The organism is Aliivibrio sp. A6 (genome assembly GCF_028765505.1).
GTDB classification, from domain to species: domain Bacteria; phylum Pseudomonadota; class Gammaproteobacteria; order Enterobacterales; family Vibrionaceae; genus Aliivibrio; species Aliivibrio finisterrensis_A.
In genome coordinates, this window is sequence record NZ_JARACR010000002.1 from 1 (window position 1) to 57,671 (window position 57,671).

47 protein-coding genes and 7 tRNA genes (1 of these 54 running past the window's edge) are annotated in these 57,671 nt (G+C 39.5%); 16 read left to right on the plus strand and 38 right to left on the minus strand.

All coding sequences use genetic code 11. The features are described 5' to 3' along the window. Positions 1–254 precede the first annotated feature (254 nt). The 3 genes from clpB to rluD all read right to left on the minus strand — a co-directional run bounded on the left by clpB (position 255) and on the right by rluD (position 4,642). Entirely contained in the window at positions 255–2,840 is a 2,586-nt protein-coding gene (gene clpB, locus PVK70_RS01095; protein ID WP_130046819.1) for an ATP-dependent chaperone ClpB, read from the minus strand. A 95-nt stretch (positions 2,841–2,935) separates the two neighbouring features. Continuing rightward, entirely contained in the window at positions 2,936–3,667 is a 732-nt protein-coding gene (pgeF, locus tag PVK70_RS01100; RefSeq protein WP_130044237.1) for a peptidoglycan editing factor PgeF, read from the minus strand. After that, positions 3,668–4,642, minus strand: a complete 975-nt coding sequence (gene rluD, locus PVK70_RS01105) for a 23S rRNA pseudouridine(1911/1915/1917) synthase RluD (RefSeq protein WP_130046820.1) — start codon at positions 4,640–4,642, stop codon at positions 3,668–3,670. 162 nt (positions 4,643–4,804) lie between these two features. Here rluD and bamD point away from each other — a divergent pair, with 162 nt between their 5' ends. The 4 genes from bamD to yjjX all read left to right on the plus strand — a co-directional run bounded on the left by bamD (position 4,805) and on the right by yjjX (position 8,095). After that, positions 4,805–5,530, plus strand: a complete 726-nt coding sequence (gene bamD / locus PVK70_RS01110) for an outer membrane protein assembly factor BamD (RefSeq protein ID WP_130044239.1) — start codon at positions 4,805–4,807, stop codon at positions 5,528–5,530. Between the two features lie 364 nt (positions 5,531–5,894). After that, positions 5,895–6,257: a ribosome hibernation-promoting factor, HPF/YfiA family gene (hpf, locus tag PVK70_RS01115; RefSeq protein ID WP_130044240.1), complete on the plus strand. Its 363-nt coding sequence runs from the start codon at positions 5,895–5,897 to the stop codon at positions 6,255–6,257. A 120-nt stretch (positions 6,258–6,377) separates the two neighbouring features. After that, positions 6,378–7,553, plus strand: a complete 1,176-nt coding sequence (pheA, locus tag PVK70_RS01120) for a prephenate dehydratase (protein WP_130044241.1) — start codon at positions 6,378–6,380, stop codon at positions 7,551–7,553. A gap of 14 nt (positions 7,554–7,567) precedes the next feature. Beyond that, entirely contained in the window at positions 7,568–8,095 is a 528-nt protein-coding gene (yjjX, locus tag PVK70_RS01125; RefSeq protein WP_130046821.1) for an inosine/xanthosine triphosphatase, read from the plus strand. Here the strand turns inward: yjjX and trpR are convergent. Then, on the minus strand, positions 8,049–8,366 hold the full coding sequence (trpR, locus tag PVK70_RS01130) for a trp operon repressor (protein ID WP_130046822.1): 318 nt from the start codon (positions 8,364–8,366) through the stop codon (positions 8,049–8,051). The two genes, yjjX and trpR, sit on opposite strands and share 47 nt — an antisense overlap. A 68-nt stretch (positions 8,367–8,434) precedes the next feature. Continuing rightward, entirely contained in the window at positions 8,435–10,384 is a 1,950-nt protein-coding gene (sltY, locus tag PVK70_RS01135) for a murein transglycosylase (RefSeq protein WP_242504727.1), read from the minus strand. Between the two features lie 167 nt (positions 10,385–10,551). Between sltY and ettA the strand changes: the two genes are divergently transcribed. From ettA to PVK70_RS01150, 3 genes are all read left to right on the plus strand, one after another. Then, the gene (gene ettA, locus PVK70_RS01140; protein WP_130044244.1) at positions 10,552–12,219 is read left to right on the plus strand and encodes an energy-dependent translational throttle protein EttA; all 1,668 of its coding nucleotides are present in this window, start codon (positions 10,552–10,554) and stop codon (positions 12,217–12,219) included. A 118-nt stretch (positions 12,220–12,337) separates the two neighbouring features. Further along, on the plus strand, positions 12,338–12,700 hold the full coding sequence (locus PVK70_RS01145; protein ID WP_130044245.1) for a PilZ domain-containing protein: 363 nt from the start codon (positions 12,338–12,340) through the stop codon (positions 12,698–12,700). A gap of 19 nt (positions 12,701–12,719) precedes the next feature. Next, positions 12,720–13,733 (plus strand): M23 family metallopeptidase, encoded by a 1,014-nt coding sequence (locus PVK70_RS01150; RefSeq protein WP_130046823.1) that lies wholly within the window; start codon positions 12,720–12,722, stop codon positions 13,731–13,733. Between the two features lie 57 nt (positions 13,734–13,790). Here the strand turns inward: PVK70_RS01150 and tyrA are convergent, their stop codons facing one another. The 7 genes from tyrA to ffh all read right to left on the minus strand — a co-directional run bounded on the left by tyrA (position 13,791) and on the right by ffh (position 19,818). After that, positions 13,791–14,924 (minus strand): bifunctional chorismate mutase/prephenate dehydrogenase, encoded by a 1,134-nt coding sequence (gene tyrA / locus PVK70_RS01155; RefSeq protein WP_130046824.1) that lies wholly within the window; start codon positions 14,922–14,924, stop codon positions 13,791–13,793. Positions 14,925–14,930: 6 nt separating this feature from the next. Next, positions 14,931–16,004, minus strand: coding sequence for a 3-deoxy-7-phosphoheptulonate synthase (locus tag PVK70_RS01160; protein WP_130046825.1), 1,074 nt, complete (start codon positions 16,002–16,004; stop codon positions 14,931–14,933). 214 nt (positions 16,005–16,218) lie between these two features. Beyond that, the gene (gene rplS, locus PVK70_RS01165) at positions 16,219–16,572 is read right to left on the minus strand and encodes a 50S ribosomal protein L19 (protein ID WP_130044249.1); all 354 of its coding nucleotides are present in this window, start codon (positions 16,570–16,572) and stop codon (positions 16,219–16,221) included. A gap of 41 nt (positions 16,573–16,613) precedes the next feature. After that, complete coding sequence (gene trmD / locus PVK70_RS01170; RefSeq protein ID WP_130046826.1) at positions 16,614–17,363, minus strand: tRNA (guanosine(37)-N1)-methyltransferase TrmD; 750 nt, start codon at positions 17,361–17,363, stop codon at positions 16,614–16,616. 22 nt (positions 17,364–17,385) lie between these two features. Then, positions 17,386–17,913 (minus strand): ribosome maturation factor RimM, encoded by a 528-nt coding sequence (gene rimM / locus PVK70_RS01175; protein ID WP_130044251.1) that lies wholly within the window; start codon positions 17,911–17,913, stop codon positions 17,386–17,388. A 27-nt stretch (positions 17,914–17,940) separates the two neighbouring features. After that, positions 17,941–18,189: a 30S ribosomal protein S16 gene (rpsP, locus tag PVK70_RS01180; RefSeq protein WP_130044252.1), complete on the minus strand. Its 249-nt coding sequence runs from the start codon at positions 18,187–18,189 to the stop codon at positions 17,941–17,943. A gap of 255 nt (positions 18,190–18,444) precedes the next feature. After that, positions 18,445–19,818, minus strand: a complete 1,374-nt coding sequence (gene ffh, locus PVK70_RS01185; protein WP_130044253.1) for a signal recognition particle protein — start codon at positions 19,816–19,818, stop codon at positions 18,445–18,447. Positions 19,819–19,969: 151 nt separating this feature from the next. On the opposite strand from ffh, the gene PVK70_RS01190 reads away from it, so the two are divergent. Together PVK70_RS01190 and PVK70_RS01195 are read left to right on the plus strand one after the other, a co-directional pair. Continuing rightward, positions 19,970–20,764, plus strand: a complete 795-nt coding sequence (locus tag PVK70_RS01190; RefSeq protein WP_130044254.1) for a cytochrome C assembly family protein — start codon at positions 19,970–19,972, stop codon at positions 20,762–20,764. Positions 20,765–20,876: 112 nt separating this feature from the next. Then, complete coding sequence (locus PVK70_RS01195; RefSeq protein ID WP_130046827.1) at positions 20,877–22,148, plus strand: HlyC/CorC family transporter; 1,272 nt, start codon at positions 20,877–20,879, stop codon at positions 22,146–22,148. Positions 22,149–22,375: 227 nt separating this feature from the next. Here the strand turns inward: PVK70_RS01195 and luxS are convergent, their stop codons facing one another. From luxS to PVK70_RS01295, 20 genes are all read right to left on the minus strand, one after another. Then, positions 22,376–22,894: an S-ribosylhomocysteine lyase gene (luxS, locus tag PVK70_RS01200; protein WP_130046828.1), complete on the minus strand. Its 519-nt coding sequence runs from the start codon at positions 22,892–22,894 to the stop codon at positions 22,376–22,378. A gap of 31 nt (positions 22,895–22,925) precedes the next feature. After that, entirely contained in the window at positions 22,926–23,525 is a 600-nt protein-coding gene (locus PVK70_RS01205) for a transglycosylase SLT domain-containing protein (RefSeq protein ID WP_130066338.1), read from the minus strand. A 65-nt stretch (positions 23,526–23,590) separates the two neighbouring features. Then, positions 23,591–25,156, minus strand: a complete 1,566-nt coding sequence (gshA, locus tag PVK70_RS01210) for a glutamate--cysteine ligase (RefSeq protein WP_130046829.1) — start codon at positions 25,154–25,156, stop codon at positions 23,591–23,593. 136 nt (positions 25,157–25,292) lie between these two features. Next, positions 25,293–28,145: a M16 family metallopeptidase gene (locus PVK70_RS01215; protein WP_130046830.1), complete on the minus strand. Its 2,853-nt coding sequence runs from the start codon at positions 28,143–28,145 to the stop codon at positions 25,293–25,295. An 8-nt stretch (positions 28,146–28,153) separates the two neighbouring features. After that, on the minus strand, positions 28,154–28,585 hold the full coding sequence (locus tag PVK70_RS01220) for a YqaA family protein (RefSeq protein WP_130044267.1): 432 nt from the start codon (positions 28,583–28,585) through the stop codon (positions 28,154–28,156). 96 nt (positions 28,586–28,681) lie between these two features. After that, positions 28,682–29,812 (minus strand): sodium ion-translocating decarboxylase subunit beta, encoded by a 1,131-nt coding sequence (locus tag PVK70_RS01225; protein WP_130044268.1) that lies wholly within the window; start codon positions 29,810–29,812, stop codon positions 28,682–28,684. 12 nt (positions 29,813–29,824) lie between these two features. Further along, entirely contained in the window at positions 29,825–31,612 is a 1,788-nt protein-coding gene (oadA, locus tag PVK70_RS01230; protein ID WP_130046831.1) for a sodium-extruding oxaloacetate decarboxylase subunit alpha, read from the minus strand. 37 nt (positions 31,613–31,649) lie between these two features. After that, the gene (locus PVK70_RS01235; RefSeq protein WP_130044270.1) at positions 31,650–31,901 is read right to left on the minus strand and encodes an oxaloacetate decarboxylase subunit gamma; all 252 of its coding nucleotides are present in this window, start codon (positions 31,899–31,901) and stop codon (positions 31,650–31,652) included. 306 nt (positions 31,902–32,207) lie between these two features. After that, a tRNA-Arg gene (locus tag PVK70_RS01240) sits at positions 32,208–32,284 on the minus strand. Between the two features lie 65 nt (positions 32,285–32,349). Beyond that, positions 32,350–32,426: transfer RNA gene (locus PVK70_RS01245), tRNA-Arg, on the minus strand. Positions 32,427–32,492: 66 nt separating this feature from the next. After that, a tRNA-Arg gene (locus tag PVK70_RS01250) sits at positions 32,493–32,569 on the minus strand. 66 nt (positions 32,570–32,635) lie between these two features. Continuing rightward, positions 32,636–32,712, minus strand: a tRNA-Arg gene (locus PVK70_RS01255). Between the two features lie 51 nt (positions 32,713–32,763). Beyond that, positions 32,764–32,856: transfer RNA gene (locus PVK70_RS01260), tRNA-Ser, on the minus strand. Positions 32,857–32,923: 67 nt separating this feature from the next. Next, a tRNA-Arg gene (locus PVK70_RS01265) sits at positions 32,924–33,000 on the minus strand. Between the two features lie 53 nt (positions 33,001–33,053). Next, positions 33,054–33,146 (minus strand) — tRNA-Ser (locus tag PVK70_RS01270). A gap of 214 nt (positions 33,147–33,360) precedes the next feature. Beyond that, positions 33,361–33,558, minus strand: coding sequence for a carbon storage regulator CsrA (gene csrA / locus PVK70_RS01275; protein WP_005417777.1), 198 nt, complete (start codon positions 33,556–33,558; stop codon positions 33,361–33,363). 81 nt (positions 33,559–33,639) lie between these two features. After that, the gene (locus PVK70_RS01280; protein ID WP_130046832.1) at positions 33,640–34,809 is read right to left on the minus strand and encodes an aspartate kinase; all 1,170 of its coding nucleotides are present in this window, start codon (positions 34,807–34,809) and stop codon (positions 33,640–33,642) included. 12 nt (positions 34,810–34,821) lie between these two features. Then, positions 34,822–37,401 carry an alanine--tRNA ligase gene (alaS, locus tag PVK70_RS01285; RefSeq protein ID WP_130046833.1) on the minus strand — a complete coding sequence of 860 codons (2,580 nt, stop codon included), beginning with the start codon at positions 37,399–37,401 and terminating at the stop codon, positions 34,822–34,824. 245 nt (positions 37,402–37,646) lie between these two features. Then, on the minus strand, positions 37,647–38,696 hold the full coding sequence (gene recA, locus PVK70_RS01290) for a recombinase RecA (RefSeq protein WP_130044273.1): 1,050 nt from the start codon (positions 38,694–38,696) through the stop codon (positions 37,647–37,649). 142 nt (positions 38,697–38,838) lie between these two features. After that, the gene (locus tag PVK70_RS01295; RefSeq protein ID WP_130046834.1) at positions 38,839–39,336 is read right to left on the minus strand and encodes a CinA family protein; all 498 of its coding nucleotides are present in this window, start codon (positions 39,334–39,336) and stop codon (positions 38,839–38,841) included. 140 nt (positions 39,337–39,476) lie between these two features. Between PVK70_RS01295 and mutS the strand changes: the two genes are divergently transcribed. From mutS to PVK70_RS01320, 5 genes are all read left to right on the plus strand, one after another. Continuing rightward, the gene (gene mutS, locus PVK70_RS01300) at positions 39,477–42,011 is read left to right on the plus strand and encodes a DNA mismatch repair protein MutS (RefSeq protein ID WP_165367121.1); all 2,535 of its coding nucleotides are present in this window, start codon (positions 39,477–39,479) and stop codon (positions 42,009–42,011) included. Positions 42,012–42,263: 252 nt separating this feature from the next. Beyond that, positions 42,264–43,940 (plus strand): AMP-binding protein, encoded by a 1,677-nt coding sequence (locus PVK70_RS01305; RefSeq protein WP_130046836.1) that lies wholly within the window; start codon positions 42,264–42,266, stop codon positions 43,938–43,940. Between the two features lie 424 nt (positions 43,941–44,364). Further along, complete coding sequence (gene codB, locus PVK70_RS01310) at positions 44,365–45,606, plus strand: cytosine permease (protein ID WP_130046837.1); 1,242 nt, start codon at positions 44,365–44,367, stop codon at positions 45,604–45,606. A gap of 10 nt (positions 45,607–45,616) precedes the next feature. Continuing rightward, positions 45,617–46,894 carry a cytosine deaminase gene (locus PVK70_RS01315; RefSeq protein WP_130046838.1) on the plus strand — a complete coding sequence of 426 codons (1,278 nt, stop codon included), beginning with the start codon at positions 45,617–45,619 and terminating at the stop codon, positions 46,892–46,894. 112 nt (positions 46,895–47,006) lie between these two features. Then, the gene (locus PVK70_RS01320; protein WP_130046839.1) at positions 47,007–47,246 is read left to right on the plus strand and encodes a VF530 family DNA-binding protein; all 240 of its coding nucleotides are present in this window, start codon (positions 47,007–47,009) and stop codon (positions 47,244–47,246) included. A gap of 120 nt (positions 47,247–47,366) precedes the next feature. Here the strand turns inward: PVK70_RS01320 and fusA are convergent, their stop codons facing one another. Next, a complete protein-coding gene (gene fusA, locus PVK70_RS01325; RefSeq protein ID WP_130046840.1) occupies positions 47,367–49,451 on the minus strand; it encodes an elongation factor G in 2,085 nt (694 codons plus the stop codon). Between the two features lie 194 nt (positions 49,452–49,645). Next, the gene (gene radA, locus PVK70_RS01330) at positions 49,646–51,031 is read right to left on the minus strand and encodes a DNA repair protein RadA (protein WP_130046841.1); all 1,386 of its coding nucleotides are present in this window, start codon (positions 51,029–51,031) and stop codon (positions 49,646–49,648) included. A 117-nt stretch (positions 51,032–51,148) separates the two neighbouring features. On the opposite strand from radA, the gene PVK70_RS01335 reads away from it, so the two are divergent. Beyond that, on the plus strand, positions 51,149–53,494 hold the full coding sequence (locus tag PVK70_RS01335) for a PilZ domain-containing protein (RefSeq protein ID WP_130046842.1): 2,346 nt from the start codon (positions 51,149–51,151) through the stop codon (positions 53,492–53,494). Between the two features lie 60 nt (positions 53,495–53,554). On the opposite strand, the gene serB is transcribed toward PVK70_RS01335, so the two are convergent. Then, complete coding sequence (serB, locus tag PVK70_RS01340; RefSeq protein WP_165367119.1) at positions 53,555–54,523, minus strand: phosphoserine phosphatase; 969 nt, start codon at positions 54,521–54,523, stop codon at positions 53,555–53,557. 133 nt (positions 54,524–54,656) lie between these two features. Between serB and PVK70_RS01345 the strand changes: the two genes are divergently transcribed. Further along, a complete protein-coding gene (locus PVK70_RS01345; RefSeq protein ID WP_130044280.1) occupies positions 54,657–55,253 on the plus strand; it encodes a YtjB family periplasmic protein in 597 nt (198 codons plus the stop codon). Positions 55,254–55,319: 66 nt separating this feature from the next. Here PVK70_RS01345 and deoD read toward each other — a convergent pair whose 3' ends face one another. The 3 genes from deoD to deoA form a co-directional block, all read right to left on the minus strand. Beyond that, the gene (gene deoD / locus PVK70_RS01350) at positions 55,320–56,036 is read right to left on the minus strand and encodes a purine-nucleoside phosphorylase (RefSeq protein ID WP_060992425.1); all 717 of its coding nucleotides are present in this window, start codon (positions 56,034–56,036) and stop codon (positions 55,320–55,322) included. 71 nt (positions 56,037–56,107) lie between these two features. Further along, complete coding sequence (locus tag PVK70_RS01355) at positions 56,108–57,328, minus strand: phosphopentomutase (protein WP_130046843.1); 1,221 nt, start codon at positions 57,326–57,328, stop codon at positions 56,108–56,110. A gap of 10 nt (positions 57,329–57,338) precedes the next feature. Then, positions 57,339–57,671, minus strand: partial view of a thymidine phosphorylase gene (gene deoA / locus PVK70_RS01360; protein ID WP_130046844.1) — the 3' portion only. It continues 999 nt past the right edge of the window; the window shows 333 of its 1,332 coding nt (coding positions 1,000–1,332); its start codon lies off the right edge, out of view — the gene reads right to left on this strand; the stop codon is at positions 57,339–57,341.

Consider the following 57,671-nt stretch of genomic DNA (forward strand, 5'->3'; position numbering starts at 1 on the left):
TCAGATTTCAAGCCTTTCGACTTTCTCTTGAAGCGGACGGTTATAATAGTGATTTAAAATAATGTGTCAAGCACAAAATTAAACTAAATAACTAAGCTAACCTCACTAACTACTTATTGTTGATTTAACTCAACAACTCCGTGTCAGTGAGGCGGCATTATAGAGAGTCTTTCATTTCATGCAACTGTTTTCGATGAAAAACATTAAAAACACGTTCAAGTGGTCACTTTTAATTCAAACTGCTTATTTACGCATCAAAAGTCGTCATTTTGAGTCGTAATCAATTGTCCATTCTTTACTTTAAGTTTAATCACTTCGCCTGTTCTTAGTTTTCCACTCAGTATATCCTGAGCTAGAGGGTTCTCTATATAAGTTTGAATTGCTCTTTTTAATGGCCTTGCTCCATAAACAGGATCAAATCCAGCTTCTGCAATTAAATTCAATGCATCGCTTGAAATCTCTAATTGGTAATCTTTTTCATTTAATCGTTTTTCCAAACGTTGTAGTTGTATAGAGGCAATATTCTTAATATGTTCTTGGCCTAACGGATGGAAAACAACGGTTTCATCAACTCGATTTAAAAACTCAGGTCTAAAGTGCTGGCCAACAACTTCCATTACCAACGCTTTAATTCCCTCATAATCTAGCTCTCCAAAATGTTGCTGGATTTTATCTGAGCCTAAATTAGAGGTCATAATGATCACGGTATTTTTAAAATCTACCGTTCGACCTTGACCATCAGTGAGTCGACCATCATCCAAGACTTGCAAAAGTATATTGAATACATCTGGATGTGCTTTCTCTACTTCATCAAGTAATAAGACCGAGTAAGGTTTACGTCTAACCGCTTCAGTTAAATACCCACCTTCTTCATATCCAACATATCCTGGAGGAGCGCCAACTAATCGAGCGACTGAATGTTTTTCCATAAACTCCGACATATCAATACGGACCATCGCATCTTCACTATCGAACATAAAGTTAGCTAATGATTTACAAAGTTCAGTTTTACCTACACCCGTTGGACCTAAAAATAAAAATGACCCTATTGGGCGGTTAGGATCAGAAAGCCCAGCTCGGCTGCGTCGAATGGCATTGGATACCGCTTCAACCGCTTCTCCTTGTCCTATAACTCGCTTATGTAGTTCACCTTCCATCTTTAATAGCTTATCTCTTTCCCCTTCAAGCATTTTATTAACAGGTATGCCCGTTTGACGAGAAAGAACCTCTGCGATTTCACTGTCTGTTACTTTATTCTTTAATAAGCTCATCTCTTGCATTTCAGCTTGAGCGGCTAGATCCAATTGCTTTTCTAACTCTGGAATACGCCCATATTGCAATTCAGACATACGATTCAAATCGCCCGCACGTCGAGCTATGTCCATATTGCTTCTTGCTGTATCTAACTCTGTTTTTATATGTTGAGTTCCAGAAAGTGCTGCTTTTTCTGCTTTCCAAACTTCTTCTAGTTCAGAGTAATCTCGCTCTTTCTCTCTTAATTCAAGATTTAATGAGTCTAAACGTTTTAAGCTAGCATCATCACTCTCTTTAACTAAGGCTTGTTGCTCTATTTTTAGCTGGATAATTTTACGATCAAGTTTATCTAGTGATTCAGGCTTAGAATCGATTTCCATTCGAATACTCGATGCGGCTTCATCGATCAAATCAATTGCCTTATCCGGTAATTGTCTGTCAGATATATAGCGATGAGACAATGTCGCTGCTGCCACAATTGCAGGATCGGTAATTTCAACGTGATGATGAATTTCATAACGCTCTTTCAATCCACGTAGGATAGCGATGGTATCTTCTACTGTAGGCTCATCCACTAAGACCTTTTGGAATCTTCGCTCTAATGCTGGATCCTTCTCTATATATTGACGATATTCATCAAGAGTTGTCGCACCGACGCAATGCAGATCACCACGAGCTAAAGCTGGTTTAAGCATATTTCCAGCATCCATTGAGCCTTCACCTTTACCAGCACCAACCATGGTATGAACTTCATCAATAAAGAGGATGATATTACCTTCTTCTTTTGCAAGCTCATTTAAAACCGCTTTTAATCGCTCTTCAAATTCACCGCGAAATTTAGCACCAGCGACTAGCGCGCCAATATCTAAAGACAATACTCTTTTATGCTTTAGCCCTTCAGGCACTTCACCATTAATAATGCGTTGAGCTAAACCTTCAACAATGGCTGTTTTGCCAACACCTGGCTGACCAATAATGACTGGGTTGTTTTTAGTTCGTCTTTGAAGAACCTGAATTGTCCTACGTATTTCATCATCACGCCCAATAACAGGATCAAGCTTGCCTTGCTCTGCTCGCTCAGTAAGATCTACAGTAAATTTCTCTAATGCTTGGCGTTTTTCTTCCGCATTTTGATCATTTACTTTCTCACCACCACGGATCTCATCAATAGATTTTGAGATCTTCGCTTCAGTAAGCCCAAGTTCTTTAAATAAATTACCTAGTGGTCCTTTATCTTCGATAGCTGCAAGCATGAATATTTCAGATGAAATATAAGCATCTTTTCGTTGTTGAGCGATTTTGTCACACAGATTAAAAATAACGCCCATGTTTGATGACAATTGTACGTCACCACCAATGCCTGTGACTTTTGGGGCTTTGTCTAGAATTTCAGATAGCTTAGAACGAAGTTGGGTTACATCAATATTAAGTAATGTCAGTAGTGGCCTAATTGTGCTGCCATCTTGATTTAAGAGAGCAACCATTAGATGAGTTGGCTCGATATATTGATGATCTTGACCCAATGCTAATGACTGAGCATCTGAAATGGCGATTTGAAATTTACTGGTAAATCGATCTAAACGCATAACCCTCTCCTAGAGAAGAAAAGTAAGTAACTATTACTTCTTAAATGGGGTTTAATGCTGGAGAAATCAACTAATGGAAGAGGAAATAAAAAGGATTATTCAAACCAAATTAAGGTTGCTTGACGACCAGTTTTTCCCTCTTTTCGATAAGAGAAAAATTGTTCAGTATTTGAATAAGTACACAGATTTGAGTAATAAACCTCTTGAACACCGACGCTCTGTAGACGCTGAGTAGCAAGTAGCTCTAAATTAGCTAACCATTTATTATGGTTATGACTTGGTGTAAACGCATTTATCGCTTGAGGATCTTTATCGCAAAATTGTTGTTTAACTTCATCACCAACTTCAAATGCTGTAGGGCCAATGGCTGGTCCACACCATGCAACAAGTTCAGTAGAAGAAAAATGATTTACTGTATTTTCTAAAATACCATCAAGAAGGCCGCGCCATCCGGCATGAGCTGCCGCTACTTCTGTTCCTTCTTTATTGCAAATTACAACAGGCAAACAATCTGCTGTCATGACACAACATACTTGATTCGCTGTATTTGTATATGCCGCATCAACAGAAGGAGGGCTCACTGAATCTGAATTAGGAAGAGTAATGACTTTTGTCGAATGGATTTGATTTAACCACGTTGGTGCAGTCGGTAACTGCGCCAACGTAATCAGTTTTTCACGATTGAGCACAACATCATTGTGATTGTCACCAACATGGTCACCTAAATTTAAACTCGAAAATGGGGCTTTAGATACACCATTCAAACGAGTCGTACTAACTACGTTAATATTTTTAGGAGCAGACCATTTTGGTAACAATAACGACATTTAATACTCGTCCTCATGCAATAAACGCTCATCATCACGTAATGCTTGAGATAAAGCGATCATGTCATCAGGGATTGGCGCATGAAACTCCATAACCTCACCGGTCACTGGATGCTCAAAACGCAGCATTGCCGCATGAAGTGCTTGACGATCAAATCCACGGATCATGTCAATTAACTCCTGTGACGCACCTTTAGGGATACGAGCACGACCACCATAAGCAGTATCACCGACTAGTGGATGCTGTAGATAAGACATGTGCACACGAATTTGGTGAGTACGACCTGTTTCAAGACGTAAACGTAAACGAGTATGAATTCGGAAATGCTCAGCAACACGGTAATGTGTTACAGCATCTTTACCTAATTCATGAACTGCCATTAACGTACGCTTTTGAGGGTGACGTCCGATTGGTTTTTCAATCATACCGCCTGCCGTCATACGACCTAATACTACCGCCTCGTATTCACGAGTGATCTTACGTTTTTGTAGCGCACGAACCAAACGCGTTTGAGCTGGAACTGTTTTCGCAACAACCATTAATCCAGTCGTATCTTTATCTAAACGGTGAACAATACCTGCACGAGGTACCTCAGCAATGTTTGGATAATGGAATAATAACGCATTTAATACTGTACCATCTGGTGTACCAGCACCTGGATGAACCACAAAATCGCGAGGTTTATTGATAACTAATAAATCATCATCTTCATAAACAATATCAAGCGGAATGTCTTGAGCTAACCAACGCTCTTCATCTTCTAATTCTGCTTTAACTGTGATCTCTTCACCGCCCATCATTTTTAAACGAGCTTTAGTGATCACTTCACCATTAACGGTTATTTTACCCGCTAGTAGCCATTCTTTAATGCGTGAACGAGAAAAATCAGAAAACAACTCTGCTGCAGCTTGATCTAAACGCTGGCCTAATTGACTTTCTTTTACTGTACTTGTTAACTCTATTTGTTGTGCCATATCGAACTTTTTTTAAATTAGTGGTACTAATTACCAAACAAATACATCATATTTGGTATCATCAACACTGTAAGTGAAATAAACTATCGACCATTGTATCTGTTAACGACGCATTTCGTAATGGATAACTTCAGTTTTTTTAGTCAAGGATCATTTTCAAGCATGAAACGCTTAACACTTTCTTCATTATTAGCCGTCTCTTTACTGGTTGGTTGCTCAAGCAGTGATGATGTTATCCCTGATATCCCACCATCAGAATTATACGCTCAAGCCCAAGAGTCTCTACAAGCGGGTAATTGGACAAGCGCAACAGAACGTCTTGAAGCACTCGACTCTCGCTACCCTTTTGGTGCTTACTCCGAACAAGTTCAGCTCGACCTTATCTATGTATATTATAAAAATGATGATCTTGCATTAGGTTTAGCAACCATAGAACGCTTTAATCGTCTAAACCCAACGCACCCTAAAGCTGATTGGGTATTATATATGCGCGGTCTAACGCATATGGCTCAAGACCGTAGCTTTATGCATGATTTATTTAGAGTCGATCGTTCAGATCGAGATCCAGAACCTGCGCGTGCGGCATTTAAAGATTTTAAACGCTTATTAGAACGCTACCCTGATAGTCTATATGCAGAAGATGCTCAGACTCGCATGTTTGCCTTGAAAAATCGCTTAGCTGATTATGAATTAGCAACCGCTGATTTTTATCTTCGCCGTGAGGCATGGATTTCAGCCATTAATCGTAGCCAAGAATTGCAACGAACCTACCCTGATACTGAAGCTGCGAGAAAGTCATTAACCATTATGTTAGCGGCTTATAAGGAATTGAAATTAGAAGATGCTATTGCTCGTACAGAAGAGCTTATTGCCTTGAATCCTCAGTAACTTATCAATTAGAAAACAAAAAACCGAACCTTAAAAGAAGGCTCGGTTTTTTTATGTCTGATATTTAACAAAGGATATGATCAAGTTCAAAAAACGGATGAGATTAAAAAATAACCATTAGAAACAAAAGGTTGAACTTAATCCCTAAAAACGAATGTTTTCAGCAATCAACCCTTTCAATCTACCTACTTTAATCAATTCATCAAGTTTTTTTTCAATATAATTTCTCAGGCCTTGTTTGAGATCACATCAACATATCTAATTGGAAACACTATTAAGAATGGTGATCTAGATCACTTTATTTTTCACTCTGGATCCGTAATCTGAGTACATGCCAAACGGGGCAAGAGAGAGGAAAATCAATATGAAAGTAGAAATCACTGGTAACAACATCGACATCACTCCAGGCATCCGTGAACGTATTGAAGGGAAGTTTAAAAAACTAGAAGACAAAAGAAACCTAGACATTATTGGACGTCACGCTAGCGTTACAAAACGCGCAAATGGTAAACATAAGGTAGAAGCACAGGCGACTATCGCTGGTGGCAAAGTTGCCGCATCAGCCGAACAAGAAGATCTATTTGGTGCAATTAGAGAGATGTACCAAAAACTAGAACGCCAACTAGATAAGCTACAGCATAAAGGCGAAGCTCGTCGAGCAACACACGCTCAAGCTCCTGTAATTGAAGAGCCAGAAGTTGACTTAGAAGAGGAATACGAACAGTAATTAAATCGTCAACTCAAACGTTTTCTGAAACAGCGCTCATTTGAGCGCTGTTTTTTCTTGACGCAAACTTATCGATTCCTTATTGTGAATTAACTCTTAATTTACTAGGTTTGCATATTCATGACTGATACCCGCTATTCTCTGGATGAGATCCGTTTACGCCTTAATGAGCTTGATAATGAGCTATTAACTCTTTTTTCTGAGCGCCGTAAACTCAGTCTTGAAGTCGCTAAAAGTAAAGTTCAAACCTCAAAGCCTGTTCGTGATCCAAAGCGTGAACAACAATTATTGGTTAAGCTAATAGAAAATGGTAAGGCATTCGATCTTGATGCTTATTATATTACTCAGCTGTTTCACACCATTATTGAAGACTCCGTTCTACTTCAACAAGAATACTTTCAAAATCTAGCAAACCCTGAATTAAGCAGAAAACCAATTGCACGAGTTGCCTATCTTGGCTCTAAAGGCTCTTACTCAAACTTAGCAAGTCGTCGTTACTTCAGTAAAAAGAACATTGAGCTTGCTGAATTAGGCTGTGAAAATTTTAGAGAAGTAATAAAAACAGTCGAATCAGGACATGCTGATTACGGCGTATTACCAATTGAAAACACAAGCTCAGGTTCAATAAACCAAGTTTATGATTTACTGCAACATACTAGCTTATATATTGTTGGTGAACTGACTCAACAGATAGATCATTGCTTATTAACCACCACAGAAACTTCTCTTGAATCGATTAAAACACTTTACTCTCATCCACAACCGCACGAACAGTGCAGTGAGTTTTTAAATCGTTTAGATAATGTAGAGCTTATTTCATGCGCAAGTACTGCTGATGCAATGATTACAGTGAAAGAGCTAAATTCACCTGAAGTGGCTGCTATAGGTAACTCTGATAGTGGTAAACTGTATGGCCTTCAATCCTTAATCACCAACATATCAAACCAAACAGAAAATCAAACACGCTTTATTGTCGTAGCAAGAAAGCCAGTTGATGTGTCAGAACAGATCCCAGCAAAAACCACGCTCATTATGTCAACTTCTCAAGATGCAGGTTCGTTAGTAGAGTCGCTATTAGTTCTTCGTAAATATGGAATTAATATGACAAAATTAGAATCTCGCCCAATTATGGGAAATCCTTGGGAAGAGATGTTCTATATTGATTTACAAGCACACTTAAAATCAGATGCAATGAGTGCTGCTATCGAAGAACTAACCTCTATCACCCAATATCTAAAAGTTCTTGGTTGCTACCCTATTGAAAATGTAACGCCAACAACAATCCCTTTAACTTAATAATGAGGCATTGTATGGATGTTATTATTAGTTCATTAAATCCAGCAAAGATTAGTGCAGTAGAAGCAGCGTTCAATCAAGCGTTTCCAGATAGTGTATTTAACTTTATTGGTGTATCCGTTGATAGTGGCGTACCAGATCAGCCTATGAGTTGCATAGATACGAAGCAAGGCGCTATAAATAGAGTTAATAATGCAAAAATACAACATCCTAATGCTGAGTATTATGTAGGCTTAGAAGCTGGTATAGAGGGAAATTCAACTTTTGCTTGGATGATTATTGATAATACTAAGCTAGTGGGAGAGTCTCGTTCATCAAGCTTGCCTCTTCCTCCTGCTGTGATTACAGCAGTAAATCAAGGAAAGGAACTTGGTGATGTAATGGATGAACAATTTAATACTGATAATATTAAACAAAAAGGAGGGGCTATTGGTCTATTAACCAATAACCTACTAACAAGAAGCTCAGTCTATCAACAAGCGCTGATTCTTGCTCTTATTCCTTTTCTTCATCCTGAGCGCTTTTTTGAAGTAACGTCATAAGCCATTCTTTTTCATCTTGAGTATGGCTTTTTAATTCATTTGAACCTCGAGTGATCGTTGCTACTCCCACTCCTAATAACTGGCTAATTTGTCTTTGGCTTAACTCCCCTTGTAGCAACTCATGACATATATTCACTCGGGCAATTAATGCTTCACGTTCATCAGGCGTCATCAACATGGTTAATAAAGATTGATGCTTATCTTGCTCTGCAGCATTCGCTATCAATGTCATCACCTGTGACCAATCTGAATATTTTGCTGAACCTGACATAAATTCCTCATTACACTAATAAAAAAGGGGACACTTAGGCCCCCTACTTTATGATCATTCAGAAATAATTAATACTCTAAATTCAGTTCTTTCTCTGATAAGAAACTGCCTTTTTCGCCTAACAAACTGCGATAGTAGGTTTCAAACATCAAAATATTTTGTACATAACCACGGGTTTCTTTAAATGGAATCGCTTCTATAAAAGCATAAGCGTCTAATTTTTCATCCGATACCGCTCTCCATCGTTTCACTCGATGAGGCCCTGCGTTATAACCGGCTAATGCAAAAATACGGTTACCATCATAATCATCTAACAATCCTTTCAGGTAATTTGAACCTATATGAATGTTTACATCGACATCATTAAGGCTATCTACCCCTTCATATTTGTCATAATCAATCTTCTTCGCCGTATACTTTGCCGTTGCTGGCATAATTTGCATTAAACCACGTGCACCAACTGGAGACTGTGCTTCTGCATATAAACCGCTTTCTTGTCTAGAAAGAGACATTAACGTAATTTTGTCTAATCCAAGTTCTTTACTGTAATGCCCAAACCACCACTGATGCGCAATAGGGAAACGTAAACTTAAATATCCCCACATTCTGCCTTTAATGGTCGCGAGTACCGTGAAGTGATGCCAACGATGCTGAGCCGCATAACTCGCAAGCTCTTTCACTTCCTTTTTAGATGCTCTATTAAGTAAATATTCCCACTCGCTTTTCGCTGTTGGGATCTCATCAATAGCTATCAGTTCTTTAATACGTGCAAGTTCAACCTTATATTTATCCTTTACTGGTTTAATATTTTTAGGCGCTACGTCCATCGGATACTGAATTGGCTCTCCTAAAATATTAGCAGCAGCGACACTATAAAAATTACGTTGTCCCAATAGCTTTCTTAATCGTTCATCAGCTTTAGTCTGCTCACCGTTTTCGCTGTCGATGCGAGCTATCCAGAATTGCCAACGTAATGAGGCTTTACTTTCAGGACTTAAGTAACCAATCCATTTATCAACGTCATTCCAATCAGCAGCTCGAATAGCAACGCGGATCCTACGTTCAATAAACGAATCTTCAGGATGGTTTTCAAGTTGAACATCTCGCCATTGTGCTAATTCATCTGAATTTGTCGACATAATACTACTGACAATTCGATGTGTAATCTTTACTTGTTCGTCTTTAGAATATTTCTGTTTTTTTGCAATTTTAGATAACATATCAATCGCTTTTTCTGGATTAATACGCCCTTCTCTTTCCATCGCAATCAGCGTTAATTTTTTAGTAAAATCAGACGGTTTATTCTTATTAGAAAAAGACAGTAATAAATCAGGATCATTAAATAACGTAACGATTTCTTTAGCTTGTGCTTTAGATTTATCTGACTTCAACATTTTTTCTAGGTATGAAAATAGCGTGTTATTACGAGCCTTATACACAAGAAGCATACGTTCAATGATCAAGTCATCCGTTAACTTTCCTGTATCAGACCACGCTTTAAATAAATCATCACACTCATAGGTAACAGAATTACCCGTAAGCCATAACTGTTCAGCTCCCTTCCAAGCTAGCGCTTTATCACCAATCTCATTTTTAGCTTGATAGTAATAACACTTCAAATTAGTGCTGCTTGGCTCTTGAGGAAAAAAATCCAAAAATTCAGACCAACGCTCATTCAAACCTAATACAACTAAATACTGATATGACAATGAATTTCCAATAGGAAGCGTTTGATTATTATGTATAAACAATCGAATATCATCAGGCGTCTTTGAGCTAAGATCCATTCGCAATTGACGATAATCTAAATATGGTGCAAGTGGGTAATCTTTTAAACTGGCTCTCACTACCTCATACTGCTCAAACTTTTTATCCTTTAGCAACTCCTTTGCTTCTTGATATTCAATGCGTGATTCATCTATCGATAATGCTTCTACGGTGTGTACGCTCAGCCCAATGCACAACGCTGTCATCATCCCTAATTTATGTTGTGTATATTTAATTGATTTTTTAAGCACCTAACCTTCCAACCTTTTTTTACAAACGTACCGATATGAGCGTAAATAAGCGTCTCATTTCTTCCTTTCACTACTTATATTACCCTAGTAACTGCTAGAATGAGTGTTAAACTATGTATCATAAATAGTAAAATGATATTTCCGTTAACCTACTCTAATAAGTGATTATGGCTGAATACGTATATACAATGTCACGAGTGAGCAAAATTGTTCCTCCTAAAAGACAAATCCTGAAAGACATTTCTCTTAGCTTCTTCCCTGGTGCAAAAATTGGTGTTCTTGGCCTAAATGGTTCAGGTAAATCAACATTACTTCGCATCATGGCAGGTTTAGATACCGATATTGATGGTGAAGCGCGTCCACAAGCTGGATTGAATGTCGGCTACCTACCACAAGAGCCTGTACTTGATGAATCAAAAACAGTACGTGAAATCGTAGAAGAAGCGGTTTCTGATGTTGCAGGTGCACTAACTCGTTTAGATGCTGTTTATGCGGCTTACGCTGAAGAAGGTGCTGATTTTGATGCACTCGCGAAAGAGCAAGGTGAACTTGAAGCACTTATTCAAGCAAAAGATGGTCATAACCTTGAGAATGCATTAGAGCGTGCTGCGGATGCATTACGTCTTCCTGAGTGGGATGCAAAAATTGAATTCCTATCTGGTGGTGAGCGTCGTCGTGTTGCTATCTGTCGTCTTCTTTTAGAAAAACCAGATATGTTGCTTCTTGATGAACCTACCAACCACCTTGATGCTGAATCTGTTGCTTGGCTTGAGCACTTCCTTGTTGATTATTCAGGAACTGTTGTAGCGATTACCCACGACCGTTATTTCCTTGATAATGCAGCAGGTTGGATCCTTGAGCTTGACCGTGGTGAAGGCATTCCATGGGAAGGTAACTATACTTCTTGGCTTGAGCAAAAAGACGACCGTCTAAAACAAGAAGCATCAAAAGAGAACGCTCGTCAAAAAACGATTGAGAAAGAACTTGAATGGGTTCGTCAAAACCCTAAAGGTCGCCAAGCGAAATCTAAAGCGCGTATGGCTCGTTTTGAAGAACTGCAAAATACAGATCACCAAAAACGTAATGAAACAAACGAACTGTTCATTCCGCCAGGTGAGCGTTTAGGTGACAAAGTTCTTGAAGTGAACAACCTAACTAAATCGTTTGGTGATCGTGTTCTGATTGATGATTTATCATTCAGTATGCCAAAAGGGGCTATCGTAGGTATTATCGGTGCCAATGGTGCAGGTAAATCAACACTGTTCAAAATGTTAAGTGGTGCTGAAACACCTGACTCAGGCACAATTGAGTTAGGTGAAACGGTTAAACTCGCATCTGTTGACCAGTTCCGTGATTCTATGGACGACACTAAAACGGTTTTCCAAGAGATCTCTGAAGGCGCTGATATCATCAAGATCAATAACTTTGAAATCCCAGCGCGTGCATACTGCTCTCGTTTTAACTTCAAAGGCAATGATCAACAAAAAATCATTGGCGATCTGTCTGGTGGTGAACGCAACCGTGTTCACTTAGCGAAGCTGCTTAAAACAGGCGGTAACGTATTACTACTCGATGAACCTACCAATGACTTGGATGTTGAAACACTACGTGCACTAGAAGAAGCTCTACTTGAGTTCCCTGGTTGTGCAATGGTTATCTCGCATGACCGTTGGTTCCTAGACCGTATTGCAACTCACATTCTAGATTATCGTGATGAAGGTCAAGTGAACTTCTTCGAAGGTAACTATACTGAGTACAGTGATTGGATTAAGAAAACATTAGGCGCGCAAGCGGCTGAACCTCATCGTATTAAATACAAGCGTATGACTAAATAAGTAATAACGATTATTTGATACTTATCATAAGGGCCGCATTAAAGCGGCCTTTTTATTAGACTTACTGCAAACCAGATATCATACTTAGGGATTAAACTTATAATATAAGGATCATATTATGATTGAACGACGTAAATTCTCACGTGTCGTGTACCAAGCAAACATCACTCTTCAACAAGATGATAAACAATGGAAAGGGACTTTAGTTGATTTATCCTTGCATGGATTACTTATCAATTTAGCAAATAGCGAAGAGATAAAAGAAAAAAACGAGATTAACGTACAATTCACACTAAATGAGAGTGATATTAATATTAGTGCTGAATGCAAACTAATAAATAAAACAGATAACACGCTAAGACTCTGTATAAGCCACATAGATATTGATAGTATTAGCCACCTTAAACGTCTAGTAGAACTCAATGTTGGAAATAGTGATTTATTATTACGCCAACTCTCTGAGTTAACCACCTTAACCTAAAGTAAATAAGTTTATTCCTATGCCAGATAAAATTCGAATTTCCGTTTCACATAACAAAGGAACGCGTTTTTTCGCTATTTCCCAAAAACGGAAAAATCTTGTTATTTTATCTTTGCTACTTGGGGTAGGTTCATTCTCTCTGAGTGGTTTTGGTCTTCACTATTTTTACCAAAAACAGCTAACTTCTGAATTGGCTATCGCTCAACTTCAAGTACAGAACAATGAACTTAATCAGTTAATTATTGAAAACAACAATAACAATCACGAATTAAATCAACAACTTGAAGCTAAAGAAAATGAGTTCTTAGTGATTAGTCAAAGAGTTGAGGATGTAGAATCCGTTCTTGGTCTTCAAGAGCTGTCAGAAGACGAAAATTTATTAGCCGAAAAAACATTAGAACAACGTTTAGATGTCGCAGCCATTGACTCTGCGGTTCGTGCCACGATGTTCCGTTTAATCCCCAATGACACACCACTTGATTTTATTCGTAACTCTTCTAGTTTTGGAAAAAGAACAAATCCAATATCAGGTAAAAGACAACGTCATTTAGGGTTAGATCTAACTTGCAAGCGCGGCACGGAAATTTATGCCCCTGCCGATGGTGTCGTTGAACTGGCTCGAGCAAGCAAAAAAGGCTACGGTAATTTATTAAAAGTTCAGCATTCTTTTGGCTTTATGACCATGTATGCTCATTTACAAAAATTTAAAGTTCGTTCGGGTCAGTTTGTTAAGAAAGGAGAATTGATTGCAACTTGTGGCAATTCAGGTAACTCAACCGGCCCTCACCTGCATTATGAAGTGCGCTTCCTTGGGCGAGTTCTCAATCCACAATCATTTATTGATTGGACACCTGAAAAATTTGAAAGTCTGTTTGAAAAAGAGCGCAGCGTTAAGTGGACACCGCTGGTCGAAATTATTAACAACGTTGTGAAATTACAACTAAAACTTACTCAAAAACCCACAATTGAGCAAGTTGAAGCAATTAATACCGTAAAAACAGAGTTACAAACAGTAAAACAGTTAACCCAATAAAAGATTAATAGCATCAAACAAAAAAGGTGAGCAAGTGCTCACCTTTTTTATTGTTAATTAACTTCGCTCTCTATGAATAGAGTCATTCGCCTGTCTTAGTAAGCCTTTACTTTCAATTAAAAACTGCTCAGCATAATCACCAAACCAATGCTCAACTTCTTTAAAATTATCAATAAAACCTTCACGATTATGATTTTCTAATAATGAGATTGCATCACCAAAACGCTGATGGAATCGTTTTATCATATCAATATTGTCTTCTGAGGAAAGGATAATATCCGCGTATAAATTAGGATCTTGAGCAAACAAGCGGCCTACCATTAATAACTCTAAACGATAAATTGGTGAACTTAGGTTAAGTAGCTGTTCAATGTCTGGATTTTCTTTAGCAAGATGCTGCCCATAAGCAAAAGAAGTAAAGTGGCGTAAAGCTTGAATTAATGTCATGCCATGATCATGCTCTGAGGCTGATATATCACGAACAACCGCTCCCCAAATTTCAAACTGTTGTTTAAGCCAGCTGTAATCTTCTTTATTACGCCCATCGCACATTACAATAACTTGTTTGGCTAAACTAGGTACATCAGGTCCAAACATTGGATGTAAACCAACAACAGGGCCTTTATGAATCTCCATCATTGCTTGCAGTGGTTTTTTCTTTACTGATGTCAAATCACATAAAATACAATCTTCAGCCAATCCTGAGAGCTTATGAATAACATCAACGGTTAAGTTAATTGGAACAGTAACAACGACCATTCCAGCATCCTTTAAAATTAGCTCGGAGTTATCCCAATCTTTACTACCAAGAATACGAACCTCGTAACCAGATAAAGTAAACATTTTGGCAAATAAACCACCAAGTTGACCATGACCACCAACGATAACAATAGGTCTTAATTCTGGCTTTAAACATTTGAAACCTGAGTCATTTTCACTACTATAAGATTCACGCATTGTGCGGCGTAAGATATCTTCAATTAAGGATGGCGGAACCCCTTTATTTTCAGCTTCTTGTCGTCTTGAAGCTAACATAGCGGCTTCTCGACTTGGATCGTAAATAGGCAATCCATGGGCACTTTTTACTTCACCGACCTGTTCAACCAAGTGCAGTCGCTGAGATAAAAGATCCAACATTTGTTTATCTACCGCATCAATTTGATCGCGTAAATGACTCAGTTCTACCGCCATCGCATTCTATCCTTTTAAACGCTCTTCCAATATTGGAGTTAAATCTTTGTGAGTATGGCGTAATAGTGCCTCAGTTGAATCCCAATTGATACAAGCATCGGTGATAGACACCCCATATTTCATCTCTGATAATGGAATATCAGAAGGTTGATTTCCTTCGTTTAAGTGACTTTCAATCATTAAACCAATGATTGATTTATTGCCTTCTCTAATTTGATGGATCACATCTTCAGCAACCAATGGCTGACGACGATAATCCTTACGTGAATTTGCATGGCTGCAGTCAATCATTAGTGCCGCATCAAGATTTGACTTAGCTAACTCTTCTTCACACTCTGTCACCGATACCGAGTCATAATTCGTTTGTTTACCACCGCGAAGAATCACATGGCCATTAGGATTACCTTGGGTTGTTAATAATGCAACTTGACCTTCACTATTAATCCCCATAAAACGATGACTAGAAGCCGCTGCCTGCATAGCATTAATTGATGTTGATAAACTACCATCCGTGCCATTTTTGAAACCAACAGGAACTGACAAACCACTTGCCATTTCACGGTGTGTCTGAGATTCAGTAGTACGAGCACCAATCGCAGCCCAACTAAATGTATCGCCAATATATTGTGGACTAATTGGGTCAAGCGCCTCTGTTGCTAATGGAATTTCCATTTCAGCCAAATCAACCAGAAGCTGTCTTGCTGAATGTAAGCCATAATCAATATCAAAAGAACCATCTAAATGAGGATCATTAATCAAGCCTTTCCAACCAACGGTTGTTCGTGGTTTTTCAAAGTAAACTCGCATAACAATATAAAGCTGATCTTTAAGATCTTCCGCGATCACCTTTAAACGTTTTGCATATTCTTTCGCGGCATCGATATCATGAATAGAGCAAGGACCACATACGATTAATAAACGGTGATCTTTTTTATGAATAATATTAGAAATGGTCTGACGAGACTGTTGAATAAATTGGCGAGCATTATCGCTTAATGGAATTTTATTTTTTAGTTCTTGTGGTGTGATAAGTACTTGCTCATCACTAATATTAATATTGCTTAATTCACTTTTTTTCATACTCTACACCTGTAAACTTTTATTTCCATTAATAGTCTTTTTAGACAAGTAGAAATAATTTAACAGTTATAGAATAAAAATCAACCACTGTAATTAAATTAATACACATAAAACAACATGTAAGGTATTATTTACACTATAGGTGTAGGTATAAAAAAAGGTGCGCTGATAACAGCACACCTTCATAGCACATTTGAGAACGTTCTCGTGTGCGTTACTTTTTAGCCAGCTTCTCTTTGATACGAGCTGATTTACCAGAACGCTCACGTAGGTAGTACAACTTGGCACGACGTACTGCACCGCGACGTTTAACTTCGATGCTGTTTACAACTGGAGAGTGTGTTTGGAACGTACGCTCAACACCTTCACCGTTAGAAATCTTACGTACAGTGAACGCAGAGTGTAGACCACGGTTACGAATAGCGATTACAACGCCTTCGAATGCCTGTAGACGCTCACGGTCACCTTCTTTAACTTTAACCTGAACTACTACAGTGTCACCTGGAGAGAATTTAGGTAGGTCTTGTTTTAGTTGCTCATCTTCAAGAGCTTTAATGATGTTGCTCATTTTTGTATATCCTAGAATAAACTGATACTAAATTTACTTAATTACTTACTGTTCTGGCGTTCTTCACGAACAAACTCAGCCAGTAATAATTCCTGTTCGTCAGTCAGAGCTAGATTTCCCAGGAGCTCTGGTCTTCTTAGCCAAGTACGGCCTAACGATTGTTTCATTCGCCAACGAGCGATATCTTTATGGTTTCCAGATTTAAGTACACGAGGTACTTCCTTACCATCCAAAACCTCAGGTCTTGTATAGTGCGGACAATCTAATAAACCGTCTGCAAAAGAATCTTCTTCAGCGGACGCGAAATCACCTAATACACCCGGAACAAACCGAGATACAGAGTCAATCAACGTCATAGCAGGGAGTTCCCCACCTGTAAGCACAAAATCCCCAATTGACCATTCTTCGTCAACTTCAGATTGTATTATGCGCTCATCTACTCCTTCGTATCGGCCACAAATCAGAATTAAATTCTCATTTGTTGCCAACTCCTCAACGCCTGCTTGATTCAGCGTTCTGCCTTGAGGTGAAAGGTAAATCACTTTCGTTTTGCCTGGTGCTGCTTGTCTGGCTGCGGTAATGGCATCGCGCAAAGGCTGTACCATCATTAACATACCAGGGCCACCACCATAAGGTCGGTCATCAACAGTGCGATGTTTATCATGAGTGAAATCTCTAGGATTCCATGTCTCAATAGATAAAAGACCTTTTTTAATTGCTTGGCTAGTTACCCCAAAATCGGTAACCGAACGGAACATTTCAGGAAATAGGCTAATAACCCCAACCCACATGTGCCCTCGCTTTACCTAGGGATTAGAACCCAGGATCCCAGTCAACTTCGATCCGTTGAGCTTCACGATCAATTAATTTGATCACTTGCTCATCAATAAAAGGAATCAATCGTTCCTTTTTACCAAAAGCATCTTTCAGGTTTGCTTTGACTACAAGAACATCGTTTGATCCGGTTTCAAAAATGTCGTCAACAACACCAAGACCGTAGCCTTGCGTTGTAACCACTTCCATACCAAACAATTCACGCCAGTAGAACTCATCTTCTGACAGCTCAGGTAGTACATCTGCTTTAACTGCAATTTCTAGGTTAGTATAAGTTTGAGCTTCTTCTCGAACCTCTAACCCTTCCAGTTTGCACACCAAACCTTTATGACGTTTCCAGCTTTCGACTGAAAACTCGACCCACTCACCTTTAACTTGGATAAGCCAAGGCTTGTAATCGAAAATGCTTTCAGGTTGATCTGTAAAGGAAACTACTTTCAACCATCCACGAATACCATAGGAAGCACCAAACTTACCTATAACAATAACTTCGTCTTGCTTACTCATAAATTCTTTACCTTTAACCAACTAATATTAAGCCGCTTTTTTAGCGTCTTTAACTAGCTTAGCTACACGATCAGAAAGACCAGCGCCTTGCTCAACCCAGTGACCAACACGATCAAGATCTAGGCGTAGACCTTCTTCTTGACCTTGTGCTGTAGGGTTAAAGAAACCTACTTTCTCAATGTAACGACCAGTTGATTTAAAACGGCTGTCCGCTACTACGATTTGATAAAATGGACGCTTCTTAGCGCCGTGACGTGCCAAACGAATGGTAACCATATCGTCCTCTTTTGCTTTGTATAAAAATTAAATTGGCCCAAAAAGATGAATTTTTGAGCCCTCGTGCCAAATTAAAGCCCCGGAATTTTACTCTTATAGAGTTTCAATGCAAGGGATTTAGTTACTTTTTCACCAATTATTTTTGTAATTGATGAAAAAATTGGGAAAAAAAAGTGCGCTAGGTTATGTTTTTCACTAAATTAGCTTGTCGCACTTAATTATATAACTTTTAGGATATCATCAGTTTAATGAGCGTTAGCGACCAAGGCCACCCATCCCGCCCATTCCACCCATCATTCCTTGCATATTACGCATCATGCCTTTCATTCCACCCTTCTGCATTTTTTTCATCATTTTCTGCATTTGAGTAAATTGTTTTAGCATACGGTTCACATCTTGCACTTGAACACCAGAACCTGCAGCAATACGCTTTTTACGTGATCCTTTGATGATTTCTGGACGTTCACGTTCTTTCATTGTCATGGAATTAATTATCGCTTCCATTTGATTGAACATCTTGTCATCAACTTTATCTTTTACATCACTTGGTAGCTGAGACATGCCTGGGAGCTTATTCATCATTCCCATCATGCCGCCCATGTTTTTCATTTGACCAAGCTGTTCGCGGAAATCTTCTAAATCAAAGCCTTTTTTCTCTTTGAATTTTTTAGCTAGTTTCTCTGCTTTTTCTTTATCAACGTTCTTTTCAAGATCTTCAATTAAAGAAAGAACATCACCCATTCCCAAAATTCGAGAAGCAATTCGTTCTGGGTGGAACGCTTCAAGTGCATCGGTTTTTTCACCTACACCCAAAAACTTAACTGGCTTACCTGTGATATGACGAACAGATAAAGCGGCACCACCACGAGCATCACCATCTATTTTAGTTAAAATAACACCGGTTAATGGTAAAGCATCACCAAAGGCTTTAGCGGTATTCGCCGCATCTTGACCTGTCATTGCATCAACAACAAACAGGGTTTCAATCGGATTTACATGAGAATGAAGCTGTTTGATTTCATCCATCATTTCAGTATCAACAGCTAAACGACCGGCTGTATCCACAATAACAACATCAAAAAACTTCAGTTTTGCATGCCCAATTGCAGCATCGACGATATCAATTGGCTTTTGATCTGCACTTGATGGGAAGAAGTCAACATCAACCTCTCCTGCTAACATTTCTAGCTGTTTGATCGCCGCAGGACGGTAAACATCGGCAGAAACAACAAGTACTTTTTTCTTATCACGCTCTTTTAATAATTTAGCAAGTTTACCTGTACTGGTTGTTTTACCTGCACCTTGTAAACCCGCCATTAAAATAACCGCTGGCGGCTGACATGCTAAATTTAAGGCTTCATTTGATGCCCCCATCACGGCTTCAAGTTCAGATTGAACAATCTTTATGAACTCTTGTCCTGGTGTTAAACTTTTTGAGACCTCAACACCAACCGCGCCTTCTTTTACACGCTTAATAAAATCACGAACTACAGGTAAAGCTACGTCGGCCTCTAATAGAGCCATGCGCACTTCACGCAGTGTTTCTTTTATATTGTCTTCTGTTAATCGACCTTTACCACTGATATTTTTCAGGGTTTTGGATAGTCTATCCGTTAAATTATCAAACATATTCCTGCGCCTACTTTGCGACCATTTCTCGATTATACCTAAATCTGAGACGTTATAATGAAAATTTTTTATCCTAACTGAATCACACCTACCGAGATTGCCCTCTAAAGGGTATAATCAAAATGTTGATAAACTAAATGATCAGTGAATTATGGATACGATTACAGCAATCAGTGCTGCACTTTTTTACTTTCTTGCTTTAGGATTTGTGATCCCAGGCCTAGCTGGCCAAAATAAGATCCAAACAAATGTAGTACTGATTTGTGCTTCACTTGCTTTACTTCTGCACGCCTGGCAATTAAAAGAATTGATCCTAAATAGCTTTGGGCAAAATTTAAGTATTCTAAATGTGGCTTCTCTTATTAGCTTTATTATATCGCTAGTAATGAGTGTTTCTATGCTCAAGTTTAGAGTGTGGTTTATTTTGCCCGTCGTTTATAGTTTTTCTGCAATTAACTTAATCGCAGCGACTTTTTTACCAGGGGCTTTTATTACTCACTTAGAGTCTCATCCAAGTTTATTAATTCATATTTCTTTAGCACTGTTTGCCTATTCAACGTTAATGATCGCAACACTTTATGCCTTACAACTTGCTTGGCTCGATCATAAACTAAAAAGTAAAAAGTCATTAATGTTAAATCCAAACCTTCCACCATTAATGATGGTTGAACGTCAGCTTTTCAAGATCATTTTAGTGGGTTTATTACTACTGACACTTACATTAATGACAGGCTTCACATTTATTCAAGATATGTTCGCTCAAGGTAAGGCTCATAAAGCAATCCTTTCCTTCATTGCTTGGGTTATTTATGCTGTATTAACTTGGGGTCATTATCAACGAGGTTGGCGTGGTCAAAAAGTATTATGGTTCAGTTTATCTGGTGCATTTTTACTGACTCTGGCTTACTTTGGCAGTCGTTTTGTTCAAGAGGTAGTTTTAACTTAAATTGTGGTAATCGCTCACTTTTGGCATTCAAACTTGACAGACTGATTATCAGATAAGATAAATACCCTTTAGTTACCCTTTAGTTACCCTTTAAAATCGAGGATCAAGACACTTGGACGACATATCAACCGGCGCCCTATTTACTTTATTAGCTATACTTATTATTATCTCTGGTTACTTCTCAAGCTCTGAAACGGGCATGATGTCGTTAAACCGCTATCGTCTAAAGCACCTATCCAACCAAGGTCATAAAGGGGCAAAGCGCGTTGAAAAGTTACTGAGTCGTCCTGACCGCCTTATTGGCTTAATTCTTATCGGTAATAACCTTGTTAATATCCTCGCTTCTGCAATCGCTACTATTCTTGGTATGCGCCTTTATGGTGATTATGGTGTGGCTATTGCCACTGGTGTGTTAACTCTTGTCATCCTTGTTTTTGCTGAAGTCACTCCTAAAACCCTTGCGGCAATGTATCCTGAACGAGTCTCTTACAGCAGCAGTATCGTATTAAATGTTTTAATGAAGATACTTTCTCCTCTCGTTATTTTAGTTAATTTTATCACCAATGGTTTTCTTAAACTGTTAGGCCTTGGGGCTGACCATAATGATAAAGACAACCTGAGTTCAGAAGAGCTTAGAACGGTTGTGCATGAGGCTGGAGGATTAATTCCGCGTCGTCACCAAGATATGTTAATTTCCATTCTAGATTTAGAACACGTAACCGTAAATGATATTATGGTGCCTCGCAGTGAGATCACGGGAATTGATATTAATGATGATTGGAAATCTATTTCACGTCAATTAACTCATTCTCCTCATGGCCGTATTGTTCTATATCGTGATCAAATCGACGAAGTCGTTGGCATGTTACGTTTACGAGAATCTTATCGATTAATGCTTGAGAAAAATGAATTTACCAAAGAAACCTTATTGCGAGCAGCTGATGAGATATATTTCATCCCAGAAGCCACACCATTAAATACACAATTATTAAAATTCCAACGCAATAAAGAGCGTATAGGCTTAATTGTTGATGAATATGGCGATATCCAAGGCCTAATCACATTAGAAGATATTTTGGAAGAGATTGTGGGTGAATTCACGACCTCAATGGCACCAAGCCTAGCAGAAGAAATAACACCTCAGCCGGATGGCAGCTTTATGATTGAAGGCAGTGCCAATATCCGAGATATTAATAAAGGGTTAAAGTGGGATTTACCAACCGATGGACCAAGAACATTAAATGGCTTGATTCTGGAACACCTAGAAGAAATACCTGAAGCTGAAATTAGTCTTGAAATTGACCAACATAATATGGAAATCGTAGCAGTAGAAGAGAATAAAATTAATTTAGTGAAAGTATTTCCAAGCCCTGAAGACAAATAATACCATTCTGGATAAGTAGTTGTTCAGATAATTGCGTAGGAAAAATCGATTAGAGCAAGGCATAAATTGCAGTAACTAGTGGATCTAATTACAAAAGTTATAACGCAGATATAATCGATTTTAACAAGTAAGAATGATCAAATACTTATGTAGATTGGTATAATACATAAGAAAAAAGCCCGCATTAGATAATACTAATGCGGGCTTTTTAGTTGTTAATTTTAAAATTAATCAACCGATAACTCTTTTAGCATTGAATCTGGTAATGCTAGTTCATCGTTTTTATTTACTCGAATACCTGATGCTAAAATAGTGCTCGCAATCACTTTTGCTTCTTCTAATGAATGCATAGTGTAAGTACCACATTGATATTCATTAAGTTCTGGTATCTTATTTTGTGCTTCTACTTTTAAAACATCTTCCATTGATGCAATCCACGCATTAGCAACGGTTTGCTCTGCTGGCGTACCAATCAAGCTCATGTAAAAACCAGTACGACACCCCATTGGCGAAATATCTATAATTTCAACCTCTGTACCATTTAGATGATTACGCATAAAGCCTGCGTATAAATGCTCTAAAGTATGAATGCCTTTTTCAGATAAAATATCTTTGTTTGGTGCTGTAAAGCGTAAATCAAACACAGTAATCGTATCACCTTTTGGAGTTTGCATTGTTTTTGCAACACGAACCGCCGGTGCTTCCATACGAGTATGATCTACAGTGAAACTATCTAATAGTGGCATATTCTAATCCTTTAATTTATGAAATGATGGCTTACCACCACCAACTACTTTGTCGTTCAAGTTCGGCTTTACATTGTTTTAATTGCCAGCCATACGTTTTTGCTTGAGATTCTACCTTACGAGCTATCTTAATCAATTGTGGTTTTCTTTGATAGCTTTTACGTTTATAACCACCACGACCCTCGTGATAAGCAAGATATTGGTTATACGGGTCCCACTTTGAGATCCCTAATTGTTTTTGCGTACCATCAGTATACCAACCTATAAACATAATGGCGTCATCAAAGCTACTGCGAGATCCTCCACCAGTTGCTTCTTCATACTCTCCCCATACTGGGTCTTGAGCTTGTGCATAACCATAAGCTGAACTTGGGCGACTCCATGGGATAAACCCTAGCAATTGAGTTCTTGGTGGCCTTACCGTTGCTCTGAAGCTACTTTCTTGTTTCATAATAGCCATGGCTACATTTATTGGGGTTCCATATTCTTCAGTCATGTCTTTGGCGTCATCATACCAACCACTTTTCTCTCGAAAAATATCACATAAGTTGTCTTGTTTTGTTGGGGGAGCGGTCGCACATCCCGTTAATACTGAAAAAGTAACAGCAACAATGACTAATTTGTAATTCATAAATTCACTCAAAAAAAAGCACCGCTATCCATAGAATAACAGTGCTATAAGTTTCTTATTAATAATTACTTTAAATAACTAAAGTAATTACTTAAATACTCAGAAAAAGAGAGCGTATCTTTCGCTTCAATGTCTTTCTGTGCTTGAATAGAACGCTCAACCTCAGCATCTAACTCTTCTTTAGTATAATAGCCATATTGATGATTAAGATGAGTTTCGCGGTGTTGAACCGCAAGGTCACACCCTATTTTACCAATACCACCACCTTTTTTCGTTTCTGCAAGTAAACGACCTGAGATGGTTAACTCTGGGTCTTCAATCATTGCTATTAAACGTTGGTGAGTTTGTTGGTATTCATCATCTCCATTCGCAGCGTCCATTTTTTTAGCGATAACCAGTAAATCATCAAATACTCGCTCAGCCCATGCTTTTTGAGTTAATCGTTCGCCTTGGCAACCAATCTTCAGTTCTAAGCCTGGTTTACGACCTTTTTCAATGATCTTATTCCAATTATCTTTCCAACATGCCATTTCACTGTCATTCATTGGTGCTGAATCAGTCAATACTGCCCATGTTAAAAATAAGTCTAAGAAACGGACTTGGTCTTTATCAACCCCTACAGAGCTGAATGGGTTTACATCTAATGAGCGAACTTCTATATATTCTACGCCATCTCTTTCTAGTGCTTCTGATGGCCTTTCGCCATTTTTAGCAACACGCTTAGGGCGGATAGGGGCATACAGCTCATTTTCGATTTGCAGTACATTTGCATTTAATTGAACGTGCTTATCACCTTCTTTTAAACCAATTTTTGCAAATTCTTCTGATGGTGTCCGTATTGCTTTATTTAAACCATCAACGTACTCACTGACGCTGTTTAAACTGATTTTCAAATCACTTTGTGAATCATTGGTATAACCAAGATCACTTAATCGTAAAGACGTTGCATAAGGAAGATAAAGCGTATTCCCTAATGTTTCAAACTCCATTGCCGTTTCACGGCCTTGAATAAATGAACTACACAGTGCTGGAGACGCACCAAAGAAATACGGAATTAACCAGCCAAAACGATAATAGTTACGGATCAAACCAAAGTAAGCATCTGATACTGACTCTTTTCTTTCATTTTCAGATTGCTGACCAAACAATTCATCCCAAAACTCTGTTGAAAATGAAAAGTTAAAATGCACGCCCGAGATCACCTGCATCACACTACCATATCGGCGTTTTAGTCCTTCACGGTATGTTGTTTTAAGCTGCCCTACATTTGATGAGCCATACTGCGCAAGCGTAATATCGTCGTCATGAGTAACAAAACATGGCATAGAGAGGGGCCAAAGCTTTTCTTCACCCATATGTGAAACCGTATAATGGTGCACATCTTCAAGTTGTTGGATTACCGTATCTACGTCATTCGATACAGGTGTAATAAACTCTAGTAAAGACTCTGCAAAATCAGTGGTTATGTATTTATGCGTTAATGCTGAACCGACACCTACAGGATGTGGCTTCGACGAAAGTGAAGCGCCTAAAGTAAATCGTAGGGTCTCTCTTTCAATTCCTCGACCCGCTTTCTTAAAGGCCTTAGGATTGGAAGCGACTTTCTGTAATCGGTTGATAAATTCGGTCAAAATACAATCTCGCTATTGAGGTAAGTTCAACATCATAATGTTGATTTATATCCTGAGATACTAACAAATTTTAATGAGACTTGGATACGAAAAAAAACGGCGATATTTTTATATATTGCCGTCTTTCTAACAATCATTACTTATTAGGTGTTAGTAACTCTATTGGTAAACCTAATGTTTTCAGTTTTGGCATTAATGACTTTTCATCACCAATCACAATAATTTGATATTCCGTTGGATCAAACCATTTTGTAGCTAATGCATTCAGTTCATTACGCCCTAATGTCGCTATTAACTCATTCTGTTCATCAATGAAATCTTCATCCAAAGAATAGGTGAGAATTTTACCAAGTAAATTTGCTTTTTGACTTGGGGTTTCATACTTCAGTGCGTCTTGTTGACCAACAGCTAAGCGCATAAAGTTCAACTCATCCATTGTCATGCCATCCGTTTCAAATTGTTTCATTTCAGTAATGAATTCTTTGATCGATTCTAGCGTTACATCAGCTCGAACTTGGGCATAAAAAATCGACATTCCAATTTCTTTATTTCCCATTAAATAGCCACCAGCACCGTAGGTATACCCTTTATCTTCACGAAGGTTCTGATTAATTCGACTGTTAAAATTACCACCTAAGTTAAAGTTAGCTAATTGAGTCTGATATAACTCCCCTGTCGCATCATATGGCATACCTTGGCGGACAAAGCGGATCACACTTTGAGGCGCGTTCGGTTTATCGATAACATAAATCTTTTGTTTGTCTAATTTAGGTAATTGTTGTGGCGCTAATAGTTGAGGTGCCTTACCTTGCCAATTCGCTAAAAAAGAAAGTTTTGATACAAGATCTGATTTAGTTATATCACCAACAGAAACGACTTGAGTCCCAACTGGGGTGTAATTATTTTTATAGAACTGTTTTACATCTTCAATGGTTAAACCCTTAACTGAGTCTAGCGTGCCATCTGGAGAACGTTCAAAAATAGTCCCGCCAAACAAGATTTCGCGAGTCGCCTGAGAAGCTAACCATGATGGTTTTTGATGATCGTAAACAAGCCCTTCCATTGCTTGCTTTTTCAATCGCTCAAAATCAGCTTCTTTGAAGGCTGGAGCAAATAACATGTCATTTACTATGGCTAATGTTTGATCAATATTTTTAGTCAGTGATGCTATTGAAATGGTTGTCGTATAACTGCCAGTATTAAAAGAGACTGAGCTGCCTAATTTATCCAATTCTTTTTGAATATCTTCAGCGGAACGCTCGATGGTTCCTTCTTCCATCATGGCAGCGGTTAACTCAGCTAACCCTTCCTTGCCTCTTACCACATAGCGATTTCCAGCAGGTATTGCTATCTGTAATTGAATTGTTGGTGTCTCAATCGCTTCAGTGCCTAATATTTCAATATCGTTCTGTAATTTCGCACGATAAATATCCGGTGTTTTTGCCGTCACTGCTTTTGATGGTTGAGGCATAATAGAGCGATCAAAATCATCTACTGCTTTACGTACTTCTAAATCACCCTCACCAATTTTTTGATACTCAGGTAGCTCTCTTTTTGGCGTAATAAAGTTTGGTGCTTTAACTTGAAGTTGTGTTTTTCCTTTTGGTACAACACTTAACGTCACCTTATATTTATCAGCAATATAATTATCAAACGCTTGAGATACTTTTTCTGGCGTTACTGCTTTTAATTCTGTTAGCTGTTTTTCAAGTTGGTTAGGTTGACCATAGAATGTCTCATTTGAAGCAAGTTGAGATACTTTTCCTGATACCGATTGCAACCCAAATATCGCCCCAGCTTCGGCACTGCCTTGAACTTCAGCAAGATCTTCTTTTGATACGCCCTCTTTATCAAATTTTTCAAGCACATCCATCACTTCAGTATAAGCTGTGGCTAAACTGTTATTGTCACCAGAGTCTGTCATTGCATACACATACAGGGTACATGATAACTCTGCACAATCATGAAAAGCGCCAGCATCAACGACTTTACCTGTCTTCACTAACTCTTGATAAAGTAAGCTTGTTTTACCATTACCAAGTAAAGTCGCTAACATATCCAAGCTGGCTTCTGTTTCTTCACCACGATACGTCGTTGGCCAACCAATCATAACCATTGGTTGCTGAATACGGTCTTCTAGTGTGATGTAACGGTTTTCTGTTAGCGTTACTGGTTGTTTAGGGGCATTTTCAACTTCAGGACCACGAGGGATTGAACCAAAGTATTTGCTTACCCATTCTAATGTTTGCTTGCTATCTAAATCACCACCGATAGTAATAACGGCATTGTTAGGGCCATACCAACGTAAAAAGAATGCTTTTAAGTCGTTAACATCAACACGATCTAAATCTTCGACATACCCTATGGTTTGCCATGAATATGGATGGCCTTGTGGGAATAACGCTTCTCCCATTCTTTCGTAAATTAAACCATATGGACGGTTATCGTAATTCTGACCACGCTCATTTTTCACTGTGCTACGTTGGATCTCAAATTTCTTTTGGGAAACAGCATCAATCAAGAATCCCATTCGATCAGATTCTAGCCATAGCATTTTTTCTAATTGATTCGCGGGTACGGTTTCAAAGTAATTTGTTCTATCGCGATTAGTCGTGCCGTTTAACGTCCCACCTGCTTCAGTGATGATTTTAAAATGTTGTTGGTCGCCAACATTTTCGGAACCTTGAAACATCATATGCTCAAAGAAATGAGCGAAACCTGATTTTCCGATCTCTTCTCGTGCAGAGCCTACATGATAAGTCACATCAACATGTACGAGAGGATCTGAATGATCAGGGCTAAGAATTACAGTTAGCCCGTTTTCTAATGTGTATTTCTGATAAGGAATTACTGTAGTGCCTTCTTTTGGTAGCACTTGCTCAACCAAAGTAACACCTTCTGGCAGGTCTGATGTTTTTGGGGCTTCAAACTCAGAGTTACTGCACCCTGAGAGTGCTAAAATAATCGAGAGGCCTAATAATTTTTTCATCTTAAATCCTATAATATTCCATTTACTGCAAACGATAGAAGAACGTATCGAGCAGCCTTGCCAATCCCTATTAAAATCACACATGGCCAGAACTTCATTCTTAACCATCCGGCAGCTAAACAAAGGGGATCACCAATAACAGGTAACCAACTGAACAATAACGTCCAATAGCCGTATTTTTTTATCCATTTAATGGCTTTATGACCATGTTTTTGTGAAGAAGTTTTATCAGGGAGTAACAAACCAAGCCAATAATTTGTTATGCCTCCCAGCGTATTTCCCAATGTTGCTACAGCAATAACTGTCCACATAGAAAAACTGTCTAATTTTAATGTTGCAATTAAACTCGCCTCAGAGGCTCCTGGTAATAATGTGGCACTTAAAAATCCAGAGCTAAATAATACCCATAATGCAGAATCCGCATTAAACCAATCGAACATGGTGAAGAAATCCCGATAGCCCAGTAAATATAGTTAATAAGCATAAAATAAAAAAGGGTGCTACTGCACCCTTTTATTGTTAAGTTTTACTCAATATTAACCAACAAGCGCTAATAAGATACCAGCGGCAACCGCAGAGCCGAGTACACCAGCAACATTAGGCCCCATTGCATGCATTAATAAGAAGTTTTGAGGGTTAGCTTCAAGACCTACCTTATTAACTACTCGAGCAGCCATTGGCACGGCTGATACTCCTGCAGCACCAATTAATGGGTTTATATCTTCTTTTGAATACTTATTTAAGATCTTAGCCATAATTAAACCACCAGCAGTACCTACGCTGAAAGCAACCGCACCTAGCAATAAAATGCCTAACGTTTCAACATTCAAAAAGGTTTCAGCTTCTAGCTTTGAACCAACACCGAGCCCTAAGAAGATGGTCACAACATTAATCAGTTCATTTTGAGCAGTACTAGATAAACGATCGACAACACCAGACTCTTTCATCAAATTACCTAAACAGAACATGCCAACTAATGGCGTTGCTGATGGTAAAAATAGAATCGTCATAAGAAGAACTGCTAGCGGGAAAATGATCTTCTCCGCTTTACCAACATGACGCAATTGGGCCATCTTAATTTTGCGCTCTTCTGGTGTAGTTAGTGCCTTCATTATTGGAGGCTGAATGATTGGAACTAAGGCCATATAGCTGTATGCAGCTACAGCAACGGCACCCAATAAATCAGGGGATAATTTACTCGCTAAGAAGATAGCTGTTGGGCCATCAGCACCACCAATAATAGCAATTGATGAAGCATCAGCTAATGTAAACTCCATGCCCGGAACAAAATTAAGCAAAATCGCACCAAATAATGTTGCAAAAATACCCACTTGCGCAGCAGCGCCTAACCATAACGTTTTAGGGTTTGCGATGAGAGCCCCAAAATCCGTCATTGCACCCACCCCCATGAAGATCAAGAGTGGGAAGATTCCAGTTTCAATTCCAACGTAGTAAACGTAGTAAAGTAAACCGCCGGGCTCAGTGAAGCCTGCGTTTGGAATGTTAGCCAATATTGCACCAAAACCAATTGGTAGCAGTAGTAATGGCTCAAATCCTTTTTTAATCGCTAAGAATAAAAGACCGCAACCCACTAAAATCATAATAAGTTGTTCAAACTTAAAATTAGCAATTGAGGTTTCATTCCATAATATTAATAAACCATCCATGTTTAACTTACCTTACGCTAGAGAAAGCAACGGTGTGCCAACAGCTACCGCATCGCCTTCCTTAGTTAAAATATCCTGCACTGTACCATTACGTGACGCTTTGATCTCAGTTTCCATTTTCATGGCTTCAAGAATGAGTAAAACCTCACCTTCCGCAACTTCTGTTCCAGGCTGAACAAGCACTTTAAAAATATTTCCAGCTAATGGGGCATCTACTGATTCAGCATCGACTGCTGACAACTGAGGTGATTGAACTGGAATTGGTTGAGCGGATACCGGAGCTACCGAAGAAATAACACCTTGAGGGCCAACTTCAACATTGTAAATTTGACCATCAACTTTAACGCTATATGCTTCAACTTTACCTTTTGCCGGCGTTACTTTCACTCCCTCTTCCACTCCTTCTTTTTCTGAACCTGGAGCTGGTTCAAAAGCATCTGGATTGTTGCGGTTATTTAAGAATTTAAGCCCAACTTGAGGGAATAAAGCATAAGTAAGAACATCATCAACTTGTTGCTCTGCAAGTTCGATATTCTCTTCTTTTGCTTTCGCTAGCAATTCATCTGTTAGTGTATGAAGTTCTGATTTCAATAGATCCGCTGGGCGACAAGTAATGGCTTCAGCACCGTCTAATACACGAGCTTGCAGTTCAGCATCGACAGCAGCAGGAGCTGAGCCATATTCACCTTTAAGAACCCCTGCGGTTTCTTTTGTAATGCTCTTATAGCGCTCACCCGTAAGCACATTTATCACGGCTTGAGTGCCTACAATTTGTGATGTTGGCGTCACTAAGGGAATGTAGCCAAGATCTTTACGCACTTTCGGGATCTCTAATAAAACTTCATCCATCTTATCAGCAGCACCCTGCTCTTTAAGTTGGCTTTCCATATTCGTTAGCATTCCACCAGGAACTTGTGCAATAAGGATACGAGAATCGACTCCTTTTAGTTGCCCTTCAAACTTGGCGTACTTTTTACGTACTTCTCGGAAGTAAGAAGCTATCGGTTCTAGTTGATCGAGTTTTAAATTCGTATCTCGCTCAGTGCCTTCTAACATAGCCACAACCGTTTCCGTTGGTGTATGCCCGTAAGTCTGGCTCATTGACGAAATTGCCGTATCGAGGATATCAATACCCGCTTCAACGGCTTTTACTGCTGTTGCTGCTGACAAACCGGTTGTTGCATGGCTATGTAATGCCAATGGCACATCACATGACGCTTTAATTCGTGTAATTAATTCTTCTGCTTCATAAGGTTTAAGTAAACCAGACATGTCTTTAATACAAAGAGAATGACACCCAAGATCTTCAAGACGTTTTGCAAGATCGACCCAAGTATCTGAATTATGTACAGGGCTGGTGGTGTAAGAAAGTGTGCCTTGTGCATGAGCACCTACATCAATGGTCGCTTTAACGGCTGTTTGAAAGTTTCTCACATCATTCATTGCATCAAAAATACGGAATACATCCATACCATTACTATGAGCCCGCTCAACAAACTTTTCTACCACATCATCGGCATAGTGGCGATAACCCAACAGGTTTTGACCACGTAATAGCATTTGCATTGGCGTATTTGGCATTGCTGCTTTTAATAAGCGTAAACGCTCCCACGGATCTTCACCTAAGTAACGAATACAAGCATCAAATGTTGCTCCACCCCAGGTTTCTAATGACCAATAGCCAATTTTATCGAGCTGCTCAGCAATAGGCAGCATATCTTCAACACGCATACGCGTTGCGAAGAGTGATTGATGGGCGTCACGAAGTACCACATCAGTGATAGAAAGTGGTTTAGACATACTTACAAACTCCTTGTAATAATTTTCCTAAAACAGATTATTTATGCTTTTGACGGTGTAACTTAACCGCAGCAGAAATTGCAGCAATCACTTGAGGCTGCACTGTTGTTTGATCGGGATCTGAATTTTTCTGGACAGCGAGTACCTGTTTGGGCGCTAGCTCCACAGGCAACAGCTTAGACATGAGTTGAACTAGATAAACTAGAATAGTAAGGAATATAAATACAACCCCCATGCCTGTAAGCATTAAGGTTGCCGCTTCCAATAGTAGACTTCCAATGTCTGTCATCTTTTATTCCTTTTTGATGATAGTGACAATGTTAAATGTGCTCTTTTATTCTAAAAAGAGTAAGTGATTATCTCGACCTCAACGAAATTGTCAAATCAGAAACAATCTAAATAAGTTCCAAAAAGAATAAAATGACAAGATATATCCATACACTGCCACCATTTCCCAAAACTTAAACTGATTACAATCAAATTACCTAACAATAACCTTTAAATCAATATATTTAATAAAGCCATCAATTGGTTAACTTAATTTCCTTCAGACATAAAAAAACCCGATCATTAAGATCAGGTTCTTTTAAAAGAATGGTGCGCCAGGGAGGATTCGAACCTCCGACCGCCTGGTTCGTAGCCAGGTACTCTATCCAGCTGAGCTACTAGCGCACAGTAATTCTAATTGTCTTTGTAACTAAATATTGTAACCAATAAACAGTTACAAAAAGAAATAATGGTGCGCCAGGGAGGATTCGAACCTCCGACCGCCTGGTTCGTAGCCAGGTACTCTATCCAGCTGAGCTACTAGCGCACAGTTAATTCTGATTGTCTTTGCAACTAAATACCGTAACCGATAAACAGTTACAAAAAGAAATAATGGTGCGCCAGGGAGGATTCGAACCTCCGACCGCCTGGTTCGTAGCCAGGTACTCTATCCAGCTGAGCTACTAGCGCACAGTTAATTCTGATTGTCTTTGCAACTAAATACCGTAATCGATAGACAGTTACAAAAAGAAATAATGGTGCGCCAGGGAGGATTCGAACCTCCGACCGCCTGGTTCGTAGCCAGGTACTCTATCCAGCTGAGCTACTAGCGCACAATAATTCTTTTATGTTTTTGCTGATTTAAAATCAACAGAAACAAATAATGGCGGTGAAGGAGGGATTCGAACCCTCGATGCGGCTATAAACCGCATACTCCCTTAGCAGGGGAGCGCCTTCAGCCTCTCGGCCACCTCACCGTGTAAATTTGCTTATAGTTACCTACTAAATAACTATATTATTGATAATCACTTACCAATGAAAGAATGGTGCGCCAGGGAGGATTCGAACCTCCGACCGCCTGGTTCGTAGCCAGGTACTCTATCCAGCTGAGCTACTAGCGCACAATAATTCTTTTTTATTCTTGCTGACCATAAAGATCAACATGAATCAATAATGGCGGTGAAGGAGGGATTCGAACCCTCGATGCGGCTATAAACCGCATACTCCCTTAGCAGGGGAGCGCCTTCAGCCTCTCGGCCACCTCACCGTCTTGAGGAGGCACATATTACGGTTTACCAAAAATATGTCAATGACTTTCTTAGTAAAAAATAACGTTTTTTGTTTAACAGCCTATGAAACGACCAAAGTGAACAAAAATAAAACGTTATCCCTAGTTTGTGCCTTTTATTTTGTTTGTTTTTACTCATCAATGCTAAATAAAAACAAACAAGGTCAACACTGTTGACCCTATTCATACGAAATTAAAAGTTACCTTGCGATGCTGCAGGTGTACCTTTTTCCGCTTGAATGCGCATATAAATTTCTTCACGGTGTACAGATACTTCTTTAGGTGCATTAACACCAATACGTACTTGGTTACCTTTAACGCCTAGTACAGTAACTGTTACTTCGTCACCAATCATAAGAGTTTCACCTACACGGCGAGTCAAAATTAGCATTCGAATGCTCCTTGAGTTATCTCAGTTTTATAATAAATGTATGTTTTGTCCGTTATCGCTTATTTTCATAAACGTCTTTGCTCAAGAAACAGCGATCATAAGGTTATTATCTTGTGATTGCTCTGTAATAACAAACGTTTTATGTAAAATATCGGCCGCTCGTTCTAAATCAGCTTGATTCACGATAACCGACAAACTTTTAGGCTCTATACTATGCTGATAAATATCAACACAATTAGCCATTAGTTGATTGCAAGCAGAGTCTGCCATCCCTTCAACCTTATCTCCAACTAATGTCAGAATTGATAAGCTACTAATATTGCGTATTTTTGTACTAAATGCCAGTTTCAATTGTAAAAAAGCCGCTTTTGGCACAACAATTTGAAAACAATCACACCTTTCAATTAACACCCTGTACTGTTTACGTAATTCAGTCAACTCTTCTTCTAAAAAGCCATTACACTCTATTAGGAGTAAATCCTGCTTAAGTGCCAAACCGATTACCCCTTTACCCTCTACTGGTTGTTCACAAATCAGTGTCCCTTCACCATCGTCAAATGATGATAATACACGTAAGGTAACCGATGAATTCCAGGCGTGAGCGACAGAATGCTCTTGTAATACTTTGGCTCCAGACTTTGCTAATAAATGCATATCTGAAAAAGAGATTTCTTTTAAACGACGTGTATTAGGTACAAATCGAGGATCTGAAGAATACACACCATCAACATCAGTAAATATTTGGCACTCATCTGCATTTAATGCAGCAGCTAAAGCAACCGCAGTGGTATCTGAGCCGCCTCTTCCTAATGTCGTAATGTTGCCATTCTTATCTCGCCCCTGAAAACCAGCAACAATAACAATATAACCTTTATCTACCCACTGAGTTATTAAATCGGTTTCAATATGCTCAATGGTTGCATCATTAAATCTATTGTTAGTGTAGATTCCAGCCTGATCAGCCGTTAAAGAAATAGCTTTAATGCCCTTTTGATTTAAAGATAGGGCTAATAACGCGATAGAAACTTGCTCGCCAGCAGAAAGCAACATATCTAATTCACGTGGTTCTGGAACCTCGCTCATTTGATTTGCCAAATTCATTAAACGATTGGTTTCACCCGCCATAGCAGAAACAGCAACAACAACATCATGTCCTTGCTGCTGGGTTGAAATGATGCGTTCAGAAACAGATTGGATCCGCTCAACGGATCCAACTGATGTACCACCATACTTTTGTACGATTAATGCCACCGATACGACCTATTACAGACGCTCAGTTAGCCAAGCTTCAACAGAAGCTAGTGCTGCAGGTAATGCATTCGCATCAGTACCGCCAGCTTGAGCCATATCAGGACGACCGCCGCCTTTACCACCAACTTGTTGTGCAACCATATTCACTAATTCGCCCGCTTTCACTTGGCCAATAAGATCTTTAGTTACGCCAGCAATTAAACCTACTTTACCGTCATTCACATTACCTAACATGATAACGCAGCTACCAATTTGATTTTTAAGCTCATCAACTATGCCACGAAGCGCTTTACTCTCTGCACCATCTAACTGAGCAATAAGTACTTTTGTTCCTGCAATGTCTTGAACTTGATTGATCAGGTTTGCACCTTCTTGAGACGCTAGCTTATCTTTAAGCTGTTGGATCTCTTTCTCAAGTTGTTTTGCTTTTGATGCAGCTTCATTCAGCTTTTTATCTGCTGATTTTTGTTGTGCTTCAATCGCATCTAATGCTGCTTCACCAGTAACGGCTTCAATACGGCGGATACCTGCAGCAATACCACTTTCTGACGTAATTTTAAATAAACCAATATCACCAGTGCTTGATGCGTGAATACCACCACACAATTCAGTTGAGAACTCACCCATAGAAAGAACACGAACTTCATCGTCGTATTTCTCACCAAATAGAGCCATTGCGCCTTTTTCTTTCGCTGCATCAATGTCCATTAGGTTTGTTTCAATCTCATGGTTTAAACGTACTTGTTGGTTAACAATACGCTCAACTTTACGCAATTCTTCAGCTTTTACGCCTTCAAGGTTAGAGAAGTCAAAACGTAAACCTTCCGCCTTAACTAATGAGCCTTTTTGAGTTACGTGCTCACCGAGTACTTCACGAAGTGCTGCGTGTAATAAGTGAGTTGCTGAGTGATTTAAAGTAATCGCAGTACGACGCTCTTCATCAACTTGAGCCATTGCACTATCAGCCGTTGATAATACACCTTCAACTAACTTACCGTGGTGACCAATTGCATTACCTACTTTTTGAGTATCAGTAACAACAAACTTACCCGCTTCAACAGTAATGATACCGGCGTCACCAGATTGACCGCCTGACTCTGCATAGAATGGCGTTGCATCTAAAATTAGAATCGCATCATCACCAGCAGAAAGAGTCTCAACGGCTTCACCTTCACGGAAGATTTCTAATACCGTTGCTTTTGCTTCAGTCGAATCATAACCGTGGAATACTGTTTCAGATTCAACTTTGATCACTGCATTATAATCAGTACCAAATTGACCCGCTTCACGAGCACGTTGACGTTGTTCTTCCATCGCTTTTTCAAAACCATCTTCATCGATAGTTAATTCACGCTCACGAGCAACATCATTGGTTAAATCTGCAGGGAAACCGTAAGTATCGTAAAGTTTAAATACAGTTTCGCCGTCAAGAACCGTGCCTTCTAGATTATCTAACGCTTCGTTCAGAATGACCATGCCGCGTTCAAGCGTACGACCAAAGTTTTCTTCTTCAATTTTAAGAACTTTTTCAACTAGCGCTTGCTGTTTTTTCAGTTCTTCACCAGCGGTTCCCATGATCTCAGCCAATGGACCAACTAATTTATAGAAGTAAGAACCTTTAGCACCTAACTTGTTACCGTGACGTACCGCACGACGAATAATACGACGTAATACGTAACCACGACCTTCGTTTGATGGCATAACACCATCAACAATTAAGTAAGAACAAGAACGGATGTGATCAGCAACAACACGTAGAGACTGGTTTGAAAGATCATCGTAACCAACTACTTTTGCTGTTTCTTTAATTAGTGTTTGGAAGATATCAATTTCATAGTTTGAGTGAACGCCTTGCATGATTGCTGCAATACGCTCAATACCCATACCTGTATCTACTGATGGCTTAGGAAGCAGTTCCATTGTACCGTCTGCTTGACGGTTGAATTGCATAAATACGTTGTTCCAAATTTCAATGAAACGGTCGCCATCTTCTTCAGGAGAACCTGGACGGCCACCCCAAATGTGCTCACCGTGATCGTAGAAAATCTCAGTACAAGGACCACAAGGACCAGTATCACCCATCTGCCAGAAGTTATCTGATGCGTAAGGTGCACCTTTATTGTCACCTATGCGTACGATACGATCTGCTGGAATACCCATTTCTTTATTCCAGATTTCGAAAGCTTCGTCATCAGTTTCATAAATAGTGACTAATAAACGGTCAGCTGGCAGTTCTAGACGCTCTGTTAGAAATTCCCAAGCATACTTGATTGCATCTTGCTTGAAGTAATCACCAAAGCTGAAGTTACCTAGCATTTCAAAGAAAGTATGGTGACGAGCCGTAAAGCCTACGTTTTCTAAATCGTTATGCTTACCACCAGCACGAACACAACGTTGAGCCGTTGTTGCACGAGTATAGTTACGTTTTTCTGAACCTAGGAAACAATCCTTAAATTGGTTCATACCTGCGTTGGTAAATAAAAGAGTTGGGTCATTTGCTGGAACTAGAGAAGAACTCTCAACAATTTGGTGTCCTTTGCTTTCAAAAAAAGCAAGAAACGCACGGCGGATCTCGTCAGTGCTCATATACATGTAGGTATTCCTGATTGAATCGTAGGTTAACTCACTCTTGTACTCTGTTAAGACAAGCAGTGTTTTTTAGACAGAATTTCGAACATTGTATACGCAAATGCAAGCGAAATATAGATAAGTAAAGTGATCAAATGAGGAATAAGGAGGGTTTTAGAATATCACTGATAGATTCTCAATAAATAGAAACAAAAAAGCCAAACACTGTGGTTTGGCTTTTATCTGCATTTATTTTCAAAGAAAGCGATTTAGAACTCTTCGTTTTCTTCTACTTCAGCAGTCACATCTGGTGTTTCTGGCTGATCTTCTGCTGGAGTTAGTAACAGCTCGCGTAATTTAGCGTCTAGTTCCGAAGCAATGGCTACGTTATCACGCATAAACTTAGAAGCGTTTGCTTTACCTTGACCAATCTTGTCGCCGTTATAGCTGTACCAAGCACCCGCCTTATCAACTAATTTATGCTTAACACCTAAATCAATTAATTCACCTTCGCGGTTAAACCCTTTTCCGTATAAGATTTGAGTTTCAGCTTGCTTAAATGGTGCTGCAATTTTATTTTTAACAACTTTAATGCGTGTTTCGTTACCAATCACTTCGTCGCCATCTTTTACTGCGCCTGTACGACGAATATCAAGACGAACTGATGCATAAAACTTAAGTGCATTACCACCCGTTGTGGTCTCTGGGTTACCAAACATCACACCAATTTTCATACGAATTTGGTTGATGAAAATACACATACAATTTGATTGTTTTAGGTTACCCGTTAACTTACGCATCGCTTGAGAAAGCATACGAGCTTGAAGACCCATGTGGCTATCGCCCATTTCACCTTCAATTTCAGCTTTTGGTGTTAACGCAGCAACCGAGTCAATAACCATTACATCAACAGCACCAGAGCGCGCTAACGCATCACAGATCTCTAGAGCTTGCTCACCCGTATCAGGTTGAGAAACTAATAATTCATCAATATTTACGCCAAGTTTTTTAGCATAAACAGGATCTAGAGCATGCTCAGCATCGATAAAGGCACATGTTTTGCCTTCACGCTGTGCTGCAGCAATTAATTCAAGAGTTAATGTTGTTTTACCTGAACTCTCAGGACCGAAGATCTCAACGATTCGACCCATTGGTAAACCACCAGCACCAAGTGCAATATCAAGAGATAAAGAACCAGTAGACACAGTCTCAACATCCATTGTGCGGTTATCGCCCAACTTCATGATTGAACCTTTACCAAATTGTTTTTCAATTTGACCTAATGCGGCGGCCAGTGCTTTTTTCTTGTTATCGTCCATCTTGATTCTCCAGTTACTCTAGATCACGTAATCAGTTAATAACCAGTAGTATACTGTCTATTCATACAGTGTCCATAGGCTTGTATCATTTTTTCTTTAACTTTCGATATGATTTCGACTAAATAACACTTAACCTTATGAATTAGTTAAGATCTAATAAGCGATTCTTTAATGTGAGAAATGCATATTTGATCGCACTTTTTCTAATTTCACTGCGATCACCAGTAAAATATACAGTAGTTTCATAATGCCAGTCATGTTTATCAGCAAAGCCAAAACAAACGGTCCCAACAGGTTTTTCATCACTCCCTCCACCAGGGCCAGCAATACCACTAATTGAAACCGTAATATCAGCGTTACTGTGCACCAAAGTACCTTTAGCCATCTCTTTTACTACGGGCTCACTCACAGCACCAAAACGCTGCAATGTATCTAAACTAACGCCAAGTGATTCGTTTTTTGATTCATTACTGTAAGTAACAAAACCACGCTCAAACCAAGCGGAACTTCCTGCATTTTCTGTCGCGCAGAAAGCCACACCACCACCAGTACAAGACTCTGCACATGCCATAGTCTTACCTTGTTGCATTAATAACTCACCCACTTTTTGGGCAAGTTGCGTATTTTTCACCATATCCATTAGATTCTTTCCATCTTGATTCGAATTTTATCCATTCTATCTTTGATTGCTGCTTTGATTCACGTATTCTTAGCAACAAATATTTTCTACACTCATTAGGTCTCGTTGTGGCAACAAAATCAACTGAAAAACACACCCCAATGATGCAACAGTACTTGCGTTTAAAATCTGAAAACCCGGATATTTTACTGTTCTATCGTATGGGCGATTTTTATGAGCTTTTCTATGATGATGCGAAACGAGCCTCTCAACTGCTTGAGATCTCTTTAACTAAACGAGGCTCTTCTGCAGGCGAACCTATCCCAATGGCAGGCCTTCCTTACCATGCTGTTGAGGGCTATTTAGCCAAATTAGTTCAGCAAGGTGAATCGGTTGCGATTTGTGAGCAAGTGGGTGACCCTGCGACGAGTAAAGGTCCTGTTGAGCGTAAAGTTGTTCGTATCGTTACCCCTGGTACTGTAACTGATGAAGCACTTCTTCCTGAACGTTTTGATAATTTAATTGCCGCTATTTATCATCATAAAGGCCATTTTGGTTACGCTACATTAGACATCACCTCTGGTCGTTTTAAACTATCAGAGCCAAATACTGAAGAAGCGATGCTTGCCGAGCTGCAACGTACAGCCCCAACTGAGCTGTTATTCAGTGAAGATTTTGAACCAGTTCATTTATTAGAAAAAAGAAATGGTAATCGTCGTCGCCCAGTATGGGAATTTGAGCTTGATACTGCTAAACAACAGTTAAACCAACAATTTGGAACTCGCGACTTGGTTGGCTTTGGGGTGGAAAAAGCTGAATTTGGTTTATGTGCTGCTGGCTGCCTTATTCAATATGTAAAAGACACTCAACGTACTACTCTGCCTCATATTCGCTCCATCGTAATGGATCATCAAGATGACTCAGTGATCCTAGATGCGGCGACACGTCGAAATCTTGAAATCACCCAAAATTTAGCGGGTGGATTCAATCATACGTTATCAGAAGTACTTGACCATACAGCAACCGCAATGGGTAGCCGTCTGTTAAAACGCTGGTTACATCAACCCGTTAGAACACATGATGTATTAAACCAACGTCTTGATGCTATTGGGGAATTAAAAGATGAAGTGCTATTTAACGAACTGTCTCCACAGTTAAGAAACATTGGTGATGTAGAACGTATTCTCGCTCGACTTGCGTTACGCTCAGCTCGACCACGAGATCTTGCCCGCTTACGTAATGCACTGCAACAGTTACCAGAATTAGCTCAAACCGCACAAGAATTTAAACAAACTCATTTACAAAACTTAGCTCAACTAGCACAACCAATCGATTCTATTTGTGAGCTTTTAGAGCGTGCAATAAAAGACAACCCTCCAGTGATCATTCGTGATGGTGGTGTTTTAGCTGATGGTTATAACGAAGAGCTCGATCAATGGCGAGATCTGGCCAATGGTGCAACTCAATATTTAGATAAGCTAGAACAAGAAGAACGTGAACGTCACGACATTGATACGTTAAAAGTCGGTTACAACAACGTACATGGCTTTTATATTCAAATAAGTAAAGGGCAAAGTCATAAAGCACCCGCACATTATGTTCGCCGTCAAACATTGAAAAATGCTGAACGTTATATCATTCCTGAATTAAAAGAGCATGAAGATAAAGTCCTAAGTTCAAAATCTAAAGCACTAGCAATAGAGAAAAAATTATGGGAAGAACTATTTGATCAACTTCTTCCACACTTAGAACAACTTCAATTAATGGCGAATGCGATTTCAGAGTTAGATGTACTGAGTAACTTAGCAGAACGCGCGGACACCTTGAATTATTGTCGCCCTACACTATCTTCAAGTATTGGAATGGAAATAAAAGGAGGCCGTCACCCTGTTGTTGAGCAGGTAATGACAGACCCATTTATTGCCAACCCAATCAATTTAAATGATGACCGTAAGATGCTGATCATTACCGGACCTAACATGGGTGGTAAATCGACCTATATGCGTCAAACAGCACTCATTGCATTAATGGCTCATGTTGGCTGTTATGTCCCTGCTGATTCAGCAAAAATAGGTCTGCTCGATCGTATCTTTACACGTATTGGCGCCTCGGACGATCTAGCGTCTGGGCGCTCAACTTTCATGGTTGAAATGACAGAAACCGCGAATATCCTTCATAATGCCACCAAGTATAGTCTGGTACTTATGGATGAGATTGGTCGCGGCACAAGTACTTATGATGGTTTATCGCTAGCGTGGGCAAGCGCAGAATGGTTAGCAACAAAGATTAACGCCATGACTTTATTTGCCACGCATTATTTTGAGTTAACTGAATTACCTAATTTATTTAATGGCTTAGCGAATGTACACCTTGATGCTGTAGAGCATGGCGATGAAATTGCCTTTATGCACGCAGTTCAAGATGGTGCCGCAAATAAATCTTATGGTCTTGCTGTTGCTTCTTTAGCGGGAGTTCCAAAAACCGTTATTAAGAAAGCAAAACTAAAACTTCAGCAACTTGAAAGCGGTAAAAATACGTCAATATTACCACCAAGCGTGCAAGTAAAAGAAGAACATCAACTCTCTTTGATCCCAGAACCAAGCGAAGTTGAAGAAGCACTATCTAATGTAAATCCGGATGATTTAACACCACGGCAGGCATTAGAAGAACTATATCGCTTAAAAGCTCTTCTATAACCAAGAAACAGTACTAAACCCCAAAGCCTGCTTATAAAATATTATAGGCAGGCTTTTTTATATTATTTTTGAAACCCTCTAAATTATACTAGTTCCAATAATGATCATCTAATTAACTACATTGGTATTAGTGTAAATACTCACTTATAAAGTTCTCATTATTTTGATTAAAATTTGACTGAATCATTAAAAGGATATTTACTTAACATAAAATTAACAATAAATAATAACGATAAACCGCAGGATGCCCCTATGAGCCAATCAGTATTAAATCACAATACAAACCCACAACTTCCTCACCAAGCAATGCTTGAATGGGCTGAAAAAAAACCTAATGACGTTTTCCTTCGTCAGATTAAAAATAGGCAATTTGTGGATTACACTTTTTCTGAAGTGGTTGATAAAGCACTCCGTCTAGTGACATCCTTACAAGAGTTAGGCGTTAAACCAAAAGACAGAGTTGCTTTAATTTCGAAAAATTGCGCTGAATGGTTTATTACGGATCTCGCTTTAATGCTCGGTGATTTTGTCAGTGTTCCTATTTTCCCAACAGCTGGCCTTGAAACAATTGAACACTGTTTAACTCACAGCGAAAGTAAAACCCTTATCGTAGGAAAACTTGATGATGTTAACGCCACTCAAAAAGCAATGGAAAACCTTCCAGAGATAAACACCATTGCTTTTAATTATGACTCTGCCGCCAAATGCCAATATCAATTTGATGAACTTATTCAACAATACCAACCATCCGAGTTTAGGCCCGAGCATAATGACAATACCCTAATGTCAATTGTTTATACCTCAGGAACATCCGGATTACCAAAAGGAGCAATGCTCACCTTTGGTGGATTTAGTCATTCATCAAAACACCTTATTAATCATATCGGTATACAAGCAGGCGACCGTCTATTTTCTTACCTGCCTCTTGCTCACATTACTGAACGTGTATACATCCTAGGTTCTGCTTTTTTTGGTGGTATCCAAACTGCTTTTCCAGAGTCACTCGATACCTTCATTGATGATGTAAAAATGCATCGCCCTACTCTATTTATTTCAGTACCAAGGTTATGGACCGTATTCCAACAACGAATTCAAGATAAGCTACCGCAGAAGAAGCTAAACATTTTACTGAAGATCCCTTTTGTTAACGGCTTAATTAAACGCAAACTGGCAGATGGTTTAGGGTTAGACCAAGCTCGTGTACTAGGGTGTGGCTCCGCGCCAGTCTCCGCAGGATTATTAAAATGGTATGAAAGTATTGGATTAAACATCACTGAAGCATGGGGAATGACTGAAACCTTTGCCTATAGCACACTGAATTATCCTTATCGCTCCGATAAAGTCGGCAGCGTTGGATCTGCAGGCCCTGGCGTTGAACTCAAAATTGCTAACGATGAAGAAATATTAGTAAGAGGCGATGGGCTTTTTGCTGGTTACTATAAAAATGATGAAGCAACAGAAGAAAGCTTTAATAACGAAGGTTGGTTACATACCGGAGATATTGGCTCTATTGATTCTGAAGGTTATTTAACCATTCAAGGTCGTAAAAAAGACACCTTTAAAACAGCCAAAGGAAAGTTTGTTGCTCCTGTTCCTATTGAAAAGCGTATTTTCGATCTTAGCAATTTAGAAATGATGTGTCTTATTGGCTCTGGCCTACCCGGACCTATTTTACTCGCTATTCCACATGCCTACCCTAATTTTGACCAAGCACGTTATGAGCGTACAGCCCTTAGAAACTTAGAAACAATTAACAGTGGATTAGAGTCTCATGAAAAACTAAAAGGGATATTAATGATTAAAGAACCGTGGTCAATTGAGAATGGTATTTTAACCCCAACATTAAAGATAAAACGCCATATTTTAGAAAAGAAATACCATGAACTCGCATCATCATGGCCTAAGGATAAAAAAATAATATGGGAATAACCCATAAAAAACCCCCAGTTAACAAAAACAAATAAAGCCCTAAGCAAATTATCGGCCTCAAGCATGCAAAATTATATGTTTGAGGTTTTTTTTTGCTCGAAAAATTTCAACTTCACCCAACTCAGATAAATAATGAGATAAAAAACCTTATTTACAGATTCAAATTAGACGTTTATTTAAATTAAATGCATTTAAGTCCGATTATCTACCAAAAAAGACTTTTTCATACCCATTCTATAAAAACAATCGTTTGCAATGAAGACAATTGTAATCAACAAAACTCACAAGTATCTATAATTCAACAACTTAAATCACAAACTAAATAAAACACCAACTTCGTTATTGACATTATTGTTATTCCATTTAGACTCCTGTCCGTTTATCAAAAAACTGACCAAAAATTCAAGACAGATGAGGAACGGATATGTCGAATGACAATGATTACAGCTTGAGTGCTGTACCTAAAACCGCAAGAAAAGGTGCGGTTTCCCTGACATTAGTAATGCTAGGGTTAACCTTCTTTTCTGCAAGTATGTGGACAGGAGGCTCTCTTGGTACTGGGCTCTCTTTTGATGACTTCTTCCTCGCTGTTCTTATTGGTAATTTAATCCTCGGTATTTACACTTCTTTTCTTGGCTACATCGGCGCTTCAACTGGTCTCTCCACTCATCTTCTCGCTCGTTTCTCTTTCGGTTCTAAAGGCTCATGGATCCCATCTCTTTTACTTGGCGGTACTCAAGTTGGTTGGTTTGGGGTTGGTGTCGCCATGTTTGCAATTCCAGTTCAAAAAGCCACTGGCATTGACACTAATGCATTAATCGTAATTTCTGGTCTATTAATGACCGTCACCGTTTATTTTGGCATTTCAGCATTAATGGTTCTCTCCATGATTGCGGTTCCAGCTATCGCAGTACTTGGTGGTTATTCAGTATTGACTGCCGTTGACAGTATTGGTGGTGTAGCTGAACTACAAAAAATCCAACCGACTGAACCAATGGATTTCTCAATTGCACTTGCTATGGTTGTAGGCTCTTTTGTAAGCGCTGGTACATTGACGGCTGATTTTGTGCGATTTGGTAAAAAGCCGATGGGAGCCGTAGCCATTACTATGATTGCTTTCTTTATTGGTAACTCACTGATGTTTATCTTTGGTGCAGCAGGCGCTTCTGTAACTGGCCAGTCTGATATTTCAGAAGTAATGATAGCTCAAGGTTTATTGATTCCGGCAATCATTGTGCTCGGACTAAACATTTGGACAACTAACGATAATGCACTATATGCCTCAGGTCTCGGGTTCTCGAATATCACTGGTCTACCAAGTAAATACATTTCAATGTTAAATGGCTTAATTGGTACTGTGTGTGCCCTATGGTTGTATAATAACTTTGTTGGATGGTTAACTTTCTTATCTATCGCTATTCCGCCAATTGGTGGCGTTATCATCGCTGATTTCTTTATGAACCGTAAACGCTATATGGATTTCGAAAACGCCAAATTCAAAACGATTAATTGGGCGGCCATTATTGCGGTTATTATTGGTGTCGCTGCTGGTAATTTCCTACCAGGTGTTGTACCTGTAAATGCTGTGTTTGGTGGCGCACTAAGTTACCTACTACTGAACCCTCTTTTAAACAAAGAAAAAGCCTCTGAAACAGAAGCTGCATAGAAGAATTCTTATGACTGATTTATTAATTAAAAACGTAACATTACGAGATCAAGAAGGGTTATTCCAAATCTTAATCCAAGATGGTCAATTCAATAAAATCGCTTCAAATGAAGAACAACTTTCATATTCAGGAAAGGTACTAGATGCGGAAGGCGGTCTTGCTAATGCGCCCTTTTGTGAGCCTCACGTTCATTTAGATACAACTCAAACTGCTGGTGAGCCAAGTTGGAATATCTCAGGAACCCTTTTCGAAGGTATTGAGCGCTGGTCTGAACGTAAGCAACTGCTGACTATTGAAGATGTTAAGAGCCGTGCCAAGCAAACACTTAAATGGCAAATCGCTAACGGTATTCAGCACGTTCGTACTCACGTTGATGTTTCTGATCCAACATTGATTGCCTTAAAAGCAATGCTAGAAGTTAAGGAGGAGATGAAAGAATGGGTCGATATTCAAATCGTTGCTTTTCCTCAAGAGGGCATTCTTTCTTATCCAAATGGCAAAGAGTTACTAGAAGAAGCCGTACAACTTGGTGCTGATGTTATTGGTGCCATTCCACACTTTGAATTCACTCGTGAATACGGCGTTGAATCTTTACATTACGTTTTTGAATTAGCACAAAAGTACGACCGCTTGATCGATGTACATTGTGATGAAATTGACGATGAGCAATCACGCTTTGTAGAAACACTTGCCGCTCTAGCTCATAAATTTAATATGGGTGAAAAAGTCACAGCAAGCCATACGACAGCGATGCACTCTTATAATGGCGCTTATGCTTCTCGTCTCTTCCGTTTATTGAAAATGTCAGGTATCAACTTTGTTGCCAATCCATTAGTGAATATTCACTTACAAGGCCGCTTTGATGATTACCCTAAACGTCGCGGTATTACCCGTGTGAAAGAGATGCTTGCCAGCGATATCAACGTCTGTTTTGGTCATGATGATGTATTTGACCCATGGTATCCACTAGGTACTGCCAATATGCTACAAGTTCTGCATATGGGGCTGCATGTTTGCCAAATTATGGGGTATGACCAAATCAACCAAGGGCTTGATTTAATCAGCTACAAGTCAGCACGAACCCTGAATATTCAAGATAATTATGGCATTGAGGAAGGCAAGCCAGGTAACTTAATTATTTTACCTGCAGAAAATGGTTTTGATGCACTACGTCGTCAAGTACCTGTTCGTTACTCGATTCGCCAAGGTAATGTAATTTCAGAAACACAACCAGCAACAACAATCATTACTTTAGATGAATCAGAAGTGGTTTCATTTAAGCGTTAATTGGAAACTAAATAATCAAATATACATGGGAGCCTATTATGCTCCCATTTTTTATGAATATCTTTAAGGGTGAATGCTATACTTACCCTAATTCAAGAAAAATGGCGATATTATGACACAGCAAAATAACCCGCTTCATGGCGTAACCTTACAGGCAATCTTAACTGAATTAGTGGAGCACTATGGATGGGAAGAACTAAGCTACATGGTTAACATTAATTGTTTCAAATCTGATCCAACCATTAAATCGAGTTTGAAATTTTTGAGAAAAACCGAGTGGGCGCGAGTGCGAGTAGAGAATATCTATTTAAAACTTCAACGTCATAAAGAAAAAGCAGAAAAATTAAATTAATCTGAATAATACCAATCTACATAAGTATTTGATCATTCTTACTTGTGAAAATCGATTAAAAACAAAAAGCCCCGCAAGTAAACTTGCGGGGCTTTTTTAATTAAAGAGCATTAGCCAGAATTACTTCTTAGCGTTAGCTTCTTTAACGTCAGCAATTACTTGCTCTGCTACGTTCATAGGACAAGGTGCGTAGTGAGAGAACTCCATAGAGAACTGACCACGACCAGAAGTCATTGTACGTAGTGAACCGATGTAACCAAACATTTCTGAAAGAGGGATGTCAGCTTTAACACGAACACCTGTTACGCCAGCCATTTGGTCTTTGATCATGCCACGACGACGGTTAAGGTCACCGATTACATCACCAACGTGGTCATCTGGAGTGAACACGTCTACAGCCATGATTGGCTCAAGAAGTTGTGCACCAGCTTTTGGCATAGATTGACGGAATGCACCTTTCGCTGCGATTTCAAATGCTACTGCAGATGAATCGACTGCGTGGAAACCACCATCTAGAAGTTCGATTTCAACGTCAAGAACAGGGAAGCCAGCAAGAACACCAGTCTCCATCATGCCTTTGAAGCCTTTCTCGATTGCAGGCCAGAATTCTTTAGGAACGTTACCGCCCACAACAGAAGACTTGAACGTAAAGCCAGAACCAACTTCACCTGGTTTCATAACGTAGTCGATCTTACCGAACTGACCTGAACCACCAGATTGTTTCTTATGCGTGTAGCTATCTTCAACAGGTTGAGTGATAGTTTCACGGTAAGCAACTTGAGGTTGACCAACAGTTAGGTCTACACCGTATGTACGCTTAAGGATATCAACTTTAATGTCAAGGTGAAGCTCACCCATACCTTTAAGGATTGTTTCGCCAGTTTCTTCGTCAGTTTCAACTTGGAAAGATGGATCTTCTGCAACCATTTTACCGATCGCGATACCCATTTTCTCAGTACTGCCTTTATCTTTAGGCGTTACAGAGATTGAGATTACTGGTACAGGGAATACCATTGGCTCAAGCGTTACTGCGTGCTTAGGATCACATAGAGTATGACCAGTTTGCACATTTTTCATACCAACGATAGCGATGATATCACCAGCTTGCGCGTAAGTTAATTCGTTACGATCGTTCGCTTGCATCTCAACCATACGGCCAACACGCTCAGTTTTACCTGTGAACGAGTTAAGGATTGTGTCACCCTTGTTTAGTTTACCAGAGTAAATACGTACGAATGTTAGTGCACCAAAACGGTCATCCATGATTTTGAATGCTAGCGCTTTGAATGTTTCGTCTACAGAAACGATAGCGTGCTCGCCAGTCTCTTCGCCTTCTTCGTTCATTAGCGGTTGAGGATCTACTTCTGTTGGAGAAGGTAGGTAATCAACTACAGCATCAAGAACAAGTTGCATACCTTTGTTCTTAAATGCAGAACCACAGAATGCTGGGAAGAAGTCCATTGTGCGCGTACCTTTACGGATACATGCTTTTAGTTGCTCGATAGATGGCTCTTCGCCTTCCATGTAAGCTTCCATTAGATCGTCGTCTTGCTCTACAGCAGTCTCAACTAGCATCTCACGGTATTCTTCTACTTGATCAACCATGTCCGCAGGAACATCAGTGATTTCGAAGTTTTCTGGAAGACCTGAATCATCCCAAATGTGTGCTTTACGAGTTAGAAGGTCAACAACACCAACGAAATCTTCTTCGATACCAATTGGTAGAACCATAACTAGTGGGTTAGCACCTAGTACGTCTTCAGTTTGCTTAACAACACGGAAGAAGTCAGCACCCATACGGTCTAGTTTGTTAACGAAGATGATACGTGCAACTTCTGATTCGTTCGCGTAACGCCAGTTAGTTTCTGATTGAGGTTCAACACCACCAGAACCACAGAATACACCGATACCACCGTCAAGTACTTTAAGAGAACGGTAAACTTCTACTGTGAAGTCAACGTGTCCCGGAGTATCGATAACGTTAAAACGGTGATCTTTCCAGAAACAACTTACAGCTGCTGATTGGATAGTAATTCCGCGCTCAGCTTCCTGTTCCATGAAGTCAGTCGTAGATTCGCCATCATGTACTTCACCAGTTTTGTGGATCTGACCAGTAAGTTTTAGGATACGCTCAGTTGTGGTAGTTTTACCCGCATCAACGTGCGCGAAAATACCAATATTTCTGTATTTAGATAAATCAGTCATTGTTTTACTCTATTAATAGGATAGAAAATGCGCGCAGAGTATAACACAAACTGCCAATTGGTATATGCTTTGTTCTATTTTTGGATAGAATTTAGCCCAAATAAGCTCTGCGTACGTTCTGCTTGCGCAAATTATAGATGAATTTACACGATTTCAAATAAAAAATCGGAAAAAATCAGTAATAAATTCTGTCTTTATAACTCATCAAAAGCATCAATTGCCTCAGATAATTTTTTTACACCATGTATTTGCATGCCTTCAATGCCGCCTTTTGGCATATTAGCCGCTGGAACAATCGCTTTTTTAAAACCATGCTTATAAGCTTCCATTAAACGCTCTTGCCCACTTGGCACTGGACGGATCTCGCCAGCAAGGCCTATTTCGCCAAACACAACAACGTCCTTTGGTAATGGTCGATCTTTAAAGCTAGATAACAGTGCAATAATTAATGCCAAATCCGCACTCGTTTCAGCCACTTTAACGCCACCGACCACGTTAACAAAAACATCTTGATCTGCCATTTGCAAACCTCCATGCTTATGCAATACCGCAAGCAACATCGACAATCGATTTTGATCTAAACCCACTGATACACGTCTCGGATTTGAAAGTTGAGAATAATCAACCAACGCTTGTATTTCGACAAGCAATGGACGAGTCCCCTCCCATACCACCATTACTGAACTACCAGAGGTTTCTTCTTCACCACGAGATAAGAAAATCGCAGACGGATTACTCACCTCTTTCAGCCCTTGTCCGGTCATGGCAAAAACCCCGAGCTCATTCACCGCACCAAAACGGTTTTTATGACTGCGAAGCGTTCTAAAACGACTATCAGCGCTACCGTCAAGTAATACAGAGCAATCAATAATATGCTCTAACACTTTAGGCCCAGCTAAAGTGCCATCTTTGGTTACATGACCTACTAAGAAAATAGCCACATTATTTTGTTTTGCATATCGAGTTAAGGCGGTTGCTGACTCACGGACTTGTGCGACACTGCCTGGTGATGATTGAACATCCGCTACGTGCATAACCTGAATTGAATCAATAACCATGATCTTAGGTTGCTCTTTTTCAGCGACCTGACAAATCTTATCGATATTGGTTTCAGATAACATTTTTAAGTTATCTTTTGGCAACCCAAGACGGGAAGCGCGCATCGCTACCTGCTGCAACGATTCTTCACCAGTAACATACAACGTTGGCATTTCTGCCGCCAAACGACACATGGTTTGCAAAAGTAAAGTAGATTTACCAGCACCAGGATTACCACCAATCAAAATGGCAGCACCAGGAACAATGCCACCACCTAAAACACGATCGAACTCTTTAAATGAGCTACTAAATCGAGGAACTTCTTGTAGATTAATACTCGATAACGTTTGTACTTCGGAATCTATCGCTGACCCTGCATAGCCACCTCCAGACAGGCGTTCATTTCGAGCCACCTGTGGAGAAGCGGCCAATCTAACCTCTGTAATCGTGTTCCATGCCCCACAAGCATTACACTGGCCTTGCCAACGAGGAAAGTCTGCTCCACAATCATTACAAACATAGGCGCGTTTTGCTTTTGCCATATATCACCGACATATAAATAGTTAAAGTGATGGGTATTACTATTTAACGTATAGTGTTAAATATTTTAGCAACTCTGCCGATAACCCCATTAGATTGTTATTACTGTACCAGAAATCATGCAGCAAGAAGAATATCAAAGCTACGTTGAACAACTTATCCCTGTATTTGGCGAACCAGATTTTGAATTGGTTTGTAACCAAGTCATGTCTCATGAACACGCATCAATTCATTTAATCGTCAAAATTGAGTTGAAGCGTATCATGACGCCTTGTAAAAAAAGCATTGATTTACGTGGGAGAGTAAAAGGACAATGCCATCAATACGAACTTGATGGCTATACTCATTGGTTAGATGATGTCGCCATAAATACCTACCATAAAAGCATTGAACGCTATGGCAGCTATACCGAAGGTGTATGGGAAGCATTAACCAATACACGAAATAATTTTCGCGTTTTACATAAAAATAAAGAACTGATTTCAGCATCTGAAGATAAAAACGAGGAAGGTTTATTTAAAACCAAACTAATCCGTTTTGGCCATTATCTAACACGAAGCGAAAACCGTTTACGCATGTCAACGCAAGTTACCGTACTTCTACCAAATGGCAATCTAATTCATGGTACGAGTAGCGATCTTTCCTCTTCTGGTGCCAGAATCAAGGTTCCTGCCGCTTTCGAATATGGTTTAGGTCAAATTATTCAAGTTAGCTTTCCTACTCTTGCAAAAGAAACTGGCATTAAAGATCTTAATGGTGATTTCCCATATCGAATTCTTGGTATTCATGACAGTGAAGAAAGTGACAGTTATCGTTGGTTGCGCCTTAAAATGGAAGCTAACCACGATGTTATCGCTATCGCCATTGATGAAAAACTAAATAAAAATAAACGTCGAACTCTACACGACCAAAAAGATCAAGTTGTCCGCGCACGAACGCAAGGGTACGAGCACTGTTTTTTACGTCATACCACTAACATCCCGTTATTCTTCTCTGGTGATACTTTAAAATATGCCATCCTTACCGATCATAATGAATCCCTTTGGAAGCACTGGCATGACGAAAAGAACCAACCTGTAATCAATCACCTGTTTAAAGCTGAACGTATGCAGTTTTTAACCAAGCCAGGGTTAAAAGCCAGTCGAACACATTTTTACAGTTTTAAACATGATCATGAAGATAGAGAACTTTTCTATTCAATGATGTCTTCAGAAGGGACTCAGCAAGAACGCCAACTATTCTGGCATATTGGTGCTAAGCGAAAGAGCTGGAAGGTGATCCGCCTTTCTCTTTTTGAACTAGAAAAAGGAGACAAAGAACGTCTGCTTACCGTTGCTCCTGAGATGGAGGGCGTACTTTCAACTCTAACGCACATGGGGATCTTAACTGAGATCAGCTTGCCAGAAACACAGAAAGATTATCTCTTAACAGATAAACCCGTGCTTGCGCCTAAAGAATTAAATCCATATCGTCATGCCACGGCACCCATTAGCCAAGCGCATGCACTTTATTTTGATTCAGCTCCTCGTCGAACAGAGCCTAGGTTTAACTATCAAACTCTCGTGACCTTACATCACCCTCAACTTGGGGATGTGACAGGAAGAACATTAGACATATCAATAAATGGACTGTCTATTCAATTAGATAAAGCGGTACAACTGACAAAAAAATCAGACGTAAAAGTAACATTTAATGATTTGCAGAGTTTAGATAAAAATACGCCACTAAGTCGTATTGGATACCATGTATTAAAAGTCGCTTCTAATGGTATTAATATCCAACTCCATATTGAAGACAGCTTAAAAACCCAAAAAAGCAAAGCATTTTTAAGCCGCTTAATCGAGCATAATATTGAAAGATTACCTATGGATTATGAGCAACTTCCATCCATGGAGATGCTGAAAATTATGCATCAATTATTGCTTAATAAACTAACGACAACACCTTTTTTTATCGAAAAAGATAACCATAAAATTAAGACTCGTTGTATTGGGGTTAACTTCCCTCTCAACCGCCTAAATAAGATTTGGCAGCATTTAGGGGATGAAAACACCCTCAATTTAGAGCCTATTTTTAAAACAAGGGTACGTCAATTGCTGGTTGAACCATTAAAAACACCCGCAAATAAACGTTCGCATCATCACGAAATCTACCTTGCTGTTGTGATTAAAGATGGGAAGATCAAATCTGTTTTCACTCGCATGCTGCAGGAATTCAGTTCATATAACGATCGCTTAACTTTTATAAAGAAAGCAAAAGAACATGGTGAATTTTTAGCAATCAGAGTGACTACCACAGCGGTTAAAAATCCATTATCAACCACATCAGAGAGTGAGTTGAGTCAACTTGCACAGCATGCGATTCACTATGCTAGAGCACTTGAAAATGAATTATCAAGTATTGTCGGCTGTGGTGAAATCGCAGATATTACTGATGAAGTATTAATTCGATTAGAGTTAGGGTAACTCGATGTAATTTAAATTTAATAAAGCCGATAATACATAGGCTTTATTATTTGCTTATGTTTACCAGCTCAATTTCTTATTCAACAATAAAGAAACTGACAATATACAAGCAACGCCACCTAAATCAGCATGACGAACCGCCGCTTGAGCTTTTTGCTGAACTTTAGGTTTCGCATGATAAGCAATCCCAAGACCTGCGGCTTCCATCATGACCAAATCATTCGCACCATCACCAACAGCAACGGTATTGCTTATCTCAATATCATACTTATCAGCTAATTCGACTAAAATTTCAGCTTTAGTTTCAGCACTGACAATGTCACCTAGCACTTTCCCTGTTAGTTTACCCTCTACGATTTCTAACTGATTTGACTGTGCGTGAACTAAGCTTAATTCCTCTTTAAGATAATCAGAAAAATAAGTGAAACCACCAGAAGCTATTGCTGCTTTCCAACCGTATTGTTGCATAGTAGCGATCAATTCTCTGACTTCTGGCATGAAAGGCAACTCTGATTTTACTTTAGCTAAAATCGCTTCATCAGCTCCGGCTAGGGTTCCTACTCGCTGAATTAAGCTCTCTTTAAAATCAAGCTCTCCTTGCATTGCGCGCTCGGTTACTTCTGAAACTTGTTTTCCAACACCAGCTAATTTAGCGATTTCATCAATGCACTCAATTTCTATTGCTGTTGAATCCATATCAAATAAGATAATTCCAGGCTTTGATAAATCAGGAATATCTTTAACTTCAGCGTAATCTAACTCTAGTGCATCAAGAATCGTTTTATGTTCAGGCGTCATTTCACCTGCCATCGCTGCGACATCATAATGCCCAACTTTCCAAGTCGCGAGTACTAAAGTTTGCTCGCCAATAAAGAAGTCAATATCTTGAAAGTGATGTTGCGATAAATGGGGACTATATACAATCCACCCAGTCTGCTTTAGATCCAACTGGGTGGTTTCTCGGGTTGATGAGAAACGCTTTAATAGGGGTATATTTTTCTTAATTGAGAATGGGGTTATCATATCCATGATTCGTATCCTTACTAATCCTATCTCAAAAATACCGATTGCAGAGCAGATGAGCAAGAGCCAAACGACATAAACTGCTATTTTTCTGTAAATTGAGTATAATTCCCTCATTCTAATTTGCGTGGTGATCTCGATGCTTTCTCAAAATTTTATTGTAAAAAGCCTAATGCTAATTTCCCTTCTTGCATTCAGTTACTTTATCTTAATCAACAGTACCGTTATCAGTGACAATAACCAAATTATACAAAATAAGCAGCTGCAAGATCTTAGTCGTACTATGGTACGCCAAGCTGCTCTCTTTTCTGTTGAGAATATAAAACAAGATAATCACGAAGGTTTACTGCAACTGGCTAATAATTTAGCCACAGAACCTCTCGTATTTGATGCAACAATATACGATGCAGAAGGTGGGATCCTAGCCAAAAGTGATAATGCGCTGACCGCTTCACAAATTACAGGGTTAAATACACCACTCTCTATAGATGGTATTGGACGCCAACAATTAATCGAACCGATAATCAAAGAAGATCGTTTACTTGGCTTTCTTCGAGTCACCTTTGAGAAGTCGACACTGACAGGGTTTGCTAATCACCATTACCGTAAAAGCGATCGCTTAATGTTTGGTATGTTAGTAATCAGTTTAGTTTCAGGGATGATGATTATGGCTTTATTACGAAAAAGGGAGCGTTCGAGTAAACCGGTTACCACATTATTTGGTGGTAAAGCATAAAAAGAAAGGCGATGAAGTTACCCTCATCGCCTTTTTATTTCTAAATATTTTTTGTTACGCGTATTACTACTTGTCGCCAAGCAGTACTGAATCAAGTGCAATTAGCATCATTTCATCAAATGTTGTTGCTCGTTCATCAGAGGTTGTTTGCTCGCCAGTCTTAATATGATCCGATACGGTACAAATCGCTAATGCTTTTGCGCCATACTCCGCAGCCACGCCGTACATGCCCGCCGCTTCCATCTCTACGCCTACGATGCCGTATTTATCCATTAGATCAAACATGCTTGGATCTGGTGTGTAGAACAACTCAGCAGAGAAAAGGTTACCTACTTTTACATCGATGCCACGCGCTTGAGCCGCTAGCTCTGCATTACGAACCATTTCATAATCAGCAATTGCTGCAAAGTCATGATCTTTAAAACGGATGCGGTTCACTTTTGAATCAGTACATGCACCCATACCAATAACTACATCACGTAACTTAATGCCTTCATTAACCGCACCACAACTACCAACACGGATAACTTTCTTAACGCCGAAATCTTTCACTAACTCTGTCATGTAGATTGAGCATGATGGGATACCCATACCGTGGCCCATAACAGAAATCTTACGGCCTTTATAAGTACCTGTAAAACCGTACATATTGCGAACATCACATACTTGCACTACATCATCAAGGAATGTCTCAGCAATGTATTTTGCGCGGATTGGGTCACCAGGCATCAGTACTACGTCTGCAAAATCACCCATTTCAGCATTAATATGTGGAGTAGCCATAATTTATATCCTTGCTTATTTAACTTTAAATAGAAAAAAGCAGTAGAGAGAGCTCTACTGCTTATTATTTTTTATAGGAACGATTTACCATATTCCATATCAGAGGTTTCAAAGTACTCTGCTAAGGTTTGACCAATATCTGCAAAGGTATCACGACGGCCTAATGAACCCGCTGGTACTTTATGACCATAAACAATGACTGGAATATGCTCACGAGTATGATCCGTACCTGGCCATGTTGGATCACAACCGTGATCAGCCGTTAAAATAAGAATATCGTCTTCTTGCAGCATATCCATGATTTCAGGAAGGCGACCATCAAAGTACTCTAACGCAGCTGCATAACCTGCAACGTCACGACGGTGGCCATACGCTGAATCGAAATCTACGAAATTTGTAAATACGATGGTGTTATCACCTGCTGTTTCAATTGCGTCTTTAGTCGCATCAAACAGCGCAGGAATACCTGTCGCTTTAGTTTTCTTAGTAATACCGCAGCCAGCATAGATATCAGAGATCTTACCAATTGAGTGAACTTGTCCGCCTTTTTCATCCACTAATTTTTGTAAAACAGTCGCAGCTGGTGGCTCAAGAGATAAGTCACGACGGTTACCCGTACGTTCAAATTGACCTTTACCAGGGCCAATAAATGGACGAGCGATCACTCGACCAATATTATAATCTTCAAGCTCTTCACGCGCGATTTGGCATAATGCTAATAAGTTATCTAAACCAAATGTCTCTTCATGGCAGGCAATTTGGAATACGGAATCGGCAGAGGTATAGAAAATAGGCATGCCTGTTTTCATATGCTCTTCGCCCAAGTCATCAAGCACTTGTGTGCCCGATGCATGGCAGTTACCTAGGTAACCAGAAAGATTTGCACGAGCAAGAATGCGATCAGTCAGTTCTTTAGGGAAGCTGTTTGTTTTATCAGAAAAGTAACCCCAATCAAACAATACAGGTACGCCAGCAATTTCCCAGTGACCAGAAGGCGTATCTTTACCTGAAGACAATTCGGCAGCATGACCGTAAGCACCAATGATCTCAGCGTTCGCGTCTAAACCTGCGGCAAATTGACCTGTAGACTCTTTACCCGCCATCGCTAAACCAAGCTTAGAAAGGTTTGGAAGCGTTAAAGGGCCTTTACGATTACTGTTGTCAGCTAGGCCTTTATCACACTGCTCAGCAATATGACCCATCGTATCTGAACCTACGTCGCCAAACTTCTCAGCGTCGCCTGCGGCACCAATACCAAATGAATCAAGTACTAAAATTATTGCACGTTTCATGTTTTCTTCCTTACACGTCTTCAGGGCGAATTTTGCGATAAACTTCCGGAGTCATTTCTGGTTGTTCTTCACTAATCACAACGGCTGCTTTTACCGCATCCGCTGCTTGTTGCCATTGTTCTTCATTACGAGCGTGAATCATTGCTAATGGTTGCTCTGTATCAGCAGTTTGGCCTAGACGGATCATATCACTTAAACCAACCGCATAATCAATAGTATCCGTTGCAACACGACGACCGCCGCCCATGCCCACTACAGCCATACCTAAGTCGCGAGTATCCATCGCATTAACAATACCCGCTTTATCAGCAAATACAGGTTTAATGATTTGTGCGCTTTCTAA

Coding starts and splice junctions, on each gene's coding strand:
- PVK70_RS01305 (WP_130046836.1), top strand. CDS start 42,264: ATGAGCCAATCAGTATTAAATCACAATACAAACCCACAACTTCCTCAC.
- oadA (WP_130046831.1), bottom strand. CDS start 31,612: ATGTCTAAACCACTTTCTATCACTGATGTGGTACTTCGTGACGCCCAT.
- PVK70_RS01355 (WP_130046843.1), bottom strand. CDS start 57,328: ATGAAACGTGCAATAATTTTAGTACTTGATTCATTTGGTATTGGTGCC.
- recA (WP_130044273.1), bottom strand. CDS start 38,696: ATGGACGATAACAAGAAAAAAGCACTGGCCGCCGCATTAGGTCAAATT.
- luxS (WP_130046828.1), bottom strand. CDS start 22,894: ATGCCACTATTAGATAGTTTCACTGTAGATCATACTCGTATGGAAGCA.
- PVK70_RS01215 (WP_130046830.1), bottom strand. CDS start 28,145: ATGAAAAAATTATTAGGCCTCTCGATTATTTTAGCACTCTCAGGGTGC.
- clpB (WP_130046819.1), bottom strand. CDS start 2,840: ATGCGTTTAGATCGATTTACCAGTAAATTTCAAATCGCCATTTCAGAT.
- deoD (WP_060992425.1), bottom strand. CDS start 56,036: ATGGCTACTCCACATATTAATGCTGAAATGGGTGATTTTGCAGACGTA.
- rluD (WP_130046820.1), bottom strand. CDS start 4,642: ATGGCACAACAAATAGAGTTAACAAGTACAGTAAAAGAAAGTCAATTA.
- rimM (WP_130044251.1), bottom strand. CDS start 17,913: ATGAGTAAGCAAGACGAAGTTATTGTTATAGGTAAGTTTGGTGCTTCC.
- tyrA (WP_130046824.1), bottom strand. CDS start 14,924: ATGGCGGTAGAACTGAGTCATTTACGCGATCAAATTGATGCGGTAGAT.
- alaS (WP_130046833.1), bottom strand. CDS start 37,401: ATGTATATGAGCACTGACGAGATCCGCCGTGCGTTTCTTGCTTTTTTT.
- PVK70_RS01315 (WP_130046838.1), top strand. CDS start 45,617: ATGACTGATTTATTAATTAAAAACGTAACATTACGAGATCAAGAAGGG.
- PVK70_RS01205 (WP_130066338.1), bottom strand. CDS start 23,525: ATGAATTACAAATTAGTCATTGTTGCTGTTACTTTTTCAGTATTAACG.
- ettA (WP_130044244.1), top strand. CDS start 10,552: ATGGCTGAATACGTATATACAATGTCACGAGTGAGCAAAATTGTTCCT.
- PVK70_RS01190 (WP_130044254.1), top strand. CDS start 19,970: ATGGATACGATTACAGCAATCAGTGCTGCACTTTTTTACTTTCTTGCT.
- PVK70_RS01295 (WP_130046834.1), bottom strand. CDS start 39,336: ATGGATATGGTGAAAAATACGCAACTTGCCCAAAAAGTGGGTGAGTTA.
- PVK70_RS01160 (WP_130046825.1), bottom strand. CDS start 16,004: ATGAAAAAAAGTGAATTAAGCAATATTAATATTAGTGATGAGCAAGTA.
- rpsP (WP_130044252.1), bottom strand. CDS start 18,189: ATGGTTACCATTCGTTTGGCACGTCACGGCGCTAAGAAGCGTCCATTT.
- serB (WP_165367119.1), bottom strand. CDS start 54,523: ATGGATATGATAACCCCATTCTCAATTAAGAAAAATATACCCCTATTA.
- pgeF (WP_130044237.1), bottom strand. CDS start 3,667: ATGTCGTTATTGTTACCAAAATGGTCTGCTCCTAAAAATATTAACGTA.
- mutS (WP_165367121.1), top strand. CDS start 39,477: ATGATGCAACAGTACTTGCGTTTAAAATCTGAAAACCCGGATATTTTA.
- PVK70_RS01220 (WP_130044267.1), bottom strand. CDS start 28,585: ATGTTCGATTGGTTTAATGCGGATTCTGCATTATGGGTATTATTTAGC.
- pheA (WP_130044241.1), top strand. CDS start 6,378: ATGACTGATACCCGCTATTCTCTGGATGAGATCCGTTTACGCCTTAAT.
- ffh (WP_130044253.1), bottom strand. CDS start 19,818: ATGTTTGATAATTTAACGGATAGACTATCCAAAACCCTGAAAAATATC.
- trmD (WP_130046826.1), bottom strand. CDS start 17,363: ATGTGGGTTGGGGTTATTAGCCTATTTCCTGAAATGTTCCGTTCGGTT.
- codB (WP_130046837.1), top strand. CDS start 44,365: ATGTCGAATGACAATGATTACAGCTTGAGTGCTGTACCTAAAACCGCA.
- PVK70_RS01335 (WP_130046842.1), top strand. CDS start 51,149: ATGCAGCAAGAAGAATATCAAAGCTACGTTGAACAACTTATCCCTGTA.
- radA (WP_130046841.1), bottom strand. CDS start 51,031: ATGGCAAAAGCAAAACGCGCCTATGTTTGTAATGATTGTGGAGCAGAC.
- PVK70_RS01145 (WP_130044245.1), top strand. CDS start 12,338: ATGATTGAACGACGTAAATTCTCACGTGTCGTGTACCAAGCAAACATC.
- PVK70_RS01150 (WP_130046823.1), top strand. CDS start 12,720: ATGCCAGATAAAATTCGAATTTCCGTTTCACATAACAAAGGAACGCGT.
- PVK70_RS01235 (WP_130044270.1), bottom strand. CDS start 31,901: ATGACAGACATTGGAAGTCTACTATTGGAAGCGGCAACCTTAATGCTT.
- csrA (WP_005417777.1), bottom strand. CDS start 33,558: ATGCTAATTTTGACTCGCCGTGTAGGTGAAACTCTTATGATTGGTGAC.
- PVK70_RS01345 (WP_130044280.1), top strand. CDS start 54,657: ATGCTTTCTCAAAATTTTATTGTAAAAAGCCTAATGCTAATTTCCCTT.
- PVK70_RS01320 (WP_130046839.1), top strand. CDS start 47,007: ATGACACAGCAAAATAACCCGCTTCATGGCGTAACCTTACAGGCAATC.
- yjjX (WP_130046821.1), top strand. CDS start 7,568: ATGGATGTTATTATTAGTTCATTAAATCCAGCAAAGATTAGTGCAGTA.
- PVK70_RS01225 (WP_130044268.1), bottom strand. CDS start 29,812: ATGGATGGTTTATTAATATTATGGAATGAAACCTCAATTGCTAATTTT.
- bamD (WP_130044239.1), top strand. CDS start 4,805: ATGAAACGCTTAACACTTTCTTCATTATTAGCCGTCTCTTTACTGGTT.
- fusA (WP_130046840.1), bottom strand. CDS start 49,451: ATGACTGATTTATCTAAATACAGAAATATTGGTATTTTCGCGCACGTT.
- hpf (WP_130044240.1), top strand. CDS start 5,895: ATGAAAGTAGAAATCACTGGTAACAACATCGACATCACTCCAGGCATC.
- trpR (WP_130046822.1), bottom strand. CDS start 8,366: ATGTCAGGTTCAGCAAAATATTCAGATTGGTCACAGGTGATGACATTG.
- rplS (WP_130044249.1), bottom strand. CDS start 16,572: ATGAGCAACATCATTAAAGCTCTTGAAGATGAGCAACTAAAACAAGAC.